At 67.0% G+C, this 46,297-nt stretch carries 48 protein-coding genes and 2 pseudogenes; 29 read left to right on the top strand and 21 right to left on the bottom strand.

The genetic code is table 11. The features are described from left to right. From J1M43_RS00895 to J1M43_RS00930, 8 genes are all read left to right on the top strand, one after another. Positions 1 to 1,093 (top strand): AAA family ATPase (locus J1M43_RS00895; protein ID WP_374058505.1); only part of this gene is annotated, 1,093 nt, incomplete at its 5' end. Positions 1,094 to 1,102: 9 nt separating this feature from the next. Next, entirely contained in the window at positions 1,103 to 2,005 is a 903-nt protein-coding gene (locus J1M43_RS00900) for a DUF58 domain-containing protein (RefSeq protein WP_206475437.1), read from the top strand. Next, positions 1,992 to 2,483: a hypothetical protein gene (locus tag J1M43_RS00905; RefSeq protein WP_206475438.1), complete on the top strand. Its 492-nt coding sequence runs from the start codon at positions 1,992 to 1,994 to the stop codon at positions 2,481 to 2,483. Before J1M43_RS00900 ends, J1M43_RS00905 begins: the two co-directional genes overlap by 14 nt. After that, positions 2,474 to 3,460 carry a VWA domain-containing protein gene (locus J1M43_RS00910; RefSeq protein WP_206475440.1) on the top strand — a complete coding sequence of 329 codons (987 nt, stop codon included), beginning with the start codon at positions 2,474 to 2,476 and terminating at the stop codon, positions 3,458 to 3,460. The genes J1M43_RS00905 and J1M43_RS00910 overlap by 10 nt, the downstream gene beginning before the upstream one ends. Next, positions 3,457 to 4,722, top strand: coding sequence for a VWA domain-containing protein (locus J1M43_RS00915; protein ID WP_206475441.1), 1,266 nt, complete (start codon positions 3,457 to 3,459; stop codon positions 4,720 to 4,722). The genes J1M43_RS00910 and J1M43_RS00915 overlap by 4 nt, the downstream gene beginning before the upstream one ends. Continuing rightward, positions 4,719 to 5,507 carry a hypothetical protein gene (locus J1M43_RS00920; protein WP_206475442.1) on the top strand — a complete coding sequence of 263 codons (789 nt, stop codon included), beginning with the start codon at positions 4,719 to 4,721 and terminating at the stop codon, positions 5,505 to 5,507. Before J1M43_RS00915 ends, J1M43_RS00920 begins: the two co-directional genes overlap by 4 nt. Next, positions 5,501 to 6,598 carry a hypothetical protein gene (locus J1M43_RS00925; RefSeq protein WP_206475443.1) on the top strand — a complete coding sequence of 366 codons (1,098 nt, stop codon included), beginning with the start codon at positions 5,501 to 5,503 and terminating at the stop codon, positions 6,596 to 6,598. The genes J1M43_RS00920 and J1M43_RS00925 overlap by 7 nt, the downstream gene beginning before the upstream one ends. A 288-nt stretch (positions 6,599 to 6,886) precedes the next feature. Beyond that, positions 6,887 to 7,141, top strand: a complete 255-nt coding sequence (locus tag J1M43_RS00930) for a hypothetical protein (protein ID WP_033105531.1) — start codon at positions 6,887 to 6,889, stop codon at positions 7,139 to 7,141. A gap of 14 nt (positions 7,142 to 7,155) precedes the next feature. Here the strand turns inward: J1M43_RS00930 and J1M43_RS00935 are convergent, their stop codons facing one another. Continuing rightward, the gene (locus J1M43_RS00935; protein ID WP_033105532.1) at positions 7,156 to 7,860 is read right to left on the bottom strand and encodes a ZIP family metal transporter; all 705 of its coding nucleotides are present in this window, start codon (positions 7,858 to 7,860) and stop codon (positions 7,156 to 7,158) included. A 62-nt stretch (positions 7,861 to 7,922) separates the two neighbouring features. Here J1M43_RS00935 and J1M43_RS00940 point away from each other — a divergent pair, with 62 nt between their 5' ends. From J1M43_RS00940 to J1M43_RS00970, 7 genes are all read left to right on the top strand, one after another. Continuing rightward, positions 7,923 to 8,153: an AbrB/MazE/SpoVT family DNA-binding domain-containing protein gene (locus J1M43_RS00940; protein ID WP_229702722.1), complete on the top strand. Its 231-nt coding sequence runs from the start codon at positions 7,923 to 7,925 to the stop codon at positions 8,151 to 8,153. After that, positions 8,116 to 8,553, top strand: coding sequence for a PIN domain-containing protein (locus tag J1M43_RS00945; protein WP_268238572.1), 438 nt, complete (start codon positions 8,116 to 8,118; stop codon positions 8,551 to 8,553). The genes J1M43_RS00940 and J1M43_RS00945 overlap by 38 nt, the downstream gene beginning before the upstream one ends. Before the next feature lie 75 nt (positions 8,554 to 8,628). Continuing rightward, positions 8,629 to 10,062, top strand: a complete 1,434-nt coding sequence (gene argG / locus J1M43_RS00950; RefSeq protein WP_206475446.1) for an argininosuccinate synthase — start codon at positions 8,629 to 8,631, stop codon at positions 10,060 to 10,062. Positions 10,063 to 10,194: 132 nt separating this feature from the next. Continuing rightward, the gene (locus J1M43_RS00955) at positions 10,195 to 10,815 is read left to right on the top strand and encodes a TetR/AcrR family transcriptional regulator (protein WP_033105535.1); all 621 of its coding nucleotides are present in this window, start codon (positions 10,195 to 10,197) and stop codon (positions 10,813 to 10,815) included. A gap of 17 nt (positions 10,816 to 10,832) precedes the next feature. Continuing rightward, the gene (locus tag J1M43_RS00960; protein ID WP_200880964.1) at positions 10,833 to 11,501 is read left to right on the top strand and encodes a hypothetical protein; all 669 of its coding nucleotides are present in this window, start codon (positions 10,833 to 10,835) and stop codon (positions 11,499 to 11,501) included. Continuing rightward, entirely contained in the window at positions 11,498 to 13,366 is a 1,869-nt protein-coding gene (locus J1M43_RS00965) for a YhgE/Pip family protein (protein WP_033105536.1), read from the top strand. Before J1M43_RS00960 ends, J1M43_RS00965 begins: the two co-directional genes overlap by 4 nt. 208 nt (positions 13,367 to 13,574) lie before the next feature. Beyond that, positions 13,575 to 16,235 (top strand): penicillin acylase family protein, encoded by a 2,661-nt coding sequence (locus tag J1M43_RS00970; RefSeq protein ID WP_206475447.1) that lies wholly within the window; start codon positions 13,575 to 13,577, stop codon positions 16,233 to 16,235. A 12-nt stretch (positions 16,236 to 16,247) separates the two neighbouring features. On the opposite strand, the gene J1M43_RS00975 is transcribed toward J1M43_RS00970, so the two are convergent. Next, positions 16,248 to 17,009 (bottom strand): GntR family transcriptional regulator, encoded by a 762-nt coding sequence (locus tag J1M43_RS00975; protein WP_160175043.1) that lies wholly within the window; start codon positions 17,007 to 17,009, stop codon positions 16,248 to 16,250. A gap of 238 nt (positions 17,010 to 17,247) precedes the next feature. Here J1M43_RS00975 and ehuB point away from each other — a divergent pair, with 238 nt between their 5' ends. Genes ehuB through ehuA form a run of 4 tightly spaced genes read left to right on the top strand, consistent with a single transcriptional unit; the run spans position 17,248 to position 20,344 of the window. Next, positions 17,248 to 18,138, top strand: a complete 891-nt coding sequence (gene ehuB / locus J1M43_RS00980) for an ectoine/hydroxyectoine ABC transporter substrate-binding protein EhuB (RefSeq protein WP_033105537.1) — start codon at positions 17,248 to 17,250, stop codon at positions 18,136 to 18,138. Between the two features lie 10 nt (positions 18,139 to 18,148). Next, on the top strand, positions 18,149 to 18,883 hold the full coding sequence (ehuC, locus tag J1M43_RS00985; protein WP_206475449.1) for an ectoine/hydroxyectoine ABC transporter permease subunit EhuC: 735 nt from the start codon (positions 18,149 to 18,151) through the stop codon (positions 18,881 to 18,883). Beyond that, positions 18,880 to 19,545, top strand: coding sequence for an ectoine/hydroxyectoine ABC transporter permease subunit EhuD (gene ehuD, locus J1M43_RS00990; RefSeq protein ID WP_033105538.1), 666 nt, complete (start codon positions 18,880 to 18,882; stop codon positions 19,543 to 19,545). Before ehuC ends, ehuD begins: the two co-directional genes overlap by 4 nt. Positions 19,546 to 19,582: 37 nt before the next feature. Further along, on the top strand, positions 19,583 to 20,344 hold the full coding sequence (gene ehuA, locus J1M43_RS00995) for an ectoine/hydroxyectoine ABC transporter ATP-binding protein EhuA (RefSeq protein WP_206477274.1): 762 nt from the start codon (positions 19,583 to 19,585) through the stop codon (positions 20,342 to 20,344). Between the two features lie 179 nt (positions 20,345 to 20,523). On the opposite strand, the pseudogene J1M43_RS01000 reads toward ehuA, so the two are convergent. Further along, a pseudogene (locus J1M43_RS01000) lies at positions 20,524 to 21,711 on the bottom strand (MFS transporter); the annotation flags it as partial. A 76-nt stretch (positions 21,712 to 21,787) separates the two neighbouring features. Here J1M43_RS01000 and J1M43_RS01005 point away from each other — a divergent pair. Continuing rightward, positions 21,788 to 22,552: an alpha/beta fold hydrolase gene (locus J1M43_RS01005; protein ID WP_206475450.1), complete on the top strand. Its 765-nt coding sequence runs from the start codon at positions 21,788 to 21,790 to the stop codon at positions 22,550 to 22,552. 90 nt (positions 22,553 to 22,642) lie between these two features. Here the strand turns inward: J1M43_RS01005 and J1M43_RS01010 are convergent, their stop codons facing one another. The 8 genes from J1M43_RS01010 to J1M43_RS01045 all read right to left on the bottom strand — a co-directional run bounded on the left by J1M43_RS01010 (position 22,643) and on the right by J1M43_RS01045 (position 31,277). Further along, positions 22,643 to 23,515 carry a type IV toxin-antitoxin system AbiEi family antitoxin domain-containing protein gene (locus J1M43_RS01010; protein WP_206475452.1) on the bottom strand — a complete coding sequence of 291 codons (873 nt, stop codon included), beginning with the start codon at positions 23,513 to 23,515 and terminating at the stop codon, positions 22,643 to 22,645. A gap of 216 nt (positions 23,516 to 23,731) precedes the next feature. Further along, positions 23,732 to 24,121, bottom strand: coding sequence for a monovalent cation/H(+) antiporter subunit G (mnhG, locus tag J1M43_RS01015; protein ID WP_033105543.1), 390 nt, complete (start codon positions 24,119 to 24,121; stop codon positions 23,732 to 23,734). Continuing rightward, the gene (locus J1M43_RS01020) at positions 24,118 to 24,387 is read right to left on the bottom strand and encodes a monovalent cation/H+ antiporter complex subunit F (RefSeq protein ID WP_033105544.1); all 270 of its coding nucleotides are present in this window, start codon (positions 24,385 to 24,387) and stop codon (positions 24,118 to 24,120) included. The genes mnhG and J1M43_RS01020 overlap by 4 nt, the downstream gene beginning before the upstream one ends. Beyond that, positions 24,384 to 25,010, bottom strand: a complete 627-nt coding sequence (locus J1M43_RS01025; protein WP_206475454.1) for a Na+/H+ antiporter subunit E — start codon at positions 25,008 to 25,010, stop codon at positions 24,384 to 24,386. The genes J1M43_RS01020 and J1M43_RS01025 overlap by 4 nt, the downstream gene beginning before the upstream one ends. Further along, the gene (locus J1M43_RS01030; RefSeq protein WP_033105546.1) at positions 25,007 to 26,560 is read right to left on the bottom strand and encodes a Na+/H+ antiporter subunit D; all 1,554 of its coding nucleotides are present in this window, start codon (positions 26,558 to 26,560) and stop codon (positions 25,007 to 25,009) included. Before J1M43_RS01030 ends, J1M43_RS01025 begins: the two co-directional genes overlap by 4 nt. Beyond that, entirely contained in the window at positions 26,557 to 27,141 is a 585-nt protein-coding gene (locus J1M43_RS01035) for a Na(+)/H(+) antiporter subunit C (protein ID WP_084595645.1), read from the bottom strand. Before J1M43_RS01035 ends, J1M43_RS01030 begins: the two co-directional genes overlap by 4 nt. Continuing rightward, the gene (locus J1M43_RS01040; protein WP_033105547.1) at positions 27,141 to 30,086 is read right to left on the bottom strand and encodes a Na+/H+ antiporter subunit A; all 2,946 of its coding nucleotides are present in this window, start codon (positions 30,084 to 30,086) and stop codon (positions 27,141 to 27,143) included. Before J1M43_RS01040 ends, J1M43_RS01035 begins: the two co-directional genes overlap by 1 nt. Positions 30,087 to 30,206: 120 nt before the next feature. Next, complete coding sequence (locus J1M43_RS01045) at positions 30,207 to 31,277, bottom strand: LacI family DNA-binding transcriptional regulator (protein ID WP_033105548.1); 1,071 nt, start codon at positions 31,275 to 31,277, stop codon at positions 30,207 to 30,209. A 57-nt stretch (positions 31,278 to 31,334) separates the two neighbouring features. On the opposite strand from J1M43_RS01045, the gene J1M43_RS01050 reads away from it, so the two are divergent. From J1M43_RS01050 to J1M43_RS01060, 3 genes are read left to right on the top strand one after another with little or no spacing between them, the layout of a single operon-like run. Beyond that, complete coding sequence (locus tag J1M43_RS01050) at positions 31,335 to 32,564, top strand: MFS transporter (RefSeq protein WP_206475456.1); 1,230 nt, start codon at positions 31,335 to 31,337, stop codon at positions 32,562 to 32,564. Positions 32,565 to 32,573: 9 nt separating this feature from the next. After that, positions 32,574 to 33,269, top strand: a complete 696-nt coding sequence (gene nucS / locus J1M43_RS01055) for an endonuclease NucS (protein ID WP_206475457.1) — start codon at positions 32,574 to 32,576, stop codon at positions 33,267 to 33,269. A 57-nt stretch (positions 33,270 to 33,326) separates the two neighbouring features. After that, complete coding sequence (locus tag J1M43_RS01060; RefSeq protein WP_033105551.1) at positions 33,327 to 33,995, top strand: HAD hydrolase-like protein; 669 nt, start codon at positions 33,327 to 33,329, stop codon at positions 33,993 to 33,995. Positions 33,996 to 34,066: 71 nt separating this feature from the next. On the opposite strand, the gene J1M43_RS01065 is transcribed toward J1M43_RS01060, so the two are convergent. Next, the gene (locus J1M43_RS01065; protein WP_033105552.1) at positions 34,067 to 34,273 is read right to left on the bottom strand and encodes a cold-shock protein; all 207 of its coding nucleotides are present in this window, start codon (positions 34,271 to 34,273) and stop codon (positions 34,067 to 34,069) included. A 656-nt stretch (positions 34,274 to 34,929) separates the two neighbouring features. Between J1M43_RS01065 and J1M43_RS01070 the strand changes: the two genes are divergently transcribed. Further along, the gene (locus tag J1M43_RS01070) at positions 34,930 to 35,103 is read left to right on the top strand and encodes a CsbD family protein (protein ID WP_206475458.1); all 174 of its coding nucleotides are present in this window, start codon (positions 34,930 to 34,932) and stop codon (positions 35,101 to 35,103) included. Between the two features lie 3 nt (positions 35,104 to 35,106). Here the strand turns inward: J1M43_RS01070 and J1M43_RS01075 are convergent, their stop codons facing one another. Next, entirely contained in the window at positions 35,107 to 37,152 is a 2,046-nt protein-coding gene (locus J1M43_RS01075) for an MMPL family transporter (RefSeq protein WP_206475459.1), read from the bottom strand. 98 nt (positions 37,153 to 37,250) lie between these two features. Continuing rightward, entirely contained in the window at positions 37,251 to 37,811 is a 561-nt protein-coding gene (locus J1M43_RS01080; protein ID WP_033105554.1) for a hypothetical protein, read from the bottom strand. Positions 37,812 to 37,968: 157 nt separating this feature from the next. Between J1M43_RS01080 and J1M43_RS01085 the strand changes: the two genes are divergently transcribed. The 4 genes from J1M43_RS01085 to J1M43_RS01100 are packed head-to-tail and all read left to right on the top strand — an operon-like array spanning position 37,969 to position 41,446. Further along, positions 37,969 to 39,189 carry a sensor histidine kinase gene (locus tag J1M43_RS01085; protein WP_206475460.1) on the top strand — a complete coding sequence of 407 codons (1,221 nt, stop codon included), beginning with the start codon at positions 37,969 to 37,971 and terminating at the stop codon, positions 39,187 to 39,189. Continuing rightward, positions 39,186 to 39,788, top strand: a complete 603-nt coding sequence (locus J1M43_RS01090; protein ID WP_206475461.1) for a response regulator transcription factor — start codon at positions 39,186 to 39,188, stop codon at positions 39,786 to 39,788. Before J1M43_RS01085 ends, J1M43_RS01090 begins: the two co-directional genes overlap by 4 nt. A 16-nt stretch (positions 39,789 to 39,804) precedes the next feature. Next, on the top strand, positions 39,805 to 40,497 hold the full coding sequence (locus tag J1M43_RS01095; protein ID WP_206475462.1) for an aspartate/glutamate racemase family protein: 693 nt from the start codon (positions 39,805 to 39,807) through the stop codon (positions 40,495 to 40,497). Between the two features lie 4 nt (positions 40,498 to 40,501). Further along, positions 40,502 to 41,446, top strand: coding sequence for a hypothetical protein (locus J1M43_RS01100; RefSeq protein ID WP_206475463.1), 945 nt, complete (start codon positions 40,502 to 40,504; stop codon positions 41,444 to 41,446). A gap of 298 nt (positions 41,447 to 41,744) precedes the next feature. Here J1M43_RS01100 and J1M43_RS01105 read toward each other — a convergent pair whose 3' ends face one another. The 6 genes from J1M43_RS01105 to J1M43_RS01130 form a co-directional block, all read right to left on the bottom strand. Beyond that, positions 41,745 to 42,125 (bottom strand): rhodanese-like domain-containing protein, encoded by a 381-nt coding sequence (locus J1M43_RS01105; protein ID WP_206475464.1) that lies wholly within the window; start codon positions 42,123 to 42,125, stop codon positions 41,745 to 41,747. 14 nt (positions 42,126 to 42,139) lie between these two features. Then, positions 42,140 to 42,709: a DUF4395 domain-containing protein gene (locus J1M43_RS01110; RefSeq protein WP_206475465.1), complete on the bottom strand. Its 570-nt coding sequence runs from the start codon at positions 42,707 to 42,709 to the stop codon at positions 42,140 to 42,142. 17 nt (positions 42,710 to 42,726) lie between these two features. Further along, positions 42,727 to 43,518 (bottom strand): sulfite exporter TauE/SafE family protein, encoded by a 792-nt coding sequence (locus J1M43_RS01115; RefSeq protein ID WP_206475466.1) that lies wholly within the window; start codon positions 43,516 to 43,518, stop codon positions 42,727 to 42,729. A gap of 21 nt (positions 43,519 to 43,539) precedes the next feature. Continuing rightward, entirely contained in the window at positions 43,540 to 44,958 is a 1,419-nt protein-coding gene (locus J1M43_RS01120; RefSeq protein WP_206475467.1) for a rhodanese-like domain-containing protein, read from the bottom strand. A 208-nt stretch (positions 44,959 to 45,166) separates the two neighbouring features. Next, positions 45,167 to 45,541 (bottom strand): co-chaperone YbbN, encoded by a 375-nt coding sequence (locus tag J1M43_RS01125; protein ID WP_206475468.1) that lies wholly within the window; start codon positions 45,539 to 45,541, stop codon positions 45,167 to 45,169. Between the two features lie 26 nt (positions 45,542 to 45,567). Then, positions 45,568 to 45,753, bottom strand: coding sequence for a hypothetical protein (locus tag J1M43_RS01130; protein WP_206475469.1), 186 nt, complete (start codon positions 45,751 to 45,753; stop codon positions 45,568 to 45,570). A gap of 120 nt (positions 45,754 to 45,873) precedes the next feature. On the opposite strand from J1M43_RS01130, the gene J1M43_RS01135 reads away from it, so the two are divergent. Next, a complete protein-coding gene (locus J1M43_RS01135; RefSeq protein ID WP_206477275.1) occupies positions 45,874 to 46,170 on the top strand; it encodes a metal-sensitive transcriptional regulator in 297 nt (98 codons plus the stop codon). Positions 46,171 to 46,190: 20 nt separating this feature from the next. On the opposite strand, the pseudogene J1M43_RS01140 reads toward J1M43_RS01135, so the two are convergent. Beyond that, a pseudogene (locus tag J1M43_RS01140) lies at positions 46,191 to 46,297 on the bottom strand (IS982 family transposase); the annotation flags it as partial.

Below are 46,297 nucleotides of genomic sequence, written 5' to 3' on the forward strand. Positions count from 1 at the left end.
ACCTCCGCCCCCGCGGCCACCCGCGCCCGCGGCGGCTCCCTCACCTCAGCCGTCCGCACCGCCGGCGCCGTCCGCTCAGCGCGCCACTCCCGCAGCCGGCCCGGACTCCACGCCGACCGACGCGGAGATGACCCGCGCCGCGAACGTGCTGAAGGTCGTCTCCGACGCATACTCCGCGAAGATGGTCGGCCAGGAGCGACTGCGCACGAGCCTGTTGGTCTCGCTCATCGCCGGCGGCCACATCCTGCTCGAGTCGGTGCCCGGCCTCGCCAAGACGACCGCGGCATCCACCCTCGCCGACACCGTGAAGGCCAGCTTCAAACGCATCCAGTGCACACCCGACCTGCTCCCCAGCGATATCACCGGCAACCAGATCTACGACGCGGCGACCGGGTCGTTCCGCACAGTGCTGGGTCCGGTGCACGCGAACTTCGTACTGCTCGACGAGATCAACCGCTCCAGCGCCAAGACGCAGTCCGCCATGCTCGAGGCGATGCAGGAGCACCAGACGACGATCGGCGGCGAAGTGCACCACCTGCCCAAGCCGTTCCTCGTGATCGCGACGCAGAACCCGATCGAGCAGGAGGGTACCTACGAGCTCCCAGAGGCGCAGATGGACCGCTTCCTGCTCAAGGAGATCGTCGAGTACCCGAGCCCCTCCGACGAGTTCGAGATCCTGCGGCGCATCGACTCCGGCGTGCTCGACCCCGACCGGCACGTCGCCAGTGCCGTGTCGCTGGAAGACGTGCAGCTGCTGCAGGATGTCGCGAGTCGCATCTACGTCGACGCCGCGATCCGCAACTACATCGTCTCGATCGCCTACGTGACCCGAAACCCCGGCCCGTACATCGGCGAGGATCGCGCGCGCTACATCAAGTACGGCGCGAGCCCCCGTGCGAGCATCGCGTTCCTGCAGGCATCCCGCGCGCTGGCCCTGCTCAACGGCCGCTCGCACGTGCTCCCGGAAGACATCCGCACCCTCCGCCACGTCATCCTCCGCCACCGCGTGCTGCTCACGTTCGAGGCGGATGCCGAGGGCATCCGCAGCGAGGAGATCATCGACCAGATCTTCGCCGCCGTGCCGACGCCGTAGTCGCTGCTGATGGCCAGCCTGATCACACAGGTGAAGAGCAAGCTCTTCATCCACTCGTCGCAGAAGTCGATGCACGCGCTCGACGGCGCCTACGCGTCGCTGCTGCACGGGCGCAGCCTCGACTTCGAGGACCTGCGCAAGTACGAGTACGGCGATCAGGTGCGCGACATCGACTGGCGCGCCACCGCACGCCTGGGCACTCCACTCGTGAAGCGGCACCGCGCGAACCGGATGCACACCGTGCTGTTCGTGGTCGACACCGGCAGGTCCATGACGGCGCTCGCGCACGACGAGAAGCCGAAGAAGGACCTCGCGATCCTCGCCACAGGTGCGCTCGGCATCCTCGCCCTGCGACACGGCGACGATTTCAGCGTCGTCCACGGCGACGCCGAGGGCGTGCGTCGACGTGCACCGGGCCGTAGTGAAGGGGCGCTCGAGCACGCCCTCCGCACGATCGATCAGGCCATCTCGGAGGGTCGAGCGCCCAGCGACCGCGATGCTCTGCTCTCGTTCGTCGCGCGCACGATCGCGCGTCGCTGCATCGTCGTGATCATCACGGACGACGCGCCGGTCACCGATGACACCGAGCGGATGCTGCGCCGGCTGCGCGTGCAGCACGACGTGCTGTGGGTCACGCTCCGCGACGCGGACCCCGTGCTGCCCTTCGACAGGCTCAGGGACCCGAGCTCACGGCAGCGCGCCGACGTGAACACCCGATGGGCGGTTCCCGACTTCGTGCACGGCGACCGCGAGGTGCTCGGCGAACTCATCGCCCAGACGCAGGCGGAAACCGCGCGGCTGAACGAGCTGCTCGATCGCCTCGAGATCAGCCACACCGCCCTCGAGACTCAGGATGACGCGGTGCCTCAGCTGCTGCGCATGCTGAACCGGAGGGCCGATGTCAGGAACTGACGAGCTCTACCCTCCCGCGCAGTATGGCTGGGGATGGATGCTGCTTGCGCTCGCCATCTTGGCGCTGCTCATCCTCGGCGCATGGCTGCTGCTCTTCCTCACCAAGCCCCGACGCGGCATGGTCCTGTACGACGACACGCAGACATCGGTGCCGATGACCACCGACGTGCTCACGCAACTGCGGCAGGAGTATCACGAGCGCATCGCGCAGATCGAGGCCGACTACCGGGCGGGGTCGCTCACCGCCCGGCACGCCAACCTCGAGCTCAGCCGGGTGGTGCGCACGTTCGTCAACGAGTACAGCGGCCTCGAGGCCCCCGTGCTCGCGCTCGACGACCTCGTGCGCCTCGACGTGCCGCCGGCGCTGATCGATGCGCTGCAGCGGCACTACTACCCGAGCATCTTCCGCAAGGGACCGGCGGTCGATCCGATCGCCGGCGCCGAGGCCGCGCACAAGGTGGTCGGCTCATGGCACTAGCGAACTGGTGGGTCATCCCCATCGCGGTCGCCGTCATCGTGATCGCGATCGGCGTCGGCCTGTTCATCGGTCTGCGCCGGAATACCCGCCACCGCGAACAGCAGAGCGCCCCGATCGCACGGGCGGAGCGGCTGCGCGCACTGCCGTCTTTCCAGCATGCCGTCCGGCGCCGCACCGTCGCCCTCGCCGGCGTGCTCGCGCTGGGTGTGCTCGCGAGCGTGATCGCCGGGGTCGTGGCCGCGCGGCCGATGGCATCCGAGACCATCCAGCCGGTCAACACCAGCCGCGACATCATGCTGTGCCTCGACGTCTCCGGCTCCATGAGCGAGGTCGATGTCGAGGTGCTCAGCGTTTTCGAAGAGCTGCTCGACGGGTTCGAGGGCGAGCGCATCGGCTTGACGATCTTCAACAGCTCACCCGTGCAGATCTTCCCTCTGACGGATGACTACGACTTCATCCGCACGCATCTGCAGAGCATCAGGGAGAGCTTCGACTACATGGAGGAGGTTCCTGAGCACTGGGTCGGCACGCTCAACGGACCAGGCGCCTCGCTGATCGGCGACGGGCTCGCATCGTGCGCCATGCGCTTCGATCGCCAGGGCGACGAGCGCTCGCGCTCGATCATCCTCGCCACCGACAACGAGGTGAACGGCGATTCGATCGTCACCCTCGAGGAGGCGTCGAACTACGCGGCATCTGCCGGTGTGCGCGTCTTCGCGCTCAACCCCGTGCAGGGCGTCGACACCGACATCAGTGCGGAACTCGCCGCGGCCGCCGAGGCGACCGGCGGCAAGGCATACGGCCTGCGCGACACCACGACCGTCTCCGACATCATCAAAGATGTGCAGGAGCAGGAGGCCACAGAGCTGCGCGGTCAGGCGCAGGTCGTGTGGACCGACAACCCGAACCCATGGATCGCCGTGCTGCTGGTCGCGGCACTCGGCTTCGTGGTGCTGCTGTGGAGGGTCAGACTGTGATCTTCCAACCCGTACTCAACATCTTCCTGCTGGTGCTGCTGTTCGCACCGGTCGCGTTCCTTGTGGTCTGGATGCTGGTGCAGGGCGTGCGTCCGTCTTCGCTCCCTGACGCTTCGACCGCTGAGCCTGTCGAAGCGTCAGCGGCCGAAGGGCCGAAGAAGCGCAACCCCGCCGCCCCTTCGACAGGCTCAGGGACCGGCTCTGCCGGACCCGTCATCTGGGGGCTGCGCCTGCTGATGCTCGTGGCCTGCTTCATGATGCTGCTGCGGCCCGGCATCCCCGGTGGCGCGACCGAGACCCTCGCCACAGACACCGACATCCTCATCGTCGTCGACACCACCGCGAGCATCGTGGCGGAGGACTGGGACGGCGACGGACAGCGGCTCGACGGCGTCCGCGCCGACGTGCAGTCGATCGTCGATGAGTACCCCGGCGCGCGCTTCGCGCTGATCAGCTTCGACGCTGCCGCCGAGCTGCGGCTGCCGCTGACCACCGATGCCACGGCGCTCATCTCCTCGCTCGAGGTGCTGCGGCCGGAAGTCACCTCGCAGTCCCGTGGCAGCTCGATCGGCATCGCGAGCGCCATGGTCGAGGAGACACTGGAGGCGGCAGCCGAGGCGTCGCCCGACCGCTCGCGGATGGTGTTCTACCTGGGCGACGGCGAGCAGACCGTCAGCACCGAACCCGAGTCGTTCTCGGCGAGTGCCGAGTTCACCGACGGTGGGGCGGTGCTCGGCTACGGCACGAGCGAGGGCGGCCCGATGAAGGTCACCTCCGGGAGCTTCGCGGCATCCGAAGAGGGCGGCGACTACATCGAGTATCAGGGCGAGCAGGCGATGTCGGTGATCGACGAGAGCAACCTGCAGACGATCGCCGACGACCTCGGCGTGCCGTACCAGCTGCGCTCCGCCGACGCCGACATCGAGCTCCCGGAAGCGCCGACCACGACCACGAACTACACCGACCCTTCGACAGGCTCAGGGATCGGGGGGTCGGTCGGCAATGTCATCGAGCTGTATTGGATCTTCGCCCTCGTGATGGTGCTGCTGCTGGGTGTCGAGATCGCCCGCGCCACGATCCTCATCGCACAGATGCGCGGCCTCGCCACCCGGCCCGAGCACCCTACCCCCGGGTCGTTGAGCAAGACGAAACGCGCCGCCCCCGGGTCGTTGAGCGAGCGAAGCGAGACGAAACGCGCTGAGCGAGCGCCAGCGAGTCGAAGCGTCCCCCCGCGTGACCAGCAGCCCGGAGGTGACGCATGACGGATGCACCTGCACAGTCCGGCGCACCGACGCAGGCGGATGCCGCGGCCGCTCTGCTCGCGGCGAACCGTCGACGCCGACTGATCCGCCGCTGGGCCCTGATCGGGACCCTGCCCCTCACGATCGCCGCTCTGCTGTTCGTCGGCAAGCTGCTGAGCATGTACGCGTTCGCACACCAGGCGATCACGTCCTACGTCGTCGCCGACTACGCGGGGTCGACCGCTGCGGCCGAGGGCCAGGAGTTCCTGAACTGGTTCGAGCCGTACAAGGCGCCGTACAACGTCGGCACGGCGCTGGCAGGATCCGAGGATCTCGATGCTGCACGCGCGAAGTTCGAAGAGGCTCTGCCCCTGGCCCACGGCCTCGAGGTGTGCGCGGTGCGGGTGAACCTCGCGATCGTCATCGAACGCCAGGGCGACGCAGCGGTCGGCGGGGGCGACGGACCAGGCGGGGCGGAACTGTACGGTGAGGCGCTGCAGATCACGGCCGAGACGCCGGAGGAGTGCAACAGCGAAGAGGCCGATTCGCAGTCTCCCGATCCCGACCGCAGCATGAGCGACACCCTCGATGAGCTCGGCGATCGTCTGCAGGAGAAGCAGCAGCAGGCGCAGAAGCAGCAGCAACCGCCCTCCGAGGGCGAGGGCGAAGAGCAGGAGCAGCCGCAGCAGCCCGACCAGGACAAGCTCGACGAGCTGCAGGACAAGCTCGATCAGGGCGCTGAGGAGCGCGAGCAGAACCAGGGCGACGAAGACGGCCCCGGCGGCGGGACGGACAAGCCATGGTAGAGCCCGAGAAGCAGCGCGCGCGTTACATCGCCGGCACCGAGGGCGCACCTCCCGTGCCGCCGCCTGGCGGCTATCACGGCGCCAAGCGCGTGCAGACCGCACCGCCTTCCGGCGCTCCGGTGATCAGCACGGCCGAGGCGACACAGGACAAGCAGCCGGCGAACGTGATCGGCTGGGTCGCTCTGATCGCGGCGATCCTCTTCGCGGTCGTGCTGCTCGGCACGCTGCTGTCCGGCGGCACGGATGCGCTGTACGGCGTGACGATGCTGACGCTGCAGCTCGTGGTGCTCGCCGTCGTGATCGCTGCACTGTTCTCACGCCGCGGGCGGGTGCTCGCGGCATCCGCTCTCATCGTCACCCTCATGCTCAACGTCGCGACCGTCGGTGCGATGAGCGCGCTGCAGACCTCGGTGTCAGGCAACTATGAAGGTGAGAAGACCGAGGAGCAGAAGCACGAGGAGGCGTACCCCGGGGTCAAGGACACCTCCTCGGGCACGATCCTCGCGCAGCCGTCGCTTGAGGAGGTGCGGGCGCAGAGCGAGGAGATGCTGGCCGAGATCCGCGATCGCCTGTCTACGCAGTTCGGCTACACGTGGACCGAGGCCGGCACCGAGAACCTCCGTCCGGAGCGCAACGGCTACGGCGGGGAGTCGATGCTGGTGCAGTACACGTCAGTGCCGTGGATGACGAACGAGCCCATCCAGGACTACGACCGCAAGGTCGCCGTGATGGACGTCATCGAAGAGGTCGTCACCGAGTACGGCATGTACGGTCTGTACTCGTTCAACGAGCCGTCGTCGGGGATGGACGACGCCATCCAGGAGAAGTTCTACGGCAGCGCCGATCCGCGTGAGCAGAACACCTGGGAGTACTACTCCGACAACTACCCGGATCCGCTGCGCTTCTACGCCGTGCTCTACGACCTCTCCAACGACCCCACCGGAGAGTTCGCCGGCGAACGCGAGGCGCAGAGCGCCCGCACGGGCGAGCCTCTGGAGGGGCTGCAGATCTACTTCCTCGCTCCCCAGTTGCTCAGCGAGGGCGACCGCGAGGAGTTCGAGACACGGATGCAGGAGTACCCCGGGTCCTGAGCCGCGGCCCTTTCGGTGGCCGCCACCCGTAACTCGCACTCCACAGGTCGAGTACCAACGTGGTTCTCCACCGATCGTTCGTTAGTGCCTTTGGCTGTAGGCACCGACGACTTGAATCAGGGTATGGGCAATCTGGCCAGACAGTTACGTCATCAAAACATTGACGATTATGACGCGTAAACGATATGATGACGGTGTTCGGATCGCGCAGAGTGCGCGAAAGCACCGAATCCCGGACGCCGACATACTTCGACCAAGTCGCTATCGATTCCTCTGAGGAGTCCCCCAATGTCAAAGACCAGTCCACCTCGCATCCATGACACAGATATCGATGCATTCATCGACATCATCGGCACGGGAACGATGCGTGACGCAAGGCACCTCCGTGAGATCGCGGCAGCGCGTGATGCGGTCGGGACGGCAGATGCCCGACTTCGCTCCGCAGTTGCGGCGGCTCGTGAAGCCGGTGATTCATGGACCATGATCGGCGTCGCGTTGCGGACGTCCAAGCAGAATGCCTTCCGCAAGTACGGGAGGCAGTAGCCGAATGCTCGGTCTCACGCCCCCAGCGACAGCCCTGCGGCGAGCGCGAATCCGAGAACGGTGGCGAGGCCCGTCGACTCCTTCGCCTTGGACTGCGCGTCGGGCACCATCGAGTCGACGAGCATGACGAGCAGGGCTCCGGCAGCGAAGCCGCTGGCTCCGGCGCGGAACTCGGGGCTCACCGCATCCGCGAGTGCGTAGCCGGCGATCGTCGCGATCGCGCAGACGACGGCGACGCCTGCCCACAGCGACAGCACACGAGATCGCTTCATGCCGCCGTCGAGCAGGTCGGCGGCCGAGCCGATCGACTCGGGCAGGTTGGAGACGACGATCGCGATGACGAGGGCGACGCTGACACCTTCACCGGAGGCCAGTCCGATGCCGAGCACGAGTTGTTCCGGGATGCCGTCGAGCAGGGCGCCGACCGCGAGTGGGCCGCCGGCCGACCCCTGTGAAGCGGAGGCGCGGCGCTCGACGATGCGGTCGGCGACGTAGTAGCAGAGGGCACCGGCGGCGACGCCGACGACGAGCGGAATGGGACCGCCGAGGTTCAGCCCCTCCTCCCACAGCTCGAAGGCGATCGATGCCATCAGCGCTCCGGCGCCGAATCCGAGCACGATACCGAGCCATTTCGGCGGCCACTTGCGCAGCAGCGCGAGCACTGCGCCGATGAACAGCGGCGCGGCCGCCACCGCACCCCACAGCACCGCCTGGATCATGCGCACCTCCTCGAATCACCCTGGCACTGTCGCCCGCACCATTCCAATGGTATTCTGATGGCATGAAGGCAACCATGGATAAGGCAGGACGGATCGTGATCCCCGCAGCTCTGCGCGAGCGTCTTGGGATGATTCCCGGGCCAGTCGATCTGATCATGGACGGCACTGGTATCCGCATCGAGGTCGAGACGCACGACAACGTCGTCGAGAAGGACGGCCTGCTCGTCATCACCGGTGGCCCCACCCTGACCGATGATGACATTCGGGAACTGCGCCTTGGCAACCAGCGCTGAGATTCTGTTCGACACGAGTGCAGCGATCGCGCTGATGCTGAGGGATGATCCCCGCCACGACACCTTGCGTGAAATGACGCGCCATCTGACCCGCGGATTGGCCGGACATGCGTCGGCCGAGACGTATTCAGTGCTCACCAGGCTGCCAGGAGCATCCCGTGTGACAGCACCGAGGGCCGCGGAGATGATCCAGCGAGCCTTCCCGAATTCTGTCGCACTCGATTCCCACGTATCGGTCCGGGCCGTTTCGATTCTCGCCGAATCCGGTATCGCCGGCGGAGCCGTCTACGACGGGCTCGTCGCATTGGCCGCACGGGAGTCCGGAATCCGTCTGCTGTCCTGCGACCGACGCGCCGTTCCGACGTATCAGGCACTCGGAGTCGATGTGAAGCTCGTCTGACCTGCGAGCGGGCGATCGGCGCAGCATCCAGTCGCCCGAACGGGCGCCACGCCGCGCGCCGATAGAATGGACGCCATGTCCAAGGTCCTCCAGTCCCTGCCCGTCGGCGAGCGCGTCGGCATCGCCTTCTCCGGAGGACTCGACACCTCCGTCGCCGTCGCATGGATGCGCGACAAGGGCGCGATCCCCTGCACCTACACCGGCGACCTCGGCCAGCCCGACGAGGACGACATCGAGTCGATCCCCGGCCGCGCCCTCGAGTACGGCGCCGAGATTGCCCGCATCGTCGACGCGAAGACAGCTCTCGTCGAAGAGGGCTTCGTCGCGCTGCAGTGCGGCGCCTTCCACATCCGCTCCGGCGGCAAGACGTACTTCAACACCACTCCCCTCGGCCGCGCCGTCACGGGCACCATGCTCGTGCGCGCCATGAAGGAGGACGGCGTCGACATCTGGGGCGACGGCTCCACCTACAAGGGCAACGACATCGAGCGGTTCTACCGCTACGGACTGCTGGCCAACCCGCGCCTGCGCATCTACAAACCCTGGCTCGACGCCGACTTCGTCACCGAGCTCGGCGGACGCCAGGAGATGAGCGAATGGCTCGTCGAGCACGGCTTCCCGTACCGCGACGCCGCCGAGAAGGCGTACTCGACCGACGCCAACATCTGGGGCGCCACGCATGAGGCGAAGACCCTCGAGCACCTGAACGTCTCGCTCGAGACCGTCGACCCGATCATGGGCGTGAAGTTCTGGGACCAGTCGGTCGCGATCGAGACCGAAGACGTCACCGTCACGTTCGAGGCCGGCCGTCCGGTCGCCCTCAATGGCGTCGAGTACACCGATCCGGTCGCCCTGGTGAACGAGGCGAACACGATCGGCGGACGCCACGGCCTCGGCATGAGCGACCAGATCGAGAACCGCATCATCGAGGCCAAGTCACGCGGCATCTACGAGGCCCCGGCCATGGCGCTGCTCTTCATCGCCTACGAGCGCCTCGTCAACGGCATCCTGAACGAAGACACCCTCGCGACCTACCACGAGCAGGGCCGCCGCCTCGGCCGCCTCATGTACGAGGGACGCTGGCTCGAGCCGCAGTCGCTCATGCTGCGCGAGTCGATCCAGCGCTGGGTCGGCCTCACGATCTCCGGCACGGTCACGATCCGCCTGCGCCGCGGTGACGACTGGACGATCCTCGACACCGTCTCGCCGAACCTGTCATACGGCCCCGAGAAGCTGTCGATGGAGCGAGTCGGAGATGCCGCCTTCGGCCCCGTCGACCGCATCGGACAGCTCACCATGCGCAACCTCGACATCGCCGACTCGCGTTCGCGCCTCGAGCAGTACGCGAGCCTCGGCCTCGTCGGCGGCGCGACGGGCGAACTCGTCGGACGCGTCACCGCGGGCGAAGCATCCGAGATCACCGGCTCTGTCGAGCACGGCGACGACAAGCTGGCGGATGCCGTCGACACGGCGTCCGAGGGCGCGGCGTTCGACTCCGGCACCGACTGACACGTTTCTCAGGAGGGGGCGGATGCTGCGGCATCCGCCCCCTCCGTCGTCTCACGCGCCCGGCAGCGACGAACACGCACTCCAGAGACACCGATCTTGCACATAAGTGTGCAAGATCGTAAACTGGGTCGTATGACAGAACCTCGCGCACCCCGCCGCGACGCACAGGCCAACCGAGAGAGCATCCTGGTCGCCGCCCGCACCGCCCTCGCGCAGGACCCGAACGCATCAGTCGACCTGATCGCCCGTACTGCGGGACTCTCGCGTCGCGCGCTGTACGGACACTTCGACGACCGCTCAGCCCTGATCGCCGAGCTGATCCGCATCGGCGCGCAGCGCTTCAACGCGATCGCCGCGCAGTCGCTCGACGACGACACCCGCATCGCACTCGCCCAGCTCGCCTCCCGACTCTGGCACGAGGCCGCACACATCCAGACCGTCACCGCCATCGCACTCGACGATGCGCACGTTGCTGAGACGGGCACCGCGCTGGGGCCGCTGCGCCGAACCGTGTCGGAGCTCGTGGAGCGTGGGCGCCGCACCGGCACGATGCGCACCGATGTGCCCGGCGACGTACTCGCCCGACTCATCGAGGAGACCGCCCGTGCCGTCGTGCGCGTGGACCTGATCGGCCCGGATGCTGCGGCCACCGCCGTGCGCGCCGTACTGAGCATCGCCGGGCTCTCCTGGCGCGAAGCCGACGCACTGCTCGCCGCCCATCCAGAGATCGTCGCGGCAGAGGTCGACGCATGAGGATCACGCTTCACGAAGTGAGCAAGGGTCAGGCGCTGCCGACCACGAGTCTCGAGTTCCACACCGGCGCCGTGCGCTTCGCTCTCGCCGAGACGCAGCAGCGCCCCACCGTGCTCGGTCTGGTCGCCAGCGGCAGGATGACCCCAGCCACTGGTCGGGTGACAGTCGACGGCGACATCGACAACCGCCGCCTGCGCCGGGCGGTCGCCCTGGTGGATGCTCCGGACGTGAGCGACCCTCACGCAGACATCACCGTGGCCGGCGTCGTCGGCGAGGAGCTGATGTTCGCGGGCACAGGGGCGACGCCGATCCATGCCCGCCGCTGGCTCAGGCAGCTCGGCTACGCCGAACTCGCATCGGTGCCGATCGGAAACGTCGATCCGGCCGCGCGCGTGCGCATCATGTGCGAGCTCGCCGTGCTGCGCAAGGGCACCGAGGGGATCGTGCTCGTCTCGCCTGACCGCCACGGCGGCAGCCCTGACGGGTGGTGGCGCATCGCATCGGAGTTCGCCGACCGCGGCTACGCCATGCTCGTCATCATCGGCGGCTCAGCGGCCGTGGCACTCGAGCGGATGCACGAGCTGGAGGCGATCAACGCCTCGGGGCCGATTCCGCCCCTCATGCTGGAGCGACCCGAGACCGCCATGATCCCTGACAGCACCAACGAGGAAGGAGACGCGCGATGAAGGTCATCCCCATGATCGCCGCCGAGCTGCGGCGCCTCACCGCGAGCCGCATGGGCATCATCGCGCTGATCGCGCTCATGTGCGTGCCGATCCTCTACGGCGGCCTCTACCTCTGGGCCAATCAGGACCCGTACGCCAAGTTCTCCGAGGTGCCGGTCGCGCTGGTCGTGCAGGACGAGGGCGCCACCAGCACCGATGCCGACGGCACGGACGAAACCGTGAACTACGGCCAGAAAGTCGCCGAGAACCTCATCGAGGGCAATGCCTTCGATTGGCAGGAGATGAAGGCGGATGCCGCGGCTGACGCGCTGCACGACGGCACCGTCGACTTCACCGTGACGATCCCCTCCGACTTCTCCGCGGCGCTGACTTCAGCCTCGGGCACGGACCCCCACCAGGCCACGATCGAGCTCGAGACCAACGACGCCAACAACTACCTGGCCTCGTCCATGGGCACGCAGGCCGTGGAGAAGATCCGCAGCTCCGTCGCGAAGATGGTCGGAAGCGAGGCCGCAGAGCGTCTTCTCACCGGGCTCAGCGACGTGCGCGATTCGCTGTCCGACGCAGCCGACGGCGCCTCTCAACTCGCGGACGGTGCGGCGACGGCATCCGCCGGCAGCGCCACGCTCGCCGAAGGGACCGCACAGCTCGCAGACGGCACCGCACAGCTCGCGAGCGGAACGGCCCGACTCGCGAGCGGCGCCTCTCAGCTCGCAGACGGCGCGCAGCAGGTGAGCGACGGCAACCAGCAGATCGCCGATGTCGCCGATCAGGCAGGCGGCATCGTGCAGGATGCCGCAGACACCCTGCCGCAGATTCGTACCGATATCTCGGACACGCTCGCATCCCAGGGGTTGACGCAGGCGGAGATCGACACGGTCCTCGCCAAGCTCGATCCGCTCGGAGAGCGGCTGCAGCAGGGCAACGCGACGGTCCAGGATGCCGTGGGCAGGATCGACCAGCTCGCCGCGGGCGCGGCGACGCTCGCTTCGAGCGCACGCACACTGTCCGACGGCGCCGACACCGTGGCGACCGGCGCCGGCACGGCGGCTACCGGTGCTGCCGCGGCGAACGACGGCGCCGTCCGATTGCGCGACGGTCTCGCCACACTCGCCGATGGCACCGTCGAACTGCGCGACGGCCTGGCCAACGGGGTCGAGCAGATCCCGGCATCCACACCGGAGTTGCGCAAGGCCCAGGCGGACACGATCTCCGATCCGCTCCGCATCTCGAGCGACAAGGTCGCCTCTGCCGAGGACTACGGCGCGGGGCTCGCGCCGTTCTTCGCGGCGCTGGCGGCCTGGATCGGCATCTACGCGCTGTTCCTGATCGTGAAGCCGGTGTCTCGCCGTGCGGTGACCGCGCTGCACTCCCCCATCCGCATCACACTCGCCGGCTGGCTCACGCCCGCGGCCCTCGGGGCGCTGCAGATGGTGGGCCTGATGGGCATTCTGGCCATCACACTCGGCTTCCGCTTCGACAACGCGATCGGCACGCTCGGGGTCATGGTGCTCGCGTCAGCGACGTTCGCGGCGATCATCCTGGCGCTCAACGTCTGGCTGGGGTCGGTGGGTCAGTTCCTGGGGCTCGTGCTCATGGTGCTGCAACTGGTCACGGCGGGTGGCACGTTCCCGTGGCAGACGCTCCCCGCGCCTCTCGCGGCGCTGCACCATGTGCTGCCGCTCGGCTACGTCGTGGATGCGATGCGCCAGCTCATGTACGGCGGGAACTTCCAGCGTGCGTGGTGGGATCTGGCCGTGCTTGCGATGTGGCTGGTCGGCGCGCTGCTGCTCGCGATGATCGGCGTGACGCGCATGACGCATCGCCGCACGCTGCGCGATCTGCAGCCGAGCCTGATCGGGTGAGCGCAGTCGGGTGAGCTCGCGGAATGGCGATCGAGAGTGCGGATGCCGCGGCATCCGCACTCTTCCTCCACCGGCGCTGCCCACTGCGGCATCTGCCGCGCAGCGTGCTGAAACGCATCGATCGGGCTAGGCTTCCAGAGCGCGTCCCGAAACGCGCTCCTGGGAACGGTGAGACCGGATCCCGCCGACGACCCTGAAAGAACGCTCAATGACGATCGAACCTGTCGAACCGCCTGCACCCCGCCGTCTGGGAGTCAGGATCGGGCGCATCGCCTTCGGTGTCGTCGCCGGGCTGCTCGTGATCGCGGTCGCTGCGGCCTTCTTCGTGGTCTGGACGATCCAGCGGTCCTTCCCTCAGACGGCCGGCGAGATCGAACTCGATGGGCTGACCGCAGAGGTCACGGTGCAGCGCGACGACCTCGGCGTACCGACGATCACGGCCGACTCCTCGCACGACCTGTTCTATGCCCAGGGCTTCGTGCACGCGCAGGACCGCTTCTTCGAGATGGACTTCCGCCGGCACGTGACATCCGGCCGCGTCGCCGAGATGTTCGGCGAATCACAGGCCCCGACCGACATGTTCCTGCGCACCCTCGGCTGGCGCGATGTCGCCGAGCAGGAGGTCGAGGCGATGGACGAGACCACGCTCGCCTACTACCAGGCATACGCAGACGGCGTGAACGCCTACCTCGAAACGCGTGATGGTGCCGACCTCTCGCTGGAATATGCCGTTCTCGGCATACAGAACCCCGACTACGAGGTCGAGCCGTGGGAGCCCGCCGATTCAGTGGCGTGGCTCAAGGCGATGGCCTGGGACCTCCGCACCAACATCGAGGACGAGACCGAGCGCGCACTGCTGATCGCCGAGGTCGGAGACCCCACGGCCCCGGCCGAGAGCGTGGAACTACTCGAACAGCTCTACCCCGCATATCCGTTCGAAGAGAACCCGGTGATCGTGCCCAAGCTCTCAACGGTGCCCGCGCTGGAAGCGGCAACGGATGCCGCGCCCGCCGCCTTCTCGACCGAAACAGGCACGACCGAGGATTCGCAGGTGCAGACCGCGGTGTCCACGATCGAATGGCAGGAGGCCGACAGCGTCGTCGCGGCGGCGAGCATGCTGATCGGAGATGTCGGCGAGGGCATCGGCTCGAACTCATGGGTCGTCTCCGGCGAGCTCACCGAGAGTGGGCTGCCTCTGCTGGCGAATGATCCGCACCTGGGGTCATCGCTGCCGTCTGTCTGGTACCAGGTGCAGCTGCGCTGCTCAGCGATCACCGACGAATGCCCGTTCGACGTCGGAGGCTTCTCGTTCTCCGGCCTGCCTGGCATCGTGATCGGCCACAACGCCCAGGTGGCCTGGGGCTTCACGAACCTCACGACCGACGTCGCCGACCTCTACATCGAGAAGGTCGACGGCGATGAGTACTGGCGCGACGGGGCACTGGTGCCCCTCGACGTGCGCGAGGAGACGGTCAAGGTGGCCGGCGGAGACGACATCGATCTGACGATCCGCTCGACAGTGCACGGTCCGATCATCTCCGGCCTCACCGACGACTTCACCGCCGTCGCCGACGGTCAGGTCGCGGCAGACGGCGACGCGCTCACCCAGGGAGAGACGGATGCGTCAGCGGCACTCTCGGGTGAGTACGCCGTGAGCCTGCGCTGGACGGCGCTGGATGCCGGCAGCACCGCGACCGCGATCTTCGCTCTCGCCACGGCTCAGGACTTCGACGACTTCCGGTATGCAGCATCGCTGTTCGATGTGCCGGCGCAGAACCTGATCTACGCCGACGTCGAGGGCAACATCGGATACCAGGCGCCCGGCCGCCTGCCGATCCGGGGCGCAGGCGACGGATGGCTCCCGCAGCCCGGGTGGGACAGCAGCTATGACTGGACCGGGTTCATCGATTTCGAGGAGCTGCCCGTCTCCTACAATCCGAGCTCGGGTTACATCGTCACGGCGAACAACGCGATCGTCACGGACGACTACGACCGCTTCCTCTCCCGCGACTGGGACTACGGCTACCGTGCGGCTCGGATCACCCACATGATCGAACGCCGCGCTGCGGCAGCACCGCTCACCGCGCAGGACATGCGCGACATCCAGAACGACAACGAGATGTGGATAGGCAAGAAGCTCGCGGCGATCATGGCCGACATCGAGGTGGAGGGCACCGGCCCGAAAGAAGCCGTCGCACTTCTGCGCACCTGGGACGCGCAGAACAACGCGGATTCAGCGGCGGCCGCCTACGCGAACGTGCTGTGGTCGAACCTGGTGCTGAACCTGTTCGAGCAGCGTGAGAAGCCGCTGCCGCACGACGGTCAGGCCCGCCTGTTCACGGTGGTCTCCGCACTGCTCGACGACCCGACCGACCCGCTCTGGAAGAACGAGAAGCTCGACGTCTCCGGCATGGAGGAGATGCTCGCCTTCTCCGCCGAACAGGCCTACACCGAGCTCGCCGGGCTGCAGGGCTCGGCCGTCTCGCGCTGGAACTGGGGCAGCCTGCACGCCATCACCCTGAAGAACTCGACCCTCGGCTCATCCGGAATCGCCCCGATCGAAGCACTGTTCAACCGCGGGCCCTATCCCGTCGGCGGCGGACCCTCTGTCGTCAATGCCACGGGCTGGGAGCTCGGTGAGGGATATGCGACGACCACTGTGCCATCCATGCGGATGGTGATCGACCTGTCCGACTTCGACGCTTCGACGTGGAATCAGCTGACCGGTGCTTCCGGACATGCGTTCCACCCGCACTACGTCGATCAGACCGAGAACTGGTCACGCGGCATCCAGACGCCGTGGGCGTTCACTGCGGATGCCGTGGATGAGGCGACCGTCGACACACTGGTGCTCCGGCCGAAGGGCTGAGCACCAGCGCGCTCAGACCTCTTCAGTGATCTCGATCGGTCCGATCGCGGGCGGCTCCACGTCGGCGGGAGTCTCGACCGTCTCGACATCGTCGTCCTTGCCGGTCAGCCGGTCGACGGCTTCGGCGAACTGCTGCTCGAGCGCGAGGAAAGCCGCAGCCACGTCGCCCGCGGCGAGCGCGTCGAGCAGCTGCCGATATGTGTCGGAGACAGAACGGCGCACGGTATAGCCACCCGGGTCGCTGAAGCTGGCGATACGGGTCTCGATCGCGAGCGTCGCCATGTACTGCGTCAGCCTGCGGCTGCCGGCCGAGTCGACGAGCTCCCGGTGGAACTCGATGTCCGCATCGCCGATGGCGCGAGCATCCGTCCCCTCGCTCACCGCGACCAGGGCATCGTACGCGCGCTCAAGCCTGTCCAGCACCGACGCGGCGCCGGACCTGATGATCAGGCGCACCGCCTGGCCCTCGATCGCGAGCCGTGCGTCGTACACGTCGGCGACGTGCTCAGGTCCGATCATGCTCACGCGCATGCCGCGGCCCGGGGACGCGGTGAGCAGCCCCTCCTGCACGAGTCGCTGCGTGGACTCCCGCAGCGGACTGCGGCTCACCCCCAACTGCGACGACATCTCGACCTCACCGATGGGGCTGCCCACCGGCAGCGCTCCGGTGAAGATGGCACTGCGCAATTCGGCGGTGATGAGGTCGACGGTCGACGGTCGAGCGACGCGCACCATCGAGATCGGCGAAACCGCGCGAGGGGTGTGTGAAGCCATGTGCATCCCTTCCAGCCGTCGCGCGAAACCGCGAACATCTCATTGTCGATCCTCCGCGTCATTCTGCGAAGTCGAGTCAGGATTCCTCAGTCTGCCTCATGATCACGTTTTTGTATACTTGTCGACAATCAGCGCGCCTGACTGTACATCCATCGACAGATTCCATAGTCTGGGGCACGGTCAACGGCGCCCGTGCAGAGCGCCCGGATACGGAACTCATACGGAACGCGAGGACATCATGACGAAGAGAACGACACGGATCGGCATCGCCACAGCCGCCGTCGGAACCCTGACGCTCGGCCTTCTCGCCGGGTGCTCAGCAGGGGGCGGCAACGACACCGAGGGCATGAACACGCTCGAGAAGGCGCAGGAAGAGGGCAAGATCACACTTGCGATCGCCTCCGAGCAGCCGTACTCGTGGGTGGAAGACGGCGAGCCGACCGGCGCGACCATCGCGATGCACGAGCAGATCTTCAAGAATCTCGGCATCGACGAGATCGAAGTCGAGGAAGTCGACTGGAACTCACTGATCCCGGGGCTCAACGCCGGCCGCTGGGATGCCGTGAGTGCCGGCATGTCGATCCTCCCTGAGCGCTGCGCAGAGGCCGCGTTCAGCGATCCCGAGATCATGTACACGACCACCCTCGTCGTCCCCAAGGGCAACCCCAAGAACCTCAGCGACCTCGACTCGGTCGCCGCGGCCGGCGACGTCACTCTCGCGGTGCAGTCCGGGGCGATCGAAGAGGGTTACGCGACCGATCTCGGCATCGCGAACACCGTGCCGGTCGACAGCGCCCAGGCCGGTATCGAGATCGTGCAGTCCGGTCGCGCCGACGCGTTCACCCTGACCGCGGTCTCGCTCAACTGGATGACAGAGGGCATGGATGACGTCGAGACCACCGAGGCCTTCGTGCAGGAGATCGACGGGGTCGAGCAGATCGGCGCCGGTGCCACGGTGTTCCGTCAGGACGACACCGAGCTGCTCGAGGCCTACAACGAGGAACTCGCCAAGATCACGGGCGACGAGACGAAGTACCTCGACCTGGTCGAGCCGTTCGGCTTCACCGCTGAGAACCTTCCCCCGGCCGACCTGACCACCGAGCAGCTCTGCTCCGGCGAGCTGGGCTGATCCGACTCCTGTGACTGAGAATTTCGAAGCGCTCTGGAGGGCGCTGCCCCAACTCGTCGACGGAGTGCTCATCACACTCCAGTTGACGGCAGGCGGCGCCCTCCTGGCGATCGTCGTCGCCATCGGCCTCGGGCTGCTGGCACGATTCGAGAACGTCCTGCTGCGCGGTTTCGCGCGCGTCGTCATCGAGCTGTTCCGCGGCACCTCGCTGCTCGTGCAGCTCTTCTTCTTCTTCTTCGTGCTGCCGCTGCCGCCCTTCGAGATCGAGATGCCCGCCGTCTTCACCGGCATCCTGGCCCTCGGCCTGAACTACGGCGCCTATGGTGCCGAGGTCGTGCGCGGCTCGATCAACTCGGTGCCGGCCGGCCAGTGGGAGGCGACCACGGCGCTGAGCCTTTCCCGCACGCACCGGATGTGGCGCGTGATCTTCCCGCAGGCCTGGGCGCTCATGCTCCCCTCTCTGAACAACCTGCTGATCCAGCTGCTGAAGGGCACTGCGGTCGTCTACCTGATCACGATCGTCGACCTCACAGCCGAGCTGAACAAGCTGCGCGTGCAGACCGACGTGTACTTCGCGTATGGTCTCGGTCTGCTCATCTACTTCGCGATCGCCTACCTGCTCACGCTGGGCATGAACGCGCTCGAGACGCGTGCCAAGCACCGTCTGGGGCAGGGCGGGAAGTGGCGTGACTCCATCACCACCACTCCGGTCCCCGACATGAAGGGGGCAGGTCAAGCCGCATGAACGACGACAACAGCTTCTGGAGCTGGGACCACGCCATCGCGGCGTTCCCCGACATCCTGGAGAAGTTCCTCACGGTCACGCTGGTCGTGACGATCATCGGCAGCATCATCGCCGCCATCCTCGGGCTCGTGATCGCGCTCGGCCGCCGCACGGCACCGCGTCCTGTCGCCGCCGTCATCACTCTGCTGATGAACTTCGTGCGCATGACCCCGCTCGTGGTGCAGCTGCTCTTCGCGTACTACGTGTTCACGACTGTCCCGCCTCTCGTGCTCGGAACGATCATCATCGGTATCCACTACGCCACGTACATGGCCGAGGTCTACCGTGCCGGAATCGATGCGGTCCCTCCCGGCCAGTGGGAGGCGACGACGGCGCTGTCGATGTCACCCGGACGCACGTGGACAGCCGTGATCATCCCCCAGGCGCTGCGCTCCACACTGCCGGCCCTGGCCAACTACGTGATCTCCATGTTCAAGGACACTCCGTTCCTCATGGTCATCACCGTCGTCGAAATGGTGCGCCAGGCGCAGTTGTACGGCAGTAAGAACTTCCGCTTCGTCGAGGCGATCATCATCGCCGGACTCATCTATCTGGTCGCAAGCCTTCTGAGCTCGCTGCTGGCCAGGCGATTGGAGAAACGTCTTGAGTACACCACCGCTTGACACCCATACCGGTGCGATCACGCTCGATGACGGCGAGATGCCGGCGATCCTCTTCGACAAGGTCGAGAAGCGATTCGGCGACCACGTCGTGTTGCACGATCTCGACTTCACCGTTCGGCGCGGGGATCGAGTGACACTGATCGGCCCGAGCGGCTCGGGAAAGACGACCATCCTCCGCCTCGTCATGACGCTGGAGGAGGCGAACGACGGCTACATCCTGATCGACGGCAAGCCGCTCACGCACTACTCGCAGGGCGGCAAGCGGGTCGAGCTGAAGGAGAAGCACAAGAACGAGATGCGCAAGCGCATCGGCATGGTCTTCCAGCAGTTCAACCTGTTCCCGAACATGACGGTGATCGAGAACATCATCGAGGCACCCGTGCACGTGCTCGGTCTTTCCAAGAAGGAAGCGATCGAGCGAGGCCGCGCGCTGCTCGAAAAGGTCGGCCTTCCCGACAAGGAGAACGCTCACCCCACCCAGCTCTCCGGCGGTCAGCAGCAGCGCGTCGCGATCGCTCGGGCGCTGGCGATGGAACCCGAGATCCTGCTGCTCGACGAGGTCACCAGTGCGCTGGACCCCGAGGTGGTCGGCGAGGTGCTGAACATCCTGCGCGACATCGCCCGCGACACCGATGTGACGATGCTGATCGTGACGCACGAGATGCAGTTCGCCCGTGACGTGTCGAATCGAGTGCTGATGTTCGACAGCGGTCGCATCGTCGAAGAGGGCAAGCCGGAGGACATCTTCAGCGATCCGCAGGAGCAGCGCACTAGGGACTTCCTCTCGGCCGTGCTCTGAGCTCCGGCTCGGCTGCGCGCGGCTCGGCTGCGCGCGGCTCTGGCGTCGACGACGGCGGCCGCACGCCGCGAGATCATCCAGATGCCGAAGGCTGCGGCGAGGAAGATCCCACCGAGCATCACCCAGCCGAGCAGGCCGAACGTGATCGCGGTCGCGTTCACGACGATCGGCGACGCGAGCGCGCCGAGCGAGAACCCCATGCCGAAAACGCCCTGATAGGCCCCGGCACGCACGGGATCGGCGAGCTCGAAGCTGAGCCCCCACGCTCCCGCCTGGGAGAGGATCTCGGCGAAGGTGTGGGTGACGGCGGCCACGATCAGCACGACGATCGCGACCCAGGCCGGCAGCCCTGCCGCGAGCGCATAGATCACGCAGGCCGCGGCCATCAGCCATCCGGCGATCATCGTCACCCTGCCCGCTATACGCACGTCGTGGGTGCCGCGCGACGCGCGCACTTGGAAGAGCACGACGAGCGAGGTGTTGACGATCAGCAGCAGCGCGACGACCCACTCGGGAGCGTTCGTCCGCTGGGTCACCCACAGCGGCATCCCGAGCTCGGCGACGCCGAACTGCATGCCGAACACCGCCGAGAGGAATGAGAGCAGCAGGTAGCGCGGGTCGCGCCATGGCGAACGGCGGCGCCAGTCCTTCCGGGCGGCGAGCGTGGCTTCGGCCGTGCCGTGGGTGTCGATGGATCCCGTCTCCGTGAGCACGGCGTCCACTTCGCGCACCGGCGCATCGACGGATGCCGGCAGTCGCAGCAGCGGCAATGCACCGAGCACGCCGATGACGCCGGCGATGACGATGACGATCCGGTACGCCTCGGCGGTTCCGAGAGCCAGTGCCACTGCGGCGATGCCCGAGCCGATCGCGATCGACAGATTCGTCACCGTGCGCAGCACGGCACGGGCATGCACCCGTCGTTCCGGTGCGAACCCTCTGGCGATAATCGCCGAACGCGCCGAATACCCGATCGTGTCGAAGAAGCCGGCGAGGCTCGCGATCACGAGGGCAGCTACGAAGGAGTCGGCGAAGGCGTAGGTCGCGAGCAGCAGCCCTCCGAGGGTCTCGAAGACGAACGCCAGTCGGCGCGCGCTCCATCGGTCGGCGAGCCATCCACCCAGGAACGAGGCGAGCACTCCGCAGGCGCTGGAGACGGCGAGCACCACTGCGGCCTCGCCGGCGCTCAACCCGATGATCAGGGTGAAGAACAGCACGGTGACAGTGAGGAAGACACCTCGGCCGATGCGCGACACAGCCGTCGCAGTGACGAGTGCGCGCAGCACCGGGTCGGAGAATGTCTGCGCCAGGCGGTCGCGCACGCGCGGTTTCACGGAGGCAGTCGGAGACGGGTCTTGCGAAGGCACATGCCAGTTTCACACAGGGCACGGACACAGCCTTCGCGCGTCGCTCACGGTCAGCATCCCTCGATAGGGTCGTTCCATGCCTTCCCGTCTTCTCGCTCCTGAGGGCGTGCCCGCATCCGTCATCGAGTTCGAGCACGGCGGCGCGACCCTCATCGCCGAGGACTTCGGCACCGGCGCGCGTCCGTACGTGCTCGTGCACGGGATCGGAATGGGCCGCAGCGTCTACCTCGACTTCATCGAGCGCCTGCCCGGACGCATCATCGCGCTCGATCTACCCGGATTCGGAGAGGCACCGGAACCCGAGCGCACACTCACGATGGCGCGTCATGCCGACCTGATCGCGGCTTTTCTGCGCAGCATCGGCGTCACGGATGCCGTGATCATCGGCCATTCGATGGGCTCTCAGATCGGCGCGGAGATGGCGGCACGGCATCCGAAGCTCGTCGACGGCCTGGTGCTCGCCGGCCCCACGGTGAACAGTGCGACGCGCAGCATCCGGGAGCAGGCGACGTATCTGCTGCGCGATCTCATCGGCGAGCGGCCGATCGTGCTCTGGCGCGGCGCGCGCGAATATCTGCGCGGCGGCCCGCACCTGATCAGGAAGATCCGTGCCACGGTGGTGCACGAACCCGAGAAGGCGTACGCGCGGGTGAAGTGCCCCGTGCTCGTGCTGCGCGGTGAGCGCGACCCGCTCGCGCCGGTGTCCTGGTGCCGCGAGATCGTCGCGCTGGTGCCGGGGCCGGCCGAGCTGAAGGAGATCCCCGACCACGGCCACGGCACGCTGATCAGCGACGCCGAGATCGCCGCCGACCTGATCTCGGAGTTCGCCCGCTCGCTGTGAGGCGGCGTTGCCCAGCACAACTCCGGAGCTTTTCGCGGATGCCGCGTCTTTCTCGGAATGAGCACACCTCAGACGGCCATTGCTCCGGAGTTATGCGGCGCGTCCGCGTGACGTCCTCGGCCGGAAGGCATCGAGCACGTCAGAGATGCTTTGCCGAACCGCGTTCGAGTCGAAGAGGATGTCTGACGCGATAGGTCGGATCGTCGTGTAGCCAAGGCCAGCGGAGGCGATGTCACGCTTCCGGTCCTCCACCTGCTTGTCCCATCCCTCATGGAACTCCTTGCTGTCGCATTCGATGATGAGCCACCCTTCGACGACGAAGTCGACCCGTCCGACTCCGTCGATCACCACCTGTGCCTCGTAGCTGACACCGAGTGTGCGAAGAATCAGGCGCATGTAGGTCTCGGGGCCGGACTCGGCCGACGCGTCGACCAAGTTCAGCAGAATGTGCAATCGGGCGGGCAGTCGTGTGAAGATCTGCTCAAGCTGCATCATGGTGACCAGACGCAGGTGCAGCAGGCTGTCGAGGGTGGCGATCGCGGCCCGCGCGTGTTGACAGAGAATCGACTGCCGTACCGCGTCCTCAAGAAGAGCGACATGTCGCGGACCACCGCGGTGAGACCACCGTGGCCAATGCATCACCGTCGATTTCGAGGCACGGGTCCGTATCCGAGACATATGCGGCGCCAGCTGCAGGTGCAGCCCGGAGGATTTCAACACGAACACACCGAGCATCTGCAGCAAAGTCACGCATGACACACGACCACCTATGCGGACCGCCTCCGCGATCTGAGCATCGATACTTGGGCGGCTGTAGTGATCTCGGCGCAGACGCACGAGAGTACCGGCCTTGACGGCACGGGTGATGTCCTCTGCACTGCTGCCTGCGTCCAGAAGTTCGGCCCTGGAGAACACGATCGGAGAGTATGTCGCCCTGAGGAGCTCAGCTACGGTCTGCTTCACCCATCAGATCGTGCTCGCATCGCGGAAGGCCTGAGTGCGGGAAACCTACGTTATGTGGATACAACGACGCACGGAGATTCTGTGGAGGCGAAGTGCGGACTTGTGGATCCAGCCGCACAACTCCGGAGGATCTCGCTGGATCCGCAGCGAACCGTCCCCGTTGCACCCCATCTGCCAAGATGCTCCGGAGTTATGCGGCGCGACCCGCCGCGAGGACTACCCGGCCCCCGGCGGGGTCTGCTTCGACTCGGCGAGCTCGTCGACGACGAGCCGCCGCTCCTCCGTCGTGCCGTTGCGATAGGCCTGGCGCCCCACCATATGCGCGGACAGCGGTGCGGTCGCGAACTGCATCAGCACGATGGGTGCGACGAGCGCGAGGCCGAGCAGGATGCCGCCGACCGAGCGCTGCGCGAGCGCGACGGCCAGGCAGATCAGGATCACTCCGAGCACCTGCGGCTTGGTCGCCGCGTGCAGGCGGGAGGGCACATCGCGGAAGTGCAGCAGCCCGACCGCGGCGGAGAGGCACAGCACCGCGCCGAGCAGGATCAACACCAGCACCGTCACGTCGATGACGGCATTCGGAATCTCGATGTCGAACACGTTCATGATGTCGTGTTGTCCCTTCGCGCCACATATCGAGCGACTGAGATCGATCCGAACACCCCGATGGCGGCGATGATGAGCATCACCGGAATGCTGCGTGTGTGCCCATTGATCGCCATCTCGGCGCCCAGTACACACATCACCTCGGTGAGGAGGACGTCGGATGCCACGGCGCGGTCGAGGATCGACGGACCGCGGATGATGCGGAATAGCGTCAGGATCGCAGCAACACTGAAGACAGCCATGATCACGATCATCAGGATGTTCATCGCCCACCTCCCGCGCGTTCATCGGCTCCCGCGCGTTCATCGGCTCCCGCGCGCTCGTCGGCTCCCGCGCGCTCGTCGGCCTTCAGGGCACGATACTGCGCTGGGCTGCCGAGCGCCCTCACGATCCGCTTCTCCCAGCGCAGGATCCCGTCGCGCTGCGCATCCGCGTCGGCTCGTGTGCGCACGCCGATGATGTGCAGGTAGAGCACCCGGCGATCGCGATCCGTCTCGACCACCAGCGACCCGGGGATCAGCGAAGACGTGACCGACACGTGCGTCATGATCAGGTCATCGGCGTACTTCAGCGGCACCGCGATGATCGCCGCACCCGGCTGGCGCCGGAAGTCGAACACCTGCACCGACACCGCGATCGCACCGCGGAGGACGGCGAACAGGAACTGCACCACGAACAGCGCGCCGTACCAGAGGTTGACGCGCCCCGAGAGTTCGATTGTCGGCAGACGGAAGACGCGGGTGACGAAGACGGCGACGACGAGTCCGGTGACGAACGAGAGCAGGGTGAACTGGTTCCACAGCAGCATCCAGAGCACGATGAGCCAGGCGAGGAACGGAAGCTGAAGCCAGACGTCGTGAAGACGATGACGCTGGGTCTCGGGACTCACGGGGCCACCTCCTCCTCCAACTGCACGAGGCTGACCGGCTGCAGCAGCGCGTCGCCGATGCGATCGCACAGCGCGTACAGCGGACCGGCGAAGATCGTCAGCAGCAGCGTCACGCCGACCATCCCCCCGGTCGCGAGCGTCATGATCCGAGGGATGCGGCGGCGCTCCTGCTGCTCGTCGGCGGCCGGCGCGCCTGCGAGGTACTCGATTCGTCCGTCAGTCTCGGCCGAGTCCTCCTCCTCGCGCCAGAACGACAGGTTCCAGGCGCGCATCAGTGCGTAGAGGGTGAGCAGTGAGGTGACGATGCCACCGAAGATCAGCACCATCATGATCGGAGTGCCGACGGATGCCGCGGCTTCGAAGAGCGCGAACTTGCCGATGAACCCGGAGAACGGCGGCAGACCGCCGAGGTTGATGGCCGGCACGAAGTAGAGCACGGCGAGCAGCGGCGCCGCCTTCAGCAGCCCCTTGACCCTGAGGATCGACGTGCTGCCGGCTCTGCGCTCTATGAGTCCGACGGCGAGGAACAGAGTCGTCTGCACGACGATGTGGTGAACGATGTAGTATACCGTCGCACCGATCGCCGCCGGTGTCGCGATCGCCAATCCGAAGATCATGTAGCCGACGTGGCTGACCAGCGTGAACGAGAGGATCCTCTTCAGCTCGGCCTGCGCCACGGCGCCGAGTACGCCGATGATCATGGTCGCGAGCGCGACGATCAGCAGCAGGGTGTCGATGCTGTTGTCGGCGAACAGCTGCGTCTCGGTGCGGATCAGCGCGTAGACGCCGACCTTGGTCAGCAATCCGGCGAACACCGCCGTGACGGGCGCTGGCGCTGTCGGATAGGAGTCCGGCAGCCAGAACGACACCGGGAAGATGGCCGCCTTGATGCCGAACGCGACCACGAGCATCAGGTGCAGCACGAGCTGCGTCTCCTGCGGGAGCTCTGCCATCCGCTCGGCGATCTGCGCCATGTTCACTGTGCCGAGGGCGCCGTAGATCATCGCGATCGAGGCGAGGAAGAGGATCGACGAGACGAGCGAGACGACGATGTAGACCGCTCCGGTGCGGATGCGCGATTCGGTGCTTCCGAGTGTGATGAGCACGTATGACGCCACGAGGAGGATCTCGAACCCGACGTACAGGTTGAACAGGTCACCGGCGATGAAGGCGTTGAAGATACCGGCCGCGAGGATCAGGTACGACGGGTTGAAGATCGAGATCGGCGTCTCATCCGACCCGTCTGCGGCGCCCTGGCCGATGGAGAAGAGCAGCACCGCGAGCAGCACGATGCTGGAGATCAGCACCAGCAGGGCGGCGAGCCGGTCGACGTAGAGCACGATGCCGAACGGCACCGGCCATCCGCCGACCGAGACGGCCAGCGGGGAGCCTCCGTCGACCGCGATGAGCAGCACGGCGGCGATGACGGCCACCGCCGCGAGCGCGGCGACGGTGACGAACACCTGCAGCCGAGGGCTGCGGCCGAACACCAGGGTGATCGCGGCGCCGAGGAGCGGGAGGGCGACGAGCAGGGGGACTAGGGCGTTCATGTGCGATTCCCCTCATCGTCGGAGGATGCGTCGGGCGCGTTCTCGTGCCCTTCGACGGGCTCAGGGCGCGAGCGCGGTACCCACGGCCGATCCATCGGGGCGTCGTCCTGGATCGATGCATGATCGCGCATGTGCAGCACGGTGATCGGCGAGGTGCGCACGTCCACGAAGTCGGTGGTGGCTTCTTCGTCGGCGACGTCGTCCTCGTCGTCCATGACGTCCTCGTCCTCATCTGTGCGGGCACGCAGAGCGAGGTCGGCCTCGTCGTCCTCCACCGTGTCGGCCTGGCCGAGCTGCCAGGAGCGGTAGATCAGAGCGAGCAGGAATGCCGAGACGGCGAAGGTGATGACGATCGCCGTGAGCGTGAGCGCCTGCGGGAGCGGATCGCTCAAGTCGCCCTCGGTGCCGAAGAACGGCGCGTTGCCCGGCACTCCCATGACTATGAGCAGCAGAAGGTTCGTGGCGTTTCCCAGCAGCAGGAATCCGATGAGCACGCGGGTCAGGCTGCGCTCGAGCATCGCGTAGACGCCGCAGGCGAAGAGCACCGCCATCACGATGATGAGGGTCAGCGAGACATCCATCAGACGCTCACCCCCCGCGACCGCATCTCCTGCGACTGCCTGTCGACCTCGGCACCGAGGCTGCGCAGCACATCGAGCACGAGCCCGATGACGACCAGGTAGACGCCCGCGTCGAAGATCGTCGATGTGACGAACTCCATGTGGCCGAGGCCGGGGATCTCCCACTCCCAGAACGAGCTCTTCAAAGGTGCGAGGTTGAAGAACAACGGGAGCACGGCGGTGCCGACGGCGAGGATGAGTCCGGCACCCAGCAGGCGACCGGCATCGGTCGGCGCGGCGGCACCGAGTTCCCAGCGTCCGCCGGCGATGTATCGCATGACGAGTGCCATGCCCGCGACGAGTCCGCCGGCGAAGCCCCCGCCCGGCCCGTTGTGCCCGGCGAAGAGCAGGTATATCGAGACGACGATGATCGTGTGGAACAGGATGCGGACGATCACCTCGAGCAGGATCGATCGGTTCTCGGGTTTCATCTGCTGGCCGCCGATGAGCCATGCCCGCGGGTTGCTGCGGTTCTCGGTGGTCTGGAAGCGGATGCCGTCGGTCGTCTCGACGAGCGGCGCGATGCGGGCCTTCCGCCTGATGCGCTGGGGCAACGACGGTCGCTGGGACAGCATGTCCGCGCGGTGGGTGACGAACACGAGGGATGCCACGCCGGTGGCGGCGAGTACGAGGACGGAGAGCTCGCCCATCGTGTCCCAGCCGCGCAGGTCGACGAGCGCGACGTTGACGACGTTCTTCCCGCGGCCCAGTTCGTAGGCGAGTTCGGGGAACGAGATCGAGATCGGGTCGGTTATGCGTGCCTGCGTCGCGACCACGGCGATGAAGGCCATCGTGACGCCGACAGCGATCGCCAGCACGGCGCGCGGAATGCGGGAGACAGAGGCGTTGTGCTCGCCCATGCGCGACGGCAGCCGGCGCAGCACGAGGGCGAAGGCGACCATCGTGACGGTCTCGACGAGGATCTGGGTGAGGGCGAGGTCGGGGGCACCGCTCGTGGCGAACAGCGAGACCATGCCGAGGCCGGTGACCGAGACGAGCACCACACCGGTGTAGCGCTTTCGCGCCTGCACCGCGAAGACGGCGGCGATCGCCATGATCGGCGCGACGGCGATCTGGGTCGGGGTGTGCCAGGCCGACAGATTCAGTTGATCGACGTCGCTGGCGAGCAGCGCCGTGGTCTCCGCGGCCACGAACACGATGAAGATCGTGCCGACGTAGACCGGCAGCGAACCGCGCTGCGTGAGGGTCGTTGTGATGACCGAGAGCCGGTCGACGCCGCGCATCACCACGAAGTAGACGTCGGCGGCCGTGAACTTCAGAAGACGCGCCTTGCGGTCCCAGCCTGTACGTCGCGTGAGCACGAACAGCCCGAATCCGAGCAGGACGGTGAGGACCGAGATGCCCAGCGCCGGCTCGAACCCGTGCCACAGTGCCAGGTGCCCAGGACCTTCGCTCGCCGTTCCGTCAGCACTCAGGCCCGGCACGGCGGTCACCGCGTAGCCGTACAGTGCGGTGTCGAGCGCCGGGGCGCCGATGCCGAGGGCGATGGTCGCGCCGCCCAGGATCATCGGAGCCGACAGGAACCCCACCGGAGGGTCCGGCCATTCCGTGTCCGGAATGCGCGCGCCGATGACGTCGCGCTTCCTCCAGAACGCCCCCCATAGGAAGCGGACCCCATATGCCACAGTGAGCATGGAACCCAGGATCACGCCGATCAGGGCGACGAGTGCCCACGGCGAGCCGCCCAGCGCATCGTCGATCAGCCCGGTGAGCGCCGATTCCTTCGCCACGAAGCCGACGGTGGGGGCGATGCCCGCCATCGACGCGACGGAGATGAACGCGATCGTGGCCATGACCGGGGCCTGCCTGCCCACGCCGGACAGCTCGTCGATGTCGCGGGTGGAGAGTTGACGGTCGATGATGCCGACGATCAGGAACAGCGCCGACTTGAACAGCGCGTGCCCGACCACGAGCGCCAGACCGGCTAGTGCTGTCGCCTGCGTGCCGTAGCCGACCATGACGGTGAAGAAGCCGAGCTGGCTGACCGTGCCGAAGGCGAGGATGCGCTTGAGGTCGGTCTCACGCAGAGCCTGGATTCCACCGAGCAGCATCGTGAAGACGCCGAACGAGATCACGATCGGACGCCAGGGCTCGGAAAGCGCGAAGATCGGAGCGAACCTCGCGATGAGGTAGATGCCGGCCTTGACCATGGCAGCGGCGTGCAGATACGCGCTGACCGGCGTCGGCGCCGCCATCGCGCCGGGGAGCCAGAAGTGGAATGGGAAGATCGCCGACTTGCTGAGCGCGCCGATCAACAGCATCACGACCGCGGCGTTCACGAGCGGGCCGGTGGGGGCGAGCTCGAGCATCTCGGTGATGCTCGACGTGCCGGTGTCGACGACCAGCAGCACGACGCCGACGAACATCACGAGTCCGCCGAGCGTGGTGACCAGCAGCGCCTGCAGCGCGGCACGACGACTCACCGCGCGACGGCGGTAGTGGCCGATGAGCAGGTACGACAGGATGCTGGTGACTTCCCAGAACATCACGAGCATGACGAGGTCATCGGTGAGCACGAGCCCGTACATCGCACCGGCGAAGCCGAGCAGAACACCGGCGAACTGGCCGAGCTCACCCGCCTCGTCGTGGAAGTACCAGCGGCAGTAGAGCAGCACCAGAGCCCCGACACCGGTGACGATGAGGGTCAGCACCCAGCCCAGCACATCCATGCGCATCGACAGGTTCAGGCCGAGTTGAGGGATCCACTCCACGCTCTCGAACGGCACCGATTCGGTGTCGAGAACCTGCGGCGTCATCACCAGCGCCTGGACGAATGCCGCAGCGGGAATGAGAGCGCCGATCGCGAACGCTCGCGCCCCGAGCCAACGTACCAACGCGGGGAGAAGAAGAGCCCCGAGAAGGAACACGGCAAGGAGCAACAGCATAAGCGGCTCCTCAATGGCTCGTCGAGGCCTTGCGGCACAGGCGGGCGGGGGGTTTCTTCGAGTTTACCGGTTCATGCCCTCCATGGATTCTGCAAGTGCGGTCGGATCTCGCCTCTGCGGTCAGATGGTGGGGGCAGCGGTGGTCGTTCCGGCGCGGAATCGGCAGGTGAGATGCATCGATTCCGGCGACTCGCCGCGCAGCATCCGGGCCACCTGCTCCCCCGCCGCTCTGCCCTTCTCGACGGCTGGCTGCACCATGGTCGTGAGCATGTGCGGTCCGATGCCGTCGACGCGGATGCCGTCGAAGCCGGCGACGCTGAGATCATCCGGCACTCGAAGACCGAGGTCCTCCGCCGCGCGGATCACGCCCGCAGCCAGAAGGTCGCTCTGCGCGAGGATCGCGGTGGGACGGGCGGCAGGGTCGCTGAGCAGCGCCCGTCCCGCGATCACGCCGTCGTCGATCGAACTGCTGCCTGCCGAGACCGCGGGCAGATCGGGGTAGACGTCTCGCGCACCGGCCAGTCGCTCGATGGTGACGTCGATCGTCGCGCGTCCCAGTCGCTCGTCGGTGACCCGCCCGCGGATGCGATCGCTGTCCAACGGCAGCGTCACGGCGGCGACGCGCTCGTGTCCGAGACCCTGGATGTGCCTGGCCATCTCCGCCGCCGCCTCACGATTGTCGAGCGTGATCTGCGGGATCCCCTCCCCCGCGTCTCCCTCGATCACGACGACCGGCAGGCCCCGGGCCCGGACGATCTCCAGTGACGCGCGGGTTCTTCCGGAGCATCCGATGAGCACGACGGCGTCGACCGGTGCCGTCGCCAGCGCGGGGACCTCGCCCTCCCCCGGCTCGTCGCGCAGCAGGAGCACTCCCGCTCCGAGCGAGGCGAGGCCGTCGGTCAGCCCGTCCATCATCGGAATCGTCACGGGGTCCAGGAATGCGGTCCGCAGGTGCCCCTCGAGCACGACGGCGACGATGCCGCTGCGTCCGAGACGAAGCGATGCCGCGCGCGGGTCGGGACCCGCATATCCGAGATCGGCCGCTGCCGCCAGCACACGCTCTCGCGTCGCGTCCGAGACCCTCGTGCGGCCGCTGAAGACGACGGATGCCGTGGACGTCGACACGCCTGCAGCGTGCGCGACGTCTGCGAGCGTCGCGCGACGTGGCGCAGGTGCTGAGGACGACGTCATGATCCGAGGATAACTCGACCATTTCCGAAAATCGAATCGATTCGATACGCTCTCTGCATGGACCACGCCCTCACCCGTTCGCAGTACGTGCGTTGGCGGGGCGCAATCTTCGCGATCTTCCTCGCCAGCGGCGTCTCGATCGCGACCTGGGCGTCGCGCGTGCCCGACATCAAAATCGCCCTCGGCATCGACAACGCGCAGATCGGCCTGCTGCTGCTCGGCATGGGCATCGCGTCGATCCTCGGAATCTCCACGAGCCCGGCAGTGATGGCGCGCATCGGCGCGCGCCGGGGCATGCTGGCGCTGATGATCACCCTCGCGATCGGTCTCGTCCTGATCGGTGTCGGCACGACGGTGTTCGCGTCGTTCCCCGTGGTCATCATCGGCCTTGCGCTGTTCGGGTACGGCAACGGATGCCTCGACGTCATGATGAACGTCGAGGCGACCGCCATCGAGCAGGAGGCGGGCAAGACGATCCTGCCGCTGTTCCACGCGTTCTTCAGCTTCGGCACCGTCATCGGAGCCGGCCTCGGCTGGGTCGCCACCACCACGCACCTCACGGTCGCATTCCACGCGACGGTGGTCGCCGCGCTGATCTTCGTCGCAGCGTTCGTGTGCATCGCAAACGTGCCGAACCGTGACGCGACTTTCGACCCCGCCGAGTCCGGCGAGAAGCCGCATTGGCGCGAGCGCATGCACGTGGCATTGTCGGCATGGCGCGAGCCGCGCACCTACGCCCTCGGCGTCGTGATGCTCGGAATGGCCTTCGCCGAGGGCGGGGCCAACGACTGGCTCGCACTCGGCACGAGCGAAGACCACGGCGGCGGCGCGGCGATGGGCGCCGCAGCGCTGACGGTGTTCTCGGTGGCGATGACCACGGTGCGCATCTTCGGCGGTCCGCTCGTCGACCGCTTCGGCCGCGTGCTGGTGCTGCGCATCCTCGCGGTGGCGGCGACCGGCGGCATCCTGCTGTTCATCCTCGCGCCCACACTCCCCCTCGTCTTCGTCGGCGCGGCTCTGTGGGGCGTCGGCGCATCACTCGGCTTCCCGCTCGGCATGTCCGCGGCGGCCGACGACCCCGCCAAGGCTGCGGCGCGAGTGAGCGCAGCGGCCACGATCGGCTATGTCGCGTTCCTCGGCGGGCCGCCGATCCTCGGGCTGATCAGTGAGCACATCGGCCTGCTCAACACACTGTTCATCCTCGTCGCGCTGGTCGCGGCATCCGGATTCGCATCCGGCGCCGCCCGGCCGCTGAAGGCGAACGCCGAGCGCTCGACGACGAAGTAGGCTCGTCGAGTGCGTCTCGTCATCGCCCGCTGCGCCGTGGACTACTCCGGCCGGCTCAATGCCCACCTCCCCCTCGCCACGCGTCTGCTCGTGCACAAGGGGGACGGCAGTCTGCTCGTGCACTCCGACGGCGGCAGCTACAAGCCGCTGAACTGGATGAGCCCTCCCTGCACCCTCGTCACAGAGATCCCGGGTGAGGAAGAGGCCGGCGCCGGCGTCATCGACGTGTGGCGCGTCACCCACAAGAAGACCGGCGACGCACTGCGCGTGCAGATCTATGAGGTGCTGCACGATTCCGCACACGAGCTCGGCATCGACCCCGGCCTGCAGAAGGACGGCGTCGAGGCCGATCTGCAGCGCCTGCTCGCCGAACAGGTCGAGCGGATCAGCGAGGGCGCGACCCTGGTTCGCCGCGAGTACCCGACAGCGATCGGCCCTGTCGATCTCATGGTGCGGGATGCTGCGGGCGCTGCCATCGCGGTGGAGATAAAGCGCCGCGGCGACATCGACGGCGTCGAGCAGCTCACCCGCTACCTCGAACTCCTCGGCCGCGATCCGCATCTCGCGCCCGTGCACGGTGTGTTCGCCGCCCAGGAGATCAAGCCCCAGGCGCGCGTGCTCGCCGAGGATCGCGGCATCCGCTGCCTGGTTCTCGACTACGACGACATGAAGGGCATCGAGTCCGGAGTCCCGCGGCTGTTCTGACGGCTCCGGAGCGATGTGGCGTACGGCCGACCCGGCGGCTGCCCATAGGCTTGAAGGATGCCTCACTCCCCTTACTCCTGCGTGCTCTGGGACGTCGACGGCACCATCGCCGATGCGACCCCCGGCATCTTCCCTCGTCTCATGGAAGTGCTCGCGTCGTTCGGCCAGCCCGCACCTGACCCGGCTTCGCTGCCGCGCTGGGTCGGACCGCCGATGTACGAGTCCTTCCAGAGCCTTGCGGGGCTGAGCGCGACCCAGGCCGAGGATGCTCTTGCGCGCTACCGCGCGCTCGCCGCCCGCGACGGCTATGCCGCGTCTGTCGACATCTACGACGGCATCCCCGATGTCATCCGCGCGGTCGCAGCCGCAGGCATCCCCCAGGCCACCGCGAGCACGAAGCCCGAGAATCAGGTCACCGCGATCCTCGAGCACAATGATCTGCTCGGCCTGTTCGCCGCCGTCTCCGGTGCGCGCAGCGGCACGGTCGGGCGCAGCGACAGCAAGTCGGATGTGGTCGGCTGGGCGCTGGAGCGGCTGCAGGCCGCGGGTGTCGACACCTCGAACCCGGTACTCGTCGGAGATCGCCACCACGATGTGGAGGGCGCGGCTGAGCACGGTGTGCCCGTCATCTTCGCCGAGTGGGGTTTCGGCGAGGCCTCAGAGGGCGACGGCGCGGTGTCCCGAGCTGCCGACGCGGACGCGCTCAGGGCACTGCTTCTGACGTAGAGCGCACGGCGCTCCCCGCCGGGAGCGCGCTGTTGACGTGCGCCCGACGGGGAGCGTCGTGTGTATCGGCCTCAGATGGGGCGGATGTTTTCGGCCTGCAGGCCCTTGGGGCCCTGTGCAACCTCGAACTCGACGCGCTGGTTCTCGTCGAGTGAGCGGTAGCCGCTTGCTTCAATGGCGGAGTAGTGCGCGAAGACGTCAGCGCCGCCGTCATCGGGGGAGATGAAGCCGAAGCCCTTCTCCGAGTTGAACCACTTGACCGTGCCTTGGGTACTCATGTACTGCCGTTCTGCTGAAATGTGTGTCGACGCAGGGTGCCCCGACGATGCCCACAATATCTGTGCAGCGCCGGAGCGGAACAGCCCGAAGCAGAAGGTAACCCAAATGTTGCACGAGCGTCACACCGGGTGCACACAGGGAAAAGGGCCGTCGAATAGTGCGGCCCTCACCGCGGGGGGAGCGGTGAGGGCCAAAGACGACCGGAGGGTGCGTCATGAAACACCCTAACCCCAAACCATGAATCTTGTCCCCCATTTGGGGGACAAATCTGAAAAACCGTGGGAGGATGACTCGATAGTGGCTCCCGCGGATGGATCATTGGGGACGGACCTGCTCGAGTGGGCCCACTGCATGCGCTGATCGTCGGGCTTTGGGGAAAGCCGAGATCCGGATTCTGGGGAAGAAGGACGACGATCACCCCGTCCCGCGGGGATCGCAGGTTTCGGGACGGGATGGGATGCACAGCACGGAGTTCGCCTCCGGCATCTCATCCCGCTCGAACCGCGACTGATCCCAGCCCGAATCGTGGGCTGACGCGCCATCCGCTCATTCCTAACGTTCGTCGTCGCGCCCGTCAACCCCGTCGCCGAATCTTCCTGTCGGTGTGAGAGTCGATCACACGGATCACCTGATCCCCGACGAAAGGAATGGATCGATGGGCATTGGAGACAAGGCGAAGCACACCGCCGAAGACATCGCCGGTCACTTCAAGGAGGGCGTCGGCAAGGCCACGGACAACGAGAAGCTCGAAGCCGAGGGCAAGGCGGAACAGGCCAAGGCCGATCTCAAGAAGGCCGGGGACAAGGCGAAGGACGCCTTCGAGAACTGAGCGTCAGAGCGGCGGGCGGCGACGTGGCCACCAGATCCGGTCACCGAGCACCCCGAACACCGCCGGCACGATCACGGTGCGCACGACCAGCGTGTCGACGATCACGCCGACCCCGACGATCAGGCCGAGCTGGCCGAGAGTCACCAGCGGCAGAACGCCGAGCGCCGCGAACACCGCTGCGAGCACGATCCCGGCGCTGGTGATGACGGCGCCGGTGTGCGAGACCGCCCGCACCATTCCTTCACGGGTGCCGTGGCTCTCGGCCTCGGCCCTGGCGCGATGCACGAGGAAGATCGTGTAGTCGATGCCCAGCGCGACGAGGAAGAGGAACGCCAGCAGTGGCACCTGCAGATCCAGCGCGTGCTGATCGAACAGAACCCGGCTCAACCAGGAGCCTGCGCCGATCGCCGCCGCTGCACTCGCGACGTTGATCAGCAGCAGCACCACCGGTGCGACCAGCGACCGCAGCAGCACGAGCAGCACGATGAAGCTCACCGCGAGCACGAGCGGGGCGATGAGCAGCAGATCCTGCTGGTTTCCGGCCCTGGCATCCAGATCCGTCGCCACTGCACCGCCGACGACGGCATCCGCACCCGGCACGTCGTGGACGATGTCACGCAGCTCGGTGACGAGGTCGAGGCTCTCGGGTGTTCCCGGCGCGTACTCGCCCGTCACCATGATCTTCGTCAGCGCGCCGTCGGTCGTCTCACCGATCGGGTTCGCACGCACCACGCCGTCGACATCGTCGACGCTGTCGAGCACGCTGTCGGCCTCTGCCGAGTTCGCGACGATGAAGATCGGCTGGGACTCCCCGGGCGGGAAGTGATCGCCGAGCACCTCGAGACCGGCCGCCGACTCGGACTGCACGCGGAACTTCTCCACCTGATCCAGTCCCACCGTCGTGCTCACGAGGCCGGCACTCATCACAGCCAGCACGAGCACCCCGCCGCCGAGGCTCAGCCACGGACGACGCATGACGCGGGTGGCGATGCCCTTCCACACCGCGGCGTGCTCGGTTCTCGCGCCCGGCTTCGGGACGAACGGCCAGAACACCCGGCGCCCGCACACCGCCAGCAGGGGAGGAAGCGCGAAGAGCACCGCGCCGAGCGCGATCAGCAGACCGACGGCGGAGGAGATGCCGAGACCGCGCGTGCCGGGGATCACGGCGAGCGCGAGCGTGAGCAGCGCCAGGACCACGGTGATGTTCGACGCGACGATCGCCGGAACGGTCTTGCGCCAGGCGGTGCTCAGCGCGCGGCGCTGATCCACGTCGACGAGCAGCTCCTCCCGATAGCGCGAGATCAGCAGCAGTGCGTAGTTCGTGCCGGCACCGAAGACCAGCACGCTGATGATCCCCGCGTCGAACTGGAGGTCTAGCCAGGTCCCGACGGCGCCGGTGACCTCACCGGCGAGCTGATCGGCGAACGCGACGACCACGAGCGGGAGCAGCCAGAGGATCGGCGAGCGGTAGGTGATGATCAGCAGCACCGCGACGATGAGGATCGTGACGAGCAGCAGCGTGAAGTCGGCGCCGTCGAACGCGCTCGTGACGTCTGCGCCGAATGCCGGGCCGCCGGTGACCTGGAGCGCGAGGCCGGGGGGAGCGTCGGCTGCCACCGCGCCGCGCAGGTCCTTGATGATGTCAGCAGTCTCGGCGTTGTCGGCTCCGACCGTGATCGGGGCGACGATCACGGCGGCCTTCCCGTCGTCGCTCGCGTTCGGTCCGGACGACTCGAGGCCGGTGTGGGCGTCGAGAACGGGCACGATCGCGTGCAGCGCCGTGATGTCTGCGAGGGAGAGGTCTGCGGCATCCGCTCGAGAGGCGACCACGAGCACCGACTGCTCATCCGCATTCGGGAACTCCTCCAGCAGCGCGCTCACCTGCGACGACTCGGAGTCCGGCGGTGCCGTCTCGTTCCCGGTCGGGCCGTCGATACGGCTGAAGAGCCCGAACAGGGCCACGAAGGTGAGGAGAACGATGCCGAGGGATATCCAGGCTCCCCGCCGGGATGTGAGCCGGTCGGGGAGGCGCGGGCGAGTAGCTGTCATGCATCCAGCCCATCAGCGAGGCCCGATCCCGACATCGCTCGAAAGGTTGATCATGCGCTCTGGACATCTCGCCCGCACGAGGCGTTGCGTCCAGCCAGTCAGCTGACGGCGTGGACGACACTGCCGACGAACACAGAGAGGATCGTGGTCCATCCGATGATCGCGACCGCCTGCCAGATCAGGACGCGGGCCTTGCTGACACCGGATGCCGCGAGCATCGTCGCCGTGAACTGCGTGGGGAGCAGGAGCGGGCCGAGCAGGCTGACGCCGGGGACGCCGTAGCGGTCGAGCGCACGACGGAACTTCACCTTGCGGGCGGCGCTGCGGCTGCCGTCGGCCTCGTCCTCTGCGTCGACAACGGTGACACTTCCCGTCGTCGCACCTCCGGCAGCGGCCAGACGCGCCTTGCGCGCGTGGTTGCGGCTGACGACCGCATTGCGGGCCCCGGAACTGAGCAGCACCAGCACCAGCACGCAGAGGAAGTTGCCGATGATGCCTGCGATCGCGGCGATCACCGGATGGATGCCGCCGATGATGCCGATGCTCGCCGCGCCCTCGCCCTCGATGAAGGGCACCGCGCCGGCCAGGGCGACGATGAGGGGCTGCACCAGTTCGGGCACCTGAGCGACCAGGTTCTGGAAGGTCTCGATGAGGTTCATGGGATGTTCCTGTCGTTGCGACTGCCCGGGCGTCTGCCCGGCGGAGACTCCAGTCCATCGGATCCGCGCGATGCGCAGAAGTGCCCCGCTGTCACCGCTTCCCGGGGTGTTCGCACGATCGATGGGTGACATGTGTCATGGCCGTAATGTGGACGACATGGTCCGTTCGTCCGCATCCGCTCCCGACGGCTCCGATGCCGCCGCGTCGAAGGGTTCCGTACGACTGGCCAGGGGAGTGACCGCCACTTGGTACTACACGATCTCGGCCCTATTGTTCTTCGAACTTTTCATCGTCGCGAACACTGTGCTCCTCATCCTCGGCGCCGGCATCCGCCCGTCGGCCGCCGCCGCCGTCGCGATCTCGATCGGCGGACTCGTCTGGGTCGTCTCGACCGTGGCACTGATGATCGACTACCGTCACCGCACGGACACCGCCGGGCTGGTGCGGTGGCGCCGACAACTCCTCCCGCTCCTGGTGGCCGTGGCCTATGCGATCCTGGCCGGCACGGTGTCCGGGCTGTGGACGGTCGCCGCCGTACCCGTACTGCAATCGCTTCTGCTGCTCAACTGGCAGCCGGGGGTGCGCATGCGTGCGATGCTCGCCGCCACTGTCGTGATCATCGGTCTCGCCGTGGTCGATTTCCGCATGTTCGACGACGGAGCAGCGGCGGGTTTCGGGCCGCTGGCCTTGTTCTCGGCGATGCTGCCCGCCATGACCGTCGCCTCCCTGTGGTGGTGGGATGTGCTGGTGCGACTCGATCGGGCGCGCGCCTCCGAGAGCCGTCTCGCCGCCACGCAGGAGCGCCTGCGGGTCGCGACGGACGTGCACGATCTGCAGGGCCACCATCTGCAGGTCATCGCCCTGCAGCTCGAACTCGCCGAACGCCTCATGGCGAAGGATCCGGATGCTGCGCTCGAGCAGTTGCGCGCTGCAAGAGGCAGTGTGGCCGAGGCTCAGCAAGGCACGCGGGACCTGGCGCTGCGATTCCGCACGGCCGCGCTGACCGATGAGATCGCCAACGCCGTCGATCTGCTGCGTGCCGCCGGCACTTCCGCGGAGGCGAGCGTCGATGCGGGGGCGGATCGAGCTCCGGCATCCGTTCTCGGGCCCGTCATCCGCGAGACCACGACCAACGTCCTGCGCCACGGCGGCGGCAAGTGGGCGCAGCTCTCGTTGAAGAAGGACGGCGAGTCCTGGCGGTACGAGATCGTGAACGACTCGGCCGGGGATCCGGCGTCCGATGACGGCTCGGGGCTCGAGGGCATCGGGCGGCGAGCAGCGGAAGCGGGTGGGACCCTGGACGTGCGACGGGGGAAGCAGGATTTCGCGGTCGTCGTGACCGTTCCGGCCGGGGCGCCGGAGGAGGAAGCGCGATGATCCGTGTACTGCTCGCCGATGACGAGGCGATGATCCGATCCGCGCTGGCCGCTCTGCTGCGCCTGGAGGACGACATCGACGTCGTCGCGGAATGCGCCGACGGGTCCGAGGCTCTCGCCGAGGCCATCCGCCTGACGCCGGACGTCTGCCTTCTCGACCTGGAGATGCCGGGGCTCGACGGGGTCGAGGTCGCGGAGCGCCTGCGGCGCGAGACCTCCATCCGCTGCGTGGTCGTCACCCGGCATGCTCGTCCCGGCGTGCTGCGGCGAGCGCTGGCGTCGGGGGTCGCCGGATTCCTGCCGAAATCGCGCGGTGCGAACGAGGTCGCCGAGGTCATCCGACGGGTGGCGGCGGGTGCGCGCTACGTCGACCCCGAGATCGCCGCCGACGCGCTGAGTGACGAGCGATCCCCTCTGACCGATCGTGAGCTCGACGTGCTGCGGGCAGGGCGGCGCGGAGAGACGACAGGGCAGATCGCACGCGCGCTGTCGCTCGCCCCCGGGACTGTGCGCAACCACGTCTCTACCGTGCTCGGGAAACTCCACGTCACCACGCGCCAGCAGGCAGTGCTGGTCGCCGAAGAGCGCGGCTGGATCTGACGTGGAAGGTGATGCGATGAAGACGATCGGACTGCTCGGCGGCATGAGCTGGGAGTCATCACTCGAGTGGTACCGCCTCGCCAATGAGCGCGTCAGGGATCAACTGGGTGGTCATCATTCGGCCCGCATCCTGCTCGATTCACTCGACTTCGCCGAGATCGAGGCCATGCAGGCCGCAGGCGACTGGGAAGCCGCCGGAAATCTGCTCGCCGGCCGCGCACTCGCGCTCGAGAACGCCGGAGCCGAGCTGCTCGTGCTGTGCACCAACACGATGCATCTGGTCGCCGAGCGGATACAGGATGCCGTCAGCATCCCGTTCCTGCACATCGTCGACGTCACCGCCGAGGCGATCCGTCCCTCGGGTGTGCGCACGGTCGGGCTGCTGGGCACCGCCTTCACGATGGAGCAGCCGTTCTATGCCGATCGACTGGCGTCGCACGGCATCCGGACGATCGTGCCCGACGAGGAGGAGCGACGGATCGTGCACGAGGTCATCTACGACGAGCTCGTCCACGGCGTCGTGCGCGAGGAGTCCAGGCAGCGGTACCGGCGGGTGATGGCGGGACTCGTTGATCGCGGCGCAGAAGGCATCATCCTCGGGTGCACCGAGATCGAACTGCTCATCAGTGATGGCGATGCGACCGTGCCGGTGTACCCCACGACCTCGCTCCACGTCGATGCGGCGCTCGCCGCCGCGCTGGGAGGCTGACGCGGTGCGCGGGCTCTCAGCCCTCTCGGGGCTCTTCGGGCTCTCGGGGCTCTTCGGGTTCTCGGGCTTCTTCGGATCGATGTGGCGCCCGATGCGGCATCGACGCCGCGGGGTCGTCGAGTTGAAGTGGCTCAGTGCACGCACGTACACGATGAAGTGGTATCCGCAGGGCGTCGACTTCGGCACCTGGCAGGGGCGACGGACGCTCGCGGTGAGCTGGTTCCGCAAGGAGAAGAGCGGTGCCCACCTCGCGTCGCGGGTGACCTTCATCGATCTGGAGCGGTCGCGACACCTCGATGTCGCCCTCACGATCGAGACGGAGGACGGCGAGCTCGTGCCGGCCCAGATCCACGCCGGCGGTCTCGCCTGGTTCGGGGATCGCCTCTTCGTCGCCGCGACAGGTCAGGGGATCTGGGAGTTCGACCTCGGCGAATCGCGCCGGCTGCGAGGGGCCGCGGCGCGACGAGTCGTCGGTGCTCGAGGGCGTGGTTTGGGCGCGGTGGCGCTGGCGGCGGTCCGCACGCGGGTGCATCCGGTGCCGCTGCGATGCTCGTTCCTCGGCCGGGTGTTCGATGACGAGGGCACCTCGGTGCCGCGCGTGCTGATCGGCGAGTACCGCGGCGACAAGCTCGGACGCATCGGCGAGTTCACGATTCCGGGCGATGCCGACGGCTCGTTCATCGCCGTCGATCAGAACGTGCCGCAGATCGCCCGGATGCAGGGCGCCGTGCAGTGGGGCGATCGACGATTCATCTCGCAGTCGCGCGGCATGCAACCGGGTGCGTTGTGGGACGGCGACGGGGCCGCGCCTCAACGCAGCGATGTTCCCCTGCCGATCGGCTGCGAGGACCTGGCCCTCGACCCGGAGGGGCGGATGCTGTGGACACTGGGCGAGCATCCGTGGCGGCGCGTGGTGCGCGGCATCCCGTTCGACCAGCTCGGGCTGTGAACGAAAAGAAACAGCCCCTCACCGGATCACCTGGTGAGAGGCTGTTCTGACTCGCTGTGCGCGAGGGGGGACTTGAACTGACCTCGACCCCCTCGCGCCGCGAATCTGGGCCGAGCGTTCTGCCGCATAAAATCAACGATCTACGACATGTGACCTGTGGATAACTCCGCCGCGATACCTTGACCTACAGGTTGCTTAGCACTTTCGTTAGCACTTTTTGCAACGCTCTTTACTGTAGGGGCCGATAGCGTCGCCGCCCATCGCAGCGCCGATACCCATAGGTGATAAGGGTCTGTCCTTAGTTCACGATCGGTAGCCCGGTCGCCTGAGCTGCTTGTTCGAGGGATCCGAGGTTGGTGAGGTTCGTGAACCCGGCCTGTTCCATGAGCGCGATCGCCTGGCCGGATCGGTTGCCTGAGCGGCAGTAGACGAGGTATTCGGCGTCTGGGTCGAGGCTCGGGATCGCGGCGGCGAGGTCGCCGCCGTTGAAGTCGAGCAGCTTGGCTCCATCGAGGTGCCCTGCTGAGTGCTCTGCGGCGGTGCGGACGTCGAGCAGGATCGTGGCATCACCGACTTCGACCGGGTTCGCACCGCCAGCCGAGTTCGGCGCGGATGAGCAGGCTGCCAAGCCGAGCAGGAGCGCGACAGCGGAGAGGGAGATAGTGATTGAACGGAGCATGGCGGGTGGCCCTTTCAGCTTGATTTTGGTCTGGTGGTGACGGATGGTTCAGGGGTCGGGTGTCCGACTGGCGCAGACCAGGGCGCAGCAAAGTGGGTGCTGGAACCCGTATCGCAAGTGTCGCCCGGACAGTACTTGGGCGGTTGCTTGCTGAAACGGCTCTGTAGGGCGCAGCCGACGCAGATGCCGAACGCGGTCTCGAGGAAGAGCAGAGTGAGACAGGAGCCGCAGAGCACGAGGGCGAGGCCGAAGCCCAGCCACCATGCGAGCTCCTTCTGCGGTGCGCCGACCCATTCCGGGCGCTGCCCTTTCACCGCAAGGCGGCCGAGCATCAGCGTGGGCGACCAGCGGTCACCTGCGGTCACACGCAAAAGCATGTCGATCATGAAGAACATGCCGAAGGGCTGCAGCGGCTGTGCCGAGCCGGTGAAGAACGCCGTCGCGAATGCGGCCCCGCCCAGCAGGAACATGATTCCCGCGGCCGCGCGCACAGCCCGCTCGTCGATGACGGGGATCGCGTGCCCGCGAACGACTCGGCCGATGCGCGAGGCTCGGGTTTCGGCGCTTGAGGCGTCAGCGATCATTGGAGGCGTCTTCCGTTTCAGGCTGAGGTGAACAAGGACAGGAACGCAGGGGCTTCTTGGACGAGCACGAAGGCTCCCATTACGAGCACGAACACGCCGAACCCTTTACGGAGCGCGCGTCCGGGGATGCGCCCGGCCAGGGCGACGCCCGCGAACGACCCCGCGACGGCGGTCGCCGTGAAAGCGAGCACGATCGGCCAGTGCAGCTGCACCGAGAACAGGTAGCCGCCGAGTCCCGCGAACGACTTCATCGCGATCACGAGCAACGAGGTGCCCACCGCGATCGCCATGGGCAGGCCGCCGAGCAGGTTGAGTGCGGGGACGATGAGGAAGCCACCACCCGCACCGACGAGGCCCGTGGCGATGCCGACGAGCAGCCCGTCGATGAGGATGCGCAGGATCGGCCTCGGGTGATCCGCAGCGCGCGCCGCGCCGCCGCGATCCTTGCGACCGCGGATCATGGCGGTCGCGGTGACGATCATCATGATGGCGAACAGGATCATAAGCGCCACCCCGGGGATGAACCCGCCGAGCAGGCCGCCCGCGAACGCGCCGGCCATGCCCGCGATACCGAACAGGGCCCCGGTCTTCCAGCGCACACGTCCCGATCTGGCGTGGCCGATCATGCCGACCGCGCTGGTCGCGCCGACGATGAAGAGAGACGCGGCGATCGCCTCGCGCGGTTCCATCCCCAGCACATATGCGAGGATCGGGACGGTGAGGATCGATCCGCCGCCGCCCAGGAGCCCGAGGGACACGCCGACCAGCGCCGCCAGAGCGAGCGCGATGACGATCAGATGGGGTTCCACTCGGACTCCTGAGTGCGCCGGTCAGGCGGTGACGGGCTGGTTGCCGGGGCGCGCTGCCCAGGCCGCGTAGCTACCGTCGAGTTCGGCGATGTCATACCCCTGACGGCGCAGCGCGCTGGCAGCGACGCTATTGCGTACACCGCTCTGGCAGTAGGTGACGATCGTGCCGGCCTCGGGCTCGGGCAGCAGGTCGAGGTTCCAGAGCACGCGACCGCCGGAGAGCTGCTTGGCATCTGGCAGGTGGCCCTCAGCGTACTCGGTGCGGTTGCGCACATCGAGCAGCATCACCCCGTCAAAGCCGTCGAGAGCCTCCGGCTGCACGAGCTTCGGCTTGACGAGTTCGAGGCCGTCGAGTGAGGTGATGTAGCCGCGTACCGTGTCGATGCCGACCCGCATCAGGTGGTCGCGCATCTGCTGCGCCTCTTCGAGCGAGCCGGCGAGGAGCACGAGCGGGCGATCCTCGATCTGCGGATCATAGACCCACGCGCCGTAGCTCGCGGCCTTCGCGACGCCCGGGATGTTCAGGGAGCGCTCCACGGTACCTTCGTGCACCTTACTGTTGTGGCGGGTGTCCACGAAGATCACGGAGTCGGCATCGAGCGCCGACCGGAGTTCGTTTGCCGTGTATTCAACGAGTTCGGGCATGTCGCCGATCACGGCTGGGCCGATCTTGTTCTCGATCTTCATGCGGCCGAAGTAGGCGTGAGCATCCGGCTGACCGCTGAGCAGTTCATCGACGAAGCCCTGTTCGTCGTCGTTCTTCAGATACTGGCTCCACCAGGAGAAGTTTCGCTCGTAGCCGACGGTCGACGCAGGGATCGCGCCGAGCGCTTTGCCGCACGCCGAACCGGAGCCGTGCGCCGGCAGCACCTGCACATAGTCGGGCAAGGTGAGGAAGCGGTCGCGCAGGCTTGCGAAGAGATCCCTCGCGCCCCGGAAGCGGGTGTCGACGAACCCGGCGGCCTCGTCGAGCAGGTCGGGGCGACCGAGGTCGCCGACGAACACGAAGTCGCCGGTGAGCATGAAACCCGGCTCGCTCGCCTGCGCCCCGTCGGTGATGAGGAACGACAGGTGCTCAGGCGTGTGCCCGGGCGTGTGCGAGGCCTCGACGGTGATGTTGCCGAGTCGGATGCGGTGGCCGTGCTTCATGCGCACGGCACTGTCGAAGTCGGGGCCGTACGTCCAGTCTGGCCCGCCCTCGTCGGAGACGTGCATCCGGGCGCCGGTTCTCGCAGCGAGTTCGCGGGTGCCCGACAGGTAGTCGGCGTGGATGTGCGTCTCGGTGACGGCGACGATTCGCATGCCGTTCTTCTCGGCCAGGTCGAGGTAGACATCGATGTCGCGGCGGGGATCGATGACGATGGCCTCGCCCTTCGCCTGACAGCCGATGAAATAGCTCGCCTGTGCGAGATCCTCGTCATAGATGCGTTCGAGCAGCATGATCAGTTCTTTCTCGAGTGATGTAGTGATTCAGGAGTCAGTTGCAGGTGCAGCGGTCGGCCTCGGGTACGCCGTAGAGGGCATCCTCGATGTGCTCGCCGCAGCCGGTCCAGGTGGGCCTGCCGCAGGTAGAGCAGGTGATTCGTGCGCACATAATGAGGGTCCTTTCTGACGATGTGCTGGATGGATGAGTGGATCTCAGCCGGTTTCAGGAGGCGGGCTGCGTGCCGCGCTCGGCGATCTGCCGACGCACGTCGTCCATATCGAGGTCACGGGCGCCCTGGATGAGCTGGTCGAGCTGCGCAGGAGGGAGAACCCCAGGCTGGGCGTAGACCGGGATCCCGTCGCGGAACACCATGAGAGTCGGGATCGAGCTGATGCGGAAGCTCGCTGCGAGCTGCTGCTCGGCCTCGGTGTCAACCTTGCCGAACACAATGTCTGGATGCTGCTCGGAGGCGCGCTCGAAGGTGAGGGCAAACGCCCGGCACGGCCCGCACCACGCCGCCCAGAAATCGACGAACACGATGCCATCACCGTTCACGGCACCCTCGAAGGTGTCCAGCGTCAGATTCCTCGTAGCCATTGCCTGTTCCGTTCCTTCTCTGCGGTTTAGCGGCCGAACAGGCGGGAGAAGAACCCGCCCCGGTTTGCCTTCGCGGCATCGATTTGCGCCTGAGTGTGCTTGCCGTTGCACCAGTCCGATGCGGGCACGCCCGCCTTCACCATCGCGACATGCTGCCCACATCCCGCCCAGGTCGTCTTCCTGCATGTACGACAGGTCACCGCTCGACACATCACGCTCTCCTTAGTTCTATATACCCCAGGGGGTATCCTGTGGAATAGGATAACTATACCCAGGGGGGTATCATGTTTGTCAAGTCAGGTCGTTTCAACACAGTGAAGGAGGCAGAGGTCATGGGGCATGAGACAACAGCAGACCCTATTCCTGCTCAGCATGATGCGGAGGCGAAGCGCAAGGTGGTGAACCGCTTGCGTCGTGCACACGGGCAGCTCGCCGCGGTCATCGCCGCGGTGGAGCAGGACGCGCACTGCCGCGATGTCGTGCAGCAGCTCTCCGCCGTCTCCAAGGCGCTCGACCGGGCGGGGTTCCTTGTGATCTCCAGCGCATTGAAAGAATGCTTGAACCACCCAGGCACGGAGGGCGCCCCCGATCAAGACGAACTCGAGAAACTCTTTCTCACGCTCGCCTAGATGAGTGAGTCCGATTGGGTTTAGTGGTCGTAGGCGATGAGTGAGCGTTTGACGGGTGCTCCGATGAGCCAGTTGTGCCAGATTCCGGCTGCGAGGGCGAGGAGCCGTGCGGCGACGCGGGAGTAAA

Origin of the sequence: Microbacterium sp. KRD172, assembly GCF_017168295.1 — a bacterium.
GTDB classification, from domain to species: domain Bacteria; phylum Actinomycetota; class Actinomycetes; order Actinomycetales; family Microbacteriaceae; genus Microbacterium; species Microbacterium profundi.

What these genes read in the sequence shown, in the direction of transcription:
- J1M43_RS00925 (WP_206475443.1), top strand. Translation starts at nt 5,501, where the DNA reads ATGGTAGAGCCCGAGAAGCAGCGCGCGCGTTACATCGCCGGCACCGAG.
- J1M43_RS01030 (WP_033105546.1), bottom strand. Translation starts at nt 26,560, where the DNA reads ATGAACGCCCTAGTCCCCCTGCTCGTCGCCCTCCCGCTCCTCGGCGCC.
- J1M43_RS01080 (WP_033105554.1), bottom strand. Translation starts at nt 37,811, where the DNA reads ATGAACCTCATCGAGACCTTCCAGAACCTGGTCGCTCAGGTGCCCGAA.
- J1M43_RS00920 (WP_206475442.1), top strand. Translation starts at nt 4,719, where the DNA reads ATGACGGATGCACCTGCACAGTCCGGCGCACCGACGCAGGCGGATGCC.
- J1M43_RS00945 (WP_268238572.1), top strand. Translation starts at nt 8,116, where the DNA reads ATGACATTCGGGAACTGCGCCTTGGCAACCAGCGCTGAGATTCTGTTC.
- J1M43_RS01135 (WP_206477275.1), top strand. Translation starts at nt 45,874, where the DNA reads ATGGGGCATGAGACAACAGCAGACCCTATTCCTGCTCAGCATGATGCG.
- mnhG (WP_033105543.1), bottom strand. Translation starts at nt 24,121, where the DNA reads ATGAACGTGTTCGACATCGAGATTCCGAATGCCGTCATCGACGTGACG.
- J1M43_RS01035 (WP_084595645.1), bottom strand. Translation starts at nt 27,141, where the DNA reads ATGGATGTCTCGCTGACCCTCATCATCGTGATGGCGGTGCTCTTCGCC.
- J1M43_RS01095 (WP_206475462.1), top strand. Translation starts at nt 39,805, where the DNA reads ATGAAGACGATCGGACTGCTCGGCGGCATGAGCTGGGAGTCATCACTC.
- J1M43_RS00905 (WP_206475438.1), top strand. Translation starts at nt 1,992, where the DNA reads ATGTCAGGAACTGACGAGCTCTACCCTCCCGCGCAGTATGGCTGGGGA.
- argG (WP_206475446.1), top strand. Translation starts at nt 8,629, where the DNA reads ATGTCCAAGGTCCTCCAGTCCCTGCCCGTCGGCGAGCGCGTCGGCATC.
- ehuB (WP_033105537.1), top strand. Translation starts at nt 17,248, where the DNA reads ATGACGAAGAGAACGACACGGATCGGCATCGCCACAGCCGCCGTCGGA.
- ehuD (WP_033105538.1), top strand. Translation starts at nt 18,880, where the DNA reads ATGAACGACGACAACAGCTTCTGGAGCTGGGACCACGCCATCGCGGCG.
- J1M43_RS01090 (WP_206475461.1), top strand. Translation starts at nt 39,186, where the DNA reads ATGATCCGTGTACTGCTCGCCGATGACGAGGCGATGATCCGATCCGCG.
- J1M43_RS00965 (WP_033105536.1), top strand. Translation starts at nt 11,498, where the DNA reads ATGAAGGTCATCCCCATGATCGCCGCCGAGCTGCGGCGCCTCACCGCG.
- J1M43_RS01060 (WP_033105551.1), top strand. Translation starts at nt 33,327, where the DNA reads ATGCCTCACTCCCCTTACTCCTGCGTGCTCTGGGACGTCGACGGCACC.
- J1M43_RS01075 (WP_206475459.1), bottom strand. Translation starts at nt 37,152, where the DNA reads ATGACAGCTACTCGCCCGCGCCTCCCCGACCGGCTCACATCCCGGCGG.
- J1M43_RS00935 (WP_033105532.1), bottom strand. Translation starts at nt 7,860, where the DNA reads ATGATCCAGGCGGTGCTGTGGGGTGCGGTGGCGGCCGCGCCGCTGTTC.
- J1M43_RS01125 (WP_206475468.1), bottom strand. Translation starts at nt 45,541, where the DNA reads ATGGCTACGAGGAATCTGACGCTGGACACCTTCGAGGGTGCCGTGAAC.
- J1M43_RS00900 (WP_206475437.1), top strand. Translation starts at nt 1,103, where the DNA reads ATGGCCAGCCTGATCACACAGGTGAAGAGCAAGCTCTTCATCCACTCG.
- J1M43_RS01045 (WP_033105548.1), bottom strand. Translation starts at nt 31,277, where the DNA reads ATGACGTCGTCCTCAGCACCTGCGCCACGTCGCGCGACGCTCGCAGAC.
- J1M43_RS01070 (WP_206475458.1), top strand. Translation starts at nt 34,930, where the DNA reads ATGGGCATTGGAGACAAGGCGAAGCACACCGCCGAAGACATCGCCGGT.
- J1M43_RS00970 (WP_206475447.1), top strand. Translation starts at nt 13,575, where the DNA reads ATGACGATCGAACCTGTCGAACCGCCTGCACCCCGCCGTCTGGGAGTC.
- J1M43_RS00930 (WP_033105531.1), top strand. Translation starts at nt 6,887, where the DNA reads ATGTCAAAGACCAGTCCACCTCGCATCCATGACACAGATATCGATGCA.
- J1M43_RS01085 (WP_206475460.1), top strand. Translation starts at nt 37,969, where the DNA reads ATGGTCCGTTCGTCCGCATCCGCTCCCGACGGCTCCGATGCCGCCGCG.
- J1M43_RS00955 (WP_033105535.1), top strand. Translation starts at nt 10,195, where the DNA reads ATGACAGAACCTCGCGCACCCCGCCGCGACGCACAGGCCAACCGAGAG.
- J1M43_RS00910 (WP_206475440.1), top strand. Translation starts at nt 2,474, where the DNA reads ATGGCACTAGCGAACTGGTGGGTCATCCCCATCGCGGTCGCCGTCATC.
- J1M43_RS01065 (WP_033105552.1), bottom strand. Translation starts at nt 34,273, where the DNA reads ATGAGTACCCAAGGCACGGTCAAGTGGTTCAACTCGGAGAAGGGCTTC.
- J1M43_RS01005 (WP_206475450.1), top strand. Translation starts at nt 21,788, where the DNA reads ATGCCTTCCCGTCTTCTCGCTCCTGAGGGCGTGCCCGCATCCGTCATC.
- ehuA (WP_206477274.1), top strand. Translation starts at nt 19,583, where the DNA reads ATGCCGGCGATCCTCTTCGACAAGGTCGAGAAGCGATTCGGCGACCAC.
- J1M43_RS01130 (WP_206475469.1), bottom strand. Translation starts at nt 45,753, where the DNA reads ATGTGTCGAGCGGTGACCTGTCGTACATGCAGGAAGACGACCTGGGCG.
- J1M43_RS01040 (WP_033105547.1), bottom strand. Translation starts at nt 30,086, where the DNA reads ATGCTGTTGCTCCTTGCCGTGTTCCTTCTCGGGGCTCTTCTTCTCCCC.
- J1M43_RS01120 (WP_206475467.1), bottom strand. Translation starts at nt 44,958, where the DNA reads ATGCTGCTCGAACGCATCTATGACGAGGATCTCGCACAGGCGAGCTAT.
- J1M43_RS00940 (WP_229702722.1), top strand. Translation starts at nt 7,923, where the DNA reads ATGAAGGCAACCATGGATAAGGCAGGACGGATCGTGATCCCCGCAGCT.
- J1M43_RS01110 (WP_206475465.1), bottom strand. Translation starts at nt 42,709, where the DNA reads ATGATCGCTGACGCCTCAAGCGCCGAAACCCGAGCCTCGCGCATCGGC.
- J1M43_RS01020 (WP_033105544.1), bottom strand. Translation starts at nt 24,387, where the DNA reads ATGAACATCCTGATGATCGTGATCATGGCTGTCTTCAGTGTTGCTGCG.
- J1M43_RS01105 (WP_206475464.1), bottom strand. Translation starts at nt 42,125, where the DNA reads ATGCTCCGTTCAATCACTATCTCCCTCTCCGCTGTCGCGCTCCTGCTC.
- J1M43_RS01050 (WP_206475456.1), top strand. Translation starts at nt 31,335, where the DNA reads ATGGACCACGCCCTCACCCGTTCGCAGTACGTGCGTTGGCGGGGCGCA.
- J1M43_RS00975 (WP_160175043.1), bottom strand. Translation starts at nt 17,009, where the DNA reads ATGGCTTCACACACCCCTCGCGCGGTTTCGCCGATCTCGATGGTGCGC.